Genomic DNA, 57,671 nt, shown 5'->3' on the forward strand with positions numbered 1-57,671 from the left:
CGTGCTTAATATAGATCTCTGCCCCTATTAAATCAGATAGTCCTTTATAATAAATGAGCTGAGTTGGCTTCAGATGTTGATAGACAACCTTCTCCGCGCGCAAGACCTCTGTAAGTGAAATAGGGTAATCTCTAGTAAAATGATACATGGCACGATCCCTTCTCCCTGTTTATGATCCTTATTCATTTTCCCTTTTTTTGAATTATATCATAATCTTTGCAAACAAAAAGCCCATCATTTTTTTGACGGGCTACATAGCTATAAAGCGATCAGTGTAAATTATGCTTCGTATACTTCTACTTTTTCCATTTTGTCTTGGCCTTTGAACTGATCTACATGTTCCATACCGCTGATAACCTTACCAAAAACAGTATGCTGTCCATCTAAATGAGGCTGTGGCTGATAACAGATATAAAATTGGCTACCGCCTGTATTACGTCCAGCATGAGCCATTGCAAGCGTTCCTCTTTCGTGCTTATTAGGGTTGATTTCACAATTGATTGTATACCCTGGTCCGCCTGTTCCTGTTCCATGTGGACATCCGCCTTGTGCCACAAAACCTGGAATCACTCTGTGAAAGCTTAGTCCATTATAGAACCCTTCACTGACTAGCTTCTCAAAGTTGGCTACTGTATTAGGTGCATCGTTTTCAAATAGATCAATAAGGACTTCTGATCCATTTGCTAATGTAATTTTTGCTTGTTTGCTCATGTTATGTACACTCCTTTTAATATCTATCTCTTATAGTGTACTACAAATAAGCGCATTTTAAAAATTTCTTACCCTCTTGCTGGTTTACTCGGACTATTTCGTAACACCAACCATGAAAAGAGTAAGGAAAGAACGGTACCTATCATTACTAAAATGAGAAGAGGATACATTGCATTTTCTACGTTATCTAATATTCCAAAGAAATATTTACCAACATTCCCTAGCGGAGTCATTATGAGAAGTAAAAAAATGGCGAAGAGGAAATAGAATGGAGTATAACCATAACGATAATACAGGATTGAAATAAGTTGAAAAAAAGCTAGAATAAACAAGCAGAGTCCAAATTCCAAACCGAGCAAAAATGTAGGTGAAAAGCCCTCAAGGTTAAAAAAACTAATACGTATGTTTTCTGGATAGTCGAGTCCTAGGATCGCAATGCTGAATACTTTAAAATAGACAAATTCTAAAATGGTGGTAACTGCAGCTAAGATCACAGAACAAACGATCGTTCCTTGCATATATTTTTTGCGAGTACTTCCCATCCCTAAAGCATAAGGAAGAGTTTCACTGACATTAATCAGCGCATGAATCATGAGGTATATGTAAATAGCTATACCTCCACCAATGAAAATATCCCCATTAGAAATATAATAAGATAATCCAACAAAAAAAAGAGAGGTTGATAACAAGATGATCCAGAAGATCATATAACTAAATCGAACATCAAGCCAATACAGCTTAAAAATAGGTTTAAATTGATCAAGCATTTATACTTCCCCTTTCTTAAAACCGTGCATCTTACTCGGTTTAGTCGTCAGATAAATCATCAATTGCTGTATTGGGATCACATCGATTTTTACTTCTAATTCTTCCGCGCGTTTTCTCTCTTCAGCCGAAATATTTCCTAAGATGCCGATCACTTCTTGATTGCCGAAGGATTCAGTGTGGATAATCTCTTTCCCTTGAACGAAGGAATCAAGCTTATGATGTTCACCTGATAGATGAAATGCTTTTGTTCTTAAGCCTTCAACTTCTTCAAGTAATAATAGCTTACCTTGATCAATGATGATTATTTTCTCAAAAATTTTACTTACCTCATCAATCAAGTGCGTTGAAAGAACAATAGTACGAGGATTCTCCATAAAATCCTGAATTAATAGATTGTAGAATAATTGTCTTGACACCGCATCTAAACCAATATACGGTTCATCAAAAATGGTCAGAGGTGCCCGACTCGCTAACCCTACAATAATTCCTAAGCTGACTCCATTCCTTTTGATAATGACTTTACCTTTTTTGAGGGAGACAAGTTAAATTGTCTGATTAGCTCCATGGCATAAACAGGATCCCAATGTTTATAAAAGATTGCAGCTAATTCAAGAACCTCTTTTACTTTCAGACTTTTTTTGAAGTTTTGACTATCTTTAATAAAACACAGATCTTCTAATACTTTCTCGTTCTCATACGGCGGTTGACCATTGATCAACAACCTGCCGCTCGTTTCTCTTATTTCTGCATGGATCAAGTGAAGCAATGTGGTTTTACCTGCCCCATTTCTACCCAGTAAGCCATATATTTTATTTGGCTCTAGCGCAAAGCTTATGCCATCAAGTGCAGTCGTGTCTTTGTATTTCTTCGTCAGGTCTTGACATGTAATGATGTCAGTCATTCTTTCACTCCTCCCCTTTGAACTTCTCGATCATTTCAATGACATCTCGCTTGGAAATATTTAGTTTTTCGGCTTCCTTTAACATACTAGCAATATATTCCTCGAAAAAAAGATTTTTTCTTTTCGTTAATAAACCTTGCTTAGCTCCCTCTGCTACAAACATTCCGATCCCTCTCCTCTTGAATAATATTCCTTGATCCACCAATAGATTGATTCCTTTTGCCGCTGTAGCTGGATTAATTTGATAATATACAGCAAATTGATTGGTCGATGGAACCTGTTCCCCCTCTTTTAATACCCCTCTAACAATTTCATCCTCAATACGTTCTGCAATTTGCATGAAGATCGGCTTTTGATCATCTAACGAATGTTTCATGCACATTCTCCTATCTTATTTGGTTCATTACTTATGTAACTAACTATATTACCAATGGAGTTAATTGTCAATAGATTCTTCTCGAACAACAAGCTTTAGGCTTAGCATTAGAATTCTACATGAGGTTTAACATCTTGTTTATTAACATAAAAAAAGCCATGGTTCTTTAACCATGACTTTCACATTTAACTATAACAAATTATTAGTTCGATATGATACTACTCTTATTTTTGAGGGACCTCGGAACGGATTGGCATGTCATTGTGAATCAGGTCTTCAAAGGTTTCTCTGCGAACAACCTCGAAGGCTTCTCCGTCTTTCACGAATAAAACAGAGGGTCTTCGAATTCGGTTATAATTATTCGCCATTGCGTAGCCGTAGGCACCAGTACAAGAAACCGCTAATAAATCTCCTTGTTGCACTTGGGGGAGGTTTAGATCCCAAATTAAGATATCCCCAGACTCACATAGTTTCCCTGCTACTGTATACGTTTCCTCGGAAACTTCACTCATGCGATTGGCTATGGCAGCTTCGTACTTGGCTTGGTATAGAGCCACCCTCAAATTATCGCTCATCCCGCCATCAACAGAGATATATTTTCTAACTCCAGGAACCTCTTTTTGAGCTCCAATTGAATAAATCGTTGTTCCTGCATCACCCACAATGCTTCGACCTGGTTCAATCCAAATTTCTGGAATATTCTTTCCTCTTTTTGTCCATTCTTCGGTTACTTTGTCACATATCGCATAAACATATTCTTTCGTTTCTAGAGGGGTATCCTCTTCACGATATCGAATGCCAAATCCCCCACCAAGATTTAATACCTTAAGCTTCCAATCTAATTCATTTTCTAGTTCATCTAAAGCGTCAGCTAGTTTTTCAATCGTCAGTAGGAAACCATCTGTTTCAAAGATCTGAGATCCAATATGCGAATGCAAGCCCAAGACATGATAAAAAGGCTGTTGAATAGCATGTTCCAAAGCTCTTCTTACCTGACCGTTCATTAAATCAAAGCCAAATTTAGAATCCTCTTGACCTGTTGTAATATATTCATGAGTATGGGCTTCTACTCCAGGGGTGATTCGCAAGAGAATATTAACGACCTGTTGGCGGCTTTTCGCTAGCTCATGCAACAGCTCTAATTCATAAAAATTATCTACCACATAACAGCCGATTTTGGCTTCTAATGCCATTTCCAATTCATCTGCTGTTTTGTTGTTTCCATGAAAATGAATTTTTTCAGCGGGAAAGTTCGCTTTGAGTGCTGTAAATAACTCTCCACTAGAAACAACATCAAGTGACATTCCTTCCTGTTCTACTAGCTGACACATCGCAATACAGCTAAAAGCCTTACTAGCATAGGCAACCTGTGCCTGAATTCCCTTCTGTTTAAAAGCAGAAACAAAAGCATGACATTTTTGACGAATATAGGCTTCATCGTAAATGAATAAGGGGGTTCCATATTCCTTAGCTAAATGTACTGTATCACATCCACCTATTTCTAAATGCCCGATCTGATTAATTCGACTAGTGCCATGTAGATACATTTTGATTACTCTCCCTCAACTTAATAATTTCTAAAATATATCATACTTTTGTCACGGTCGCAATCCTTAATCCACCTAGAAATCTAGGCATTCCCCTGCTAATTTAAGGTTGTTTTTTCTTGTTCCTTGGATGAACAATACTAGGTCTGGTTTTGTTCATAAGAGAAGTGTAACGAAAGACAATACTCATGAGAGCCTTAAAGTTAAAGGGAACCAACGGCCATAAATACGGAGTTTTTAAAGATTTCATCACTGCTAAAGAAACAAAAATGAGGGTACAACCAATCACAAACCCTGGTATCTTAAATAAGAAAACAAGAAGCAATAAGAAGATGCGTAGCATTTTATTGGCAATGCTTAGCTCGTAAGAAGGAGTTGCAAACATACCAACGGCTGCCACTGAAAGATAGAGAATCACCTCAGGTAAGAAAAGTCCAACGTCAATCGCAATCTGCCCGATCAGAATGGCTGCAACCAGCCCTAGCGCTGTTGCCAATGGAGTAGGCGTGTGAATAGCTGCCATCCTCATTAAATCAATCCCAAGTTCAGCGAAAAGAAATTGCAGAAAGACGGGAATCGCATAGTCTTTTTCATTTGGACCAATAAAAGCAAGATTATCGGGTAATAGCTCGGGTCGCATCACAAAAAGGGTCCATAAGGGTAATAAAAAGATAGAGCAAAAATGCCAAGAAAACGAACCCAACGAATATACATTCCGAGGCAGGTGTCTGTCTAAATTCTTCCGCATGCTGAACATGATGAAAATAGGTCGTTGGCATAATAATCACCACTGGAGAGGTATCGACCATAATCATGACATGCCCTTCTAATAAATGAGCTGCTGCAACGTCTGGACGTTCGGAAAACCTCACCTTAGGAAAGGGATTGTAGCCTTGCCTCACGACAAATTCTTCGACGACTTTCTCCGCCATAGGAATTCCATCTACTTCAATCGCTTCCAGCTTCTTTCTAATCTCTTCAATTAATTCTGGGTTCGCAATATCCTTGATGTAGGAAATACAAATATCTGTTTTGGAGCGCTCTCCTACTTGCAGAACTTCCATTCTCAAACGATCATCTCGAATCCTTCTTCTTGTCAGAGCTGTATTTAGGATCAGATTTTCCGTATAACCGTCCCTTGAGCCACGAACAACTCTCTCCGTATCAGGCTCCTCAGGATTTCGTCCTGGGTAGCTTCGCACATCAACGACGATTCCCTTATCCCATGTATCTCCAAGAATAACAAGTAATCCAGATAAAAGCTTATCAACAGCTTCGTCTAGATTAGTGACAGCCTCCACTTGAACATGACTAAGAGAATGTTCAAATAACTCCTTAAATGCTCCTGCGTTCGTTAGAGGTTTATCTACTAGAGAGATTTGTTTTAGAATTTGGATAATAAAATCTGTATTGGTTAGTCCATTGACAAAATAAATATTTATTTTTTTATTCGCTATTTTATATTCTCGACAGCCAACATCAAAATTAATATCTAAATCTAACTTCTCATGCAAAAATTTATGATTCTTTTCTAAGGACTTTTCGATCCTCAATTCTGTATTTTGTTTCCTACCCATGATATCCACTCCGACTTAATATCAACTCTACTGCTTTTTTCGTGATCGGACAACCATACTTAATATGATCCTTCCCATTCATTTTCCCTATATCTCCCACCCCAATTACAATGGGAATATCAAGCTCTTCTAAGACATCTACCGTATCCCCATAGACGCGTAATTCTTTAGAAAATTCAACATTTCCATCTTTATCTACTCCCTGAGCTACAATATGCCCCTGGCTATCTATAGCTAAATCAATGTGTGTCCCTTCCACCGCCTCGGTATTAGAAGCTACAGCAATGGCTCCTAGAACGTTGATTTCTGGATGAGTAGCTACATACCGCAGGGCCTTCTCGCCATCACCGTATCCCCCTTGTCCATTATCATCAAACATAACGAGTACAGGATCGTACGCCGCTTTCTTGATCTGTTCCACAATATGTTCACCACTTAAGGGAGTGGGATTTCCGGCTGAACGAGAAATACATCTCCCCCCTACTTCATGGGCAACTTCTTGAACAGCTTTGCTGGCTACTTTATCTCCATCGGTAATGATTATAATGTCTCTTTTTGACTCCTTCAGCATATACTCTCATCTCCTTTACAAACACCTCAAGTTATATTTAATGAAAGGGATAATAGAACATCCAATGAAACAATGATCCAATCACTTTACCAAACACCATCGCCATGAGCAGCCAGAGAATTTTATCCACTAGATTTATTCTCTTGGCTAAGATAGGGAGTACATTCAATACCTCCGTTAATGCAGCGGCAAGCATTCCAACAAAAATACCTGCAAATACTCCATATACAACATTTAATTCGGGAATAAAATGAAAATGAACCTCATGTAAACCCATCCAAGCCCAGAAAACGGCTCCTGCAATGATGCCATACTGATACAGATGGATATAACGACCTGTTTTTGTAAGCTGGGTTAACCTTGGGACAATCCCTAATACAGTAAGAAAAGCAACCAAGCCTGCTCCCACTGCGAGACCTCCGGAAAGACCAATGAACACCAAAACGATGCATTCAATCAGGTTCATGAAGTTTTTTTTCCACCTCCCTATTCTCATGCATCACCACATATTGATCTAAATTCTGTTGATATAGAAACATCTCTACCTCTAATGGACTAGGCTCTTCATTCAAGCGTTTTTTAAATAAATGATTAAAAAAATGATCATACCAATCCCTATTCCCAGTGAATAAGGAATCTGTATTAGCAATGGGTGCTTTTCGTCTTCTCCCGTGATGATCCTATAGATTTTTTGATGAACCTTAAGCATGCTGACATCTTCATGAAAATTCATGATGGCTAATCCTGATCCAATAAACAGCAGAAGCCAGACAAAAACGACAAGAATGAAAGTAGGAGCCTTTCTTGGATAGATGATCTCTGTAATGGTTTGTGCAGGGCCATATGATTCTACTTCTAGTTCAGGATCAAACGCCTTTATTAGGTGAATGACCTTCATCAAATCAATCACAACTAAATGCTTATCACTAGGTGTTATCTGATGAATCCTGAGCTCACCCAGTGCCTTCTCTAGACTTGGATGAACAATAAATTGACTGATGTCTTTTAATGTAACCATTTGATTTGGCTTTACCTGCAAGCGATGACGCAATCGGATGTACATCTGTTTATCGGCTTTCATTTACATCACCTTTTATACCTTCAGTACTGCTAGTATGTTCGTAATGATGGTTTAAAATGTATCAAAAAAAGAGCCCTTAAAAGGATCACCTTTTAGAAGCTCTTATTCTGGCTTTATGTAAGTGCTATTCATTCATTTCAATTTTTATTTGCTTGAGGATCTTCTTTTCCAATCGAGAAACCTGTACCTGTGAAATCCCAAGACGCTCAGCGACCTCAGATTGAGTTTGATCCTTAAAATACCTGAGATAAACAATCAATCGTTCTCGATCCGTTAAACTAATAATCGCTTCTTTTAGAGCAAATCGATCAAACCACTTACCCTCATTTTCATCGGAGATTTGATCCATTAGAGTAATGGGATCACCGTCATTTTCATACACGGTTTCATGGATCGAAGAGGGTGCTCTCATCGCATCTTGAGCAAATACAACCTCTTCTGGAGTCACTCCTAATTCATCTGCAATCTCACTAATTTTGGGCTGACGCCCTAAGGTTTTTGATAATTCATCCTTTGTCCTGCGTATCCGGTTGGCCATTTCTTTTAAGGAGCGACTTACCTTCACTGTTCCATCATCACGAAGAAAGCGCTGAATCTCTCCAATGATCATTGGAACAGCATAGGTTGAAAACTTCACATCATAACTCAGATCAAACTTATCTATCGATTTTATTAATCCAATGCAGCCTATTTGAAATAAGTCATCAGGTTCATAGCCCCGATTAAGAAATCTTTGAACGACAGACCAAACCAAGCGTATATTACTCTCGACTAATCGATCTCTGGCCTTGATATCTCCCTCTTGACTTTGGCGAATTAAGAGACGAACTTCATTATCGTCAAGATAGACCTGAGTTGTTTGATTTTGTTTCACATCAACGTCCATAGGCATTCTCCTTAATTACATAAGGCTTCATTGGTACTTAATTTTTTGACCAAGGTAATTGTCGTTCCTTTTCCTTCAGTTGTGATAATTTCTACTGAATCCATGAAATTTTCCATAATCGTGAATCCCATACCTGAGCGTTCCATATCTGGTTTTGTGGTATATAATGGCTGTCTGGCTAACTCAATATCTGAGATTCCTATTCCTTCATCTTGGATTACAATCTTTATCTCATTCTCATTCATTTCAACTTTTAGATAGATCATCCCGTTATTCCTGTTTTCATATCCATGAATGATCGAATTTGTAACAGCTTCAGAAACAACCGTTTTAATATCTGTTAGCTCTTCCATCGTCGGATCTAGCTGAGATACGAAAGATGCTACTGTAATACGAGCAAATGCTTCATTTTCACTACGAGCCAAAAACTTTAGCTCCATGACGTTATAATCATTCATGATGCCACCCCCAGTGATTCTAACGCTTGCTCTTCGGAATCTACAATCTGAAGAATTTTGAACATCCCCGATAGCTCGAATAAACGATAGATACTCGGAGAAATAGCACAAATGATCATCTTTCCACCCAACTGAGTGATTTGTTTATAACGACCCAAGATCACACCCAGTCCAGAGCTATCCATAAAGGAAAGCTCCTCCATATTCAATAAGATATGACGAACTCCATCTAACTCAATCGTTCTCTCCACCTGATGTCTTAGCTTATCAGCTGTATGATGATCTAATTCCCCTACTAAACGAATGATTAACACATTATCTTTAGTTGTTAAATCAATCTGTAAACTCAAGGCGATTCCTCCTTCTTCTCAGATAAAACCCTTTTCTACACCAGAAGGAGGAATTCCTTCAACATGACAAAACTAGAAAAAACTCGAGTCGACATGTCGAATTTGCACTTAATGCAAGCCAAACAGAGATTTTGTCGTACGTTTAAATAATTGCCACATCGAAGCTCTAGGTATATCTTCTGTAGCCACAATATCTACTTCCACTTCTACCTTTCCATCTTTTTCAATCACTACTTTTCCAATCTTGTCCCCCCGTTGAAGAGGAGCTTTAAGTCCGGAAATCCCCTCCACTCTGGTTGTATAGGAATCCACAGATTCTCCTTTATTTGCGAGCACACTGATTTGATGGGGAACAACCATTTTTACGTTAGTTAGCACTCCCTTATCAATATGAACTTCATCTAGCAGATCTCCTTTTTTGTAGATCGGGTGCGTCTGAAATTGACTAAAAGCATAATCAAACATCTGCGTAATATGTTGATTTCTTACTTTGGGAGTGGGTGTCCCCATGACGACCGCAATCACTCGCATATCCCCACGTTTAGCCGTAGCTGATAAACAGTACTTTGCTTCTTTCGTATAGCCTGTTTTTAAGCCATCAGTACCTGTATAGAACTTGATTAAACGGTTGGTATTGACCAGCCAAAAAGGATTATCAGAATCCTTGCGCAGGTAATCTTCATAAATACTAGTAAAACGTGTGACATCCTCATACTTCAAGAGCTCTCGTGACATCATAGCAATATCTCTCGCGGAGGTATAATGATTATCTACTGGCAATCCATTGGTGTTGGAAAAGAAAGTGTTACTCATTCCCAACTGTTTCGCTTTTGCGTTCATCATTTCAATAAATTTCTCTTCAGTCCCCGCAATATGCTCTGCCATCGCCACACTAGCATCATTTCCTGAAGCAATTGCGATCCCTTTCATCATTTCTTCAACTGTCATCTCTTCTCCAACCTCAAGAAAAATTTGAGACCCACCCATCGAAGCTGCTTTTTCACTTGTTCGTACTTTATCAGTCCATGTGGTTTTTCCTGAGTCAATAGCCTCCATTATGAGAAGCATGGTCATGATTTTTGTAATACTTGCTGGAGGTAATTTTTCATCACTATTTTTTTCAAAAATAACCTTACCGGTGTCCATATCCATTAGTATCGCTGACTTTGCTTCTGGTGTAAGATCTACTTTACTTTCCTCAGCTAATGCCACTCCAACAGAGGAACCAAATAAAATAGATTGTATTAGAAGAGTCAAACATATTAATCCTGAAAATTTTCTTATCATAAACTCCCTCCATTCTTTTTAATTCCTATTTTCACCAATAAACTAGCAAGATATTCCTGCAACAAAAAAAACCTTAAAAAAAGGTTGGAGAAAAGTTAATTTCTCCAACCTTATTCAAGGTTGTCTATCTATGATCCTATGATTTCAATTATAATTTTACCTTATCTGAACTTAGTACATTAGTAATAAGGCGTGATTTCCTTATAGACAAGAGGAGGAACGGATGGTTCAGTTGCTCCAATTGCAATCGCGTCTAATAAACGCTGGTACACAGCTGGATGTTCAGGAACATTCATGTGTAAAATAGCTAAGGCTTCCCCTTCTTGAACAGGATCTCCGATCTTCTTCAACAATTCAATTCCCACCGATAAATCGATCTGGCTTCCTTGGTTTCTCGACCTGCTCCTAAAATCATCGCTAGTACACCCAGTTCTCCAGCTTGAATGGAATGAACATAACCCGCCTTTGGCGAAACGACTTGTACTTGATATGGAGCTTGAGGAAGAAGCTCTGGTTGCAGCACCTGATTGGGGTCACCGCCTTGCTCCTCGACAAAAATAGCCAATTTTTGCAAAGCTTCACCATTTTCAATTTTCTCTTTTAACATGGCTAACGCCGCTTCAATACTCTCAGCCTTCCCAGCTAGATAAACCATGTGACTGCCCAATGTCAGACAAAGCTCCTCTAAATCCTTTGGTCCTTTGCCTTTTAAGGTATCGATCGCTTCTCTTACCTCTAGTGCATTTCCGATGGCTACACCTAAGGGTTGGTTCATATCACTGATAATAGCAACCGTATTTCGCCCTACATTCTTCCCGATTTCAACCATTTCTTTCGCTAAAAGGATGGCATCTTCTTCAGACTTCATAAAAGCACCTAGTCCTGTCTTTACATCTAAGACGATGGCATCAGCACCAGCAGCAATTTTTTTACTCATAATTGAACTGGCGATTAACGGAATGTTGTCAACAGTTGCCGTGACATCTCTTAAAGCATAGAGCTTCTTATCTGCTGGGGTCAGGTTCCCAGATTGACCAATGACAGCTAGCTTATTTTTGTTCACTAAGCGAATAAATTCTTCATTATCTATTTCCACATGGAATCCTTTAAAGGATTCCAGCTTGTCAATGGTTCCACCCGTATGTCCTAACCCACGTCCACTCATTTTAGCAACGGGAACCCCGCAAGCAGCTACAAGGGGAGCAAGAACTAAGGTTGTTGTATCTCCTACCCCACCTGTACTGTGTTTATCCACCTTGATTCCCTCAATCGAAGAAAGGTCGATCTGATCTCCCGATTCTACCATAGCCATGGTTAGATTAGCCGTTTCCTCAGAGGTAAGTCCTTGAAAATAAATAGCCATAGCCAACGCACTTAATTGATAGTCTGGAATGCTGCCCTTGGTATATCCTTCAATAATAAAATCAATTTCTTCTTTTGTTAAAGATAACCCATCTCGCTTTTTCTGAATCAGATCTACCATTCTCATACGAGTTTCACCTTAGCTACAATCTCTTTCACTAAAGAAATAAATTTAGGACGCGTACGATTCGCCACTTCTACTACTTGTTCGTGAGTTAATGGCTCTAATTCTGCTCCAATTGCCATATCTGTAATACAAGAGATCCCAATCACTTTAAGTCCAGTATGACTTGCTATAATTACTTCTGGAACAGTTGACATTCCTACTGCATCTGCTCCTAGATTGGCAAGCATGGTAAGCTCCGCTGGCGTCATATACGTAGGTCCGCTAACACCCACATATACCCCCTTCTGCACGTTGATATCTAATTGTTTCGCTGTTTCTTCAACAAAAGATACCAATGATGGAGTATAGGCTTGGGACATATCTGGGAAACGAGGACCTAGCTCACCGTAATTCGGTCCAATAAGAGGATTTGTACCTGTAAAATTAATATGATCCGTAATGATCATAAGGTCTCCAGGGGCAAATGCTGGATTCATCCCACCGCAAGCGTTTGTCACTAAGAGAAGCTCTATTCCTAGTTGTTTCATCACATAAACAGGGAAGACAACCTCCTGCATTGGATACCCCTCATAAAAGTGAAAACGTCCTTGCATGGCAACAACTGTTTGACCATTTAATTCACCAATCACAAGCTGTCCCGCATGACCTTCAACTGTGGATACAGGAAAGTGTGTAATCTCTCCATAGGGAATAATGGTAGGATTCTGAATTTCATTGGCTAAATCTCCTAGACCTGAACCTAAAATTAATCCAATCTTAGGTTGAACCGTTGTTTTCTCCTGGATAGATGCTACAGCTTCTTTGATCATAGTAAGTCGATTCATAATGTTATTCCTCCGTTGTTTAGTCATATTTTAGATGTTTATTTCTTTCGAACATTTTCTTATATTTTTCGTACAAGCCCCTTCACAAGGTTTAAGAAGTTTGCTTTTGCTAATTCAGCTGTTTCCATTACTTCACTGTGGGATAGAGGCTGTGGCAAAATCCCTGATGCCATATTCGTAATACAAGAGATTCCGAGTACTTTCATACCACTATGTGCTGCCACAATCACTTCAGGTACTGTAGACATCCCGACAGCATCTCCCCCCATCTTGCGTAACATCTTGATCTCTGCTGGGGTTTCATAGCTTGGACCTACAACACCTGCATAAACTCCTTTTTGCACATTGATTTGCAACTCTCCGGCAACTCCGAAAGCAAGCTCTCTTAAATCATTGGAATAGGCTTGGGACATATCTGGGAAACGAACGCCAAGTTCATCAAGGTTAGGACCAATTAAAGGATTCTGACCTGTAAAGTTGATTTGGTCCTCAATAATCATTAAATCTCCTGGGGAGAAAGAAGTATTAATCCCACCAGAAGCATTGGTAACAAGAATCGTATGTACCCCAAGACTTTTCATCATTCTGACTGGCAATGTAACTAACTCAAGTGGATAGCCCTCGTAGAAGTGGAATCTTCCTTGCATGGCAATAACGGATTTCCCTTCTAGAGTCCCAATCACTAACTGTCCTTTATGTCCCTCTACTGTAGATTGCGGAAATCCAGGGATCTCATGGTAAGGGATATGAAGCGGATTTTCAATTTCATCTGCTAGAACCCCTAGACCAGAGCCTAAGATCAGCCCTATTTCTGGCTTGATTTTCATTTGATCAGCGACGAATTTTGCAGCCTCTTGATACGTTGTTGTCATTTGTATCACCTCTATTTTCTAACTTGATTTAATTCTGTCATAAAGCTTTTCCCTAGCTTGGGTAATTGCACGCCAAAGTTATCGGCAATCGTAGCTCCAAGGTCGGCAAAAGTTTCTCTAATTCCAACACTTGCTCCTTGAGCCATAGAAGGAGAATAAGCGAGCACAGGGACATATTCACGAGTATGATCCGTTCCGGGATGAGTTGGATCATTTCCATGGTCCGCCGTAATAATTAAAAGATCATCTTCTCTTAGCTTCTCAAATACCTCAGGTAAACGAGCATCGAATTCTTCCAAAGCCTTCCCATATCCAATTGGATCACGACGATGACCAAATAAGGCATCAAAATCAACTAAATTCACAAAGCTTAGCCCCTCAAAATCCTGAGCTAGAGTATCGATAAGCTTGTCCATACCATCCATATTCGATTTTGTCTTGATCGCTTTCGTTACTCCTTCACCATCATATATGTCTGAAATTTTTCCAATGGCAATGGATTCAAATCTCGCATCAGCAAGCGCATTCATAACCGTAGGTTCAAAAGGCTTCAACGCATAATCATGACGATTTGGTGTTCTTTCAAACTTTCCAGGAGTCCCTACAAATGGTCTAGCAATGACTCGTCCTAACACATAAGGCTCTTCCAAGGTTAGCTCCCTAGCTATCTCACAAATTCGATACAATTCATCAATCGGAACAATTTCTTCATGAGCAGCAATTTGAAAGACACTGTCTGCGGAGGTATAAACGATTAAATCACCCGTTTTCATATGCTCTTCTCCAAGCTCAGCCATAATCTCTGTGCCTGAAGCTGCCTTATTTCCTATCACTTTTCTTCCCACACGCTCTTCAAATTGTTTAATCAAAGCGTCTGGAAAGCCTGTGTCAGTAAAGGTTCGAAACGGAACCTCTACCTTGAGTCCCATTATTTCCCAGTGTCCTGTCATGGTGTCTTTTCCTACCGAAGCTTCGTTCATCTTCCCATAAACAGCCATTGGATGTTCCACTGCTGAAACTCCTTTAACCTCCTCAATATTACCTAAACCTAGGCGAGCTAAATGAGGCAAGTGTATCCCATTCATTTTTTCTGCGATGTGCCCCAAGGTATGTGAACCTTGATCTTCAAATAGATGGGCATCTGGAAGCTCTCCAATCCCCACACTATCCATTACAATTAGAAATACCCTTTTATAACGAGTCTGTTGTTGATCCATGATAAGTTTACCTCCAATGACTTGATTAAAATGAATAACTCATATTTTTTTCCGAAGCTAACAGTAACCTTATCTGTACTCCCTACCATTCGATTACGCCCTAGGATGAGATTTCGCATACACATCCCTTAATCTTGTCTTGGTCACATGCGTATAAATTTGTGTCGTAGAAATGTCTGCATGTCCAAGCATTTCTTGAACGGATCGGAGATCTGCTCCATTTTCTAATAAATGTGTAGCAAATGAATGACGCAGGGTATGGGGAGTAATCTCTTTTTTGATTCCTATTTCCTTCGAATATTTTTTAATTATTTTCCAAAATCCTTGACGGGTCAAGGCATTTCCATGATGATTCACAAATAAGACCATACTTTTTTTCTTTTTTGTTAATTCTCCTCTGCCTCGTGTGATATATGTATCAATCGATTGAATAGCTAAACTGCCTAAAGGGATGATGCGCTCCTTCGAACCCTTTCCCATACACTTAATAAACCCTAATTGTAAATGAACATCATCTAAAGTTAAGGAAATTAGCTCTGATACCCGGATTCCGGTAGCGTAAAGTAATTCTAACATAGCACGATCTCGTTGACCAAATGGAGTCGATTCTTGAGGTGCTTGTAAGAGTAGCTCGACTTCATTCATCGAGAGCACCTTAGGTAATCTTCTTTCTATCTTAGGTGTTTCAAGATGTACAGAAGGATCTTGCTCAATCTTGTCATCTCTTAATAGAAACTGAAAAAAGGAGCGGATCGACGCCATATTTCTGGAAAGTGTCGAGGTTGCCTTCCCTGCTTCCTTTAATCCCACTAAGTAAGTCATAATATGTTGACGGTGTACCTGATTGACATCGGTCATGCCTGAGTCTAGCAGGTATTGAAGAAATGGTTTTAAGTCACGTTCATATGATAAAAGGGTGTTTTTGGATAATCCTCGCTCTACGGTCAAATAATGTATAAAAGATAGAAGGTTTTCTTTCATTTTCATTCTCCTTCAGCTAATCTCGCTATACCTAACTATTCAACAAGAAAAGAGCTATTCCTTCATCTCTTCGATCTCCTATTCACCATACCAGTAGAAAAATAACAATCGATCCCTATAATCCTTTGCGCTATTCAAGGTTGGTAGTGAATCCATTTGAAATACTTTCACTGCTTTGCCCTTGGGTTGATTGTAACGATGGTGAGGTTCTATTTTTTCTACGACCCAAATAATCATACCATAGAAAAGAAGTGTTAATGTTATAAATATGACAAGAAGTTTACAAACATCAATGAACTTATGCAATTGTGTGTTCATTTGGCACCCCCCCTTCATTTAAGGTATGCCAAAAAACCACTAGTTCATACTTGGTTTAGAAAGAAAATATAAGATATTCTTCCAATAAAAAAAGCCTGGGGATACCAAGCTTATCCTTCTATATCTTTGTCCTTGCATCGATGACAGATTCCATGAAAAATGAGTCGGTGATCTAAGATCTTGAAATCAAACTCTTTGACTACCTTTTTCTCCACTTCAGACAACATGTCCTCCATGATTTCATCGACTGTTCCACAATGAATACAAATAAGGTGATGATGATGACGCTCCGCACCTTCTGCTCTAAATTCATATCGAGCTACGCCATCTCCAAAATTCAACTTATGTATGATCTTTAATTCACTTAACAATTCTAAGGTACGATAAACAGTAGCAAGTCCAATCTCAGGAGCCTTTTCTTTGACAAATAAGTACACATCCTCCGCACTTAAATGATCCTCTTCATGCTCTAATAAGACTCTCACTGTTGCCTCACGTTGAGGTGTTAATTTATAGCTATGCGTGTGCAGTTGTTGTTTGATTCTATCGATTCTATCTTCCACCTAGAAATCCCTCCCCGATTGCCTACTACTGTCACTATTATAGAAGAGGGAGGATTCATTCGTCAAATATCTCAGCCAGCTATTCTCATTAAAGCAGGTGAAAAATAGGTTTCAAAGAGAGAAATCACTAGTAATATCAAGGTCATTACGACCATAGTTCCCATGTATTTAGGGATATTGGGTCTTTCATGTGAACGATTAGTTCCAAATAAATGTCCAATAAGTTTCATCGAAAATGAAATACTGATAACACTGATTGATAAGATCACAGGAATCACAATTAAATTTTGAGGAACTACGGCTACAAGAGTAAATAAAACACCTTTCCAGCCCATCTGATGTACCAAAAAACCAACAGTAAATCCAACAAATACTCCTTTTAAAAAAAGTAAGATTAAAATAATGGGTAAGCCAATAATGGAAAGACCTAAAACCCAAATCAAGCCTATATATTTTACATAATGGAGAAAATTATGAGCAAATGCTTCTTTCGTATCCGCTATCTGATCCTTCTTCATTTCCTCCATAAATTGTTCAAAGTAGTAGAACAAATCCGTCTGCTGGCTATGTCCTAAACTATGAATGGTTAAGGTACCAAAGATGATTCCCATCAGGAACAAAACAATAATAAAGATATAGAGTGAAAGATGTTGTTCGATATGTCGATTGACGACTTGTCCTATCTTCTGCTTCATGTGATGGACCTCCTTCATAGGTTTATACTATCCTATGCTAGAGAGTAGAACCGTATGACACCTTTCCATACTTCCCTTTCCCACCTGAAATAAGGACAAGATTTCCTTGTCGGGCCTCCATGATTTGCTCTGCAACTTCCTTTGATATGACTTGTTCTAGATCATGTCTACTGGCAGAATGAAGGACATTCATTTCTGAACCAAAAGTCTGTATCAATCGATCTAAGCTTTTCTTACCTAGCTTCGGAATATATTCCAAAGGAATTTGATGGATATAGGGAGGCTTTCTATTCCGCTTGTTCAGCTCTGCCTCCATTACCCCTGCTATGCTTCGCTGTTGCCCTTCACTGATTTGCTGAATTCTTTCAACGACCTCATGATGATACTTGCCTAACTTAGGATGTAAGCCGTAGTTCGCTATGATTCGATGAGCTTCCACCTCACGCAATACTTTTACAAACGCTGCAAAAGAAGGTTCCGCCATAGCAAGAATCTGATATTCTCTTCCGATCTTAGAAAGAGAGTGGGCATCAGAGTTTGTCAGGTAAGGATATGAAAGAAGCTCAGGAATCTGGTTAGCCATTTGCGTATCAGAGCTTAATCCCAGTTCTACGGCATCAATGTAAGCAGGGTCCAGCACCTCTGTTAAATGAAGGTGAACTCCTTTCCCATATAAACTCTTGAAGGGAGTGAAGATATGGGCTGGGATAAATATTCCTTGTAATTCTTTTAGTTTTTTCTGTAATTGCTTGGCTGGAGCATAAATCCTTTGGGAGCTCAAATGAATGTTTTTCTGATGCTGCGCCATCCACTGACTCCACCTTCTCATACGTTCAATGGTAGGGAAGTATCCCAATACGTGAAAGGGTCCCTGACCTGCTGCATCGTTCACTTCCATCTCCGTTCCTAATAGAAGAGTCGTATTCTGAAAGCGAATCCCGCCTCCCTGCTGTTCCTCCGCCTCTCCTCTTCTAATAAGCTCCTCAAGCTCATCTAAGACCTCTGGCACGTGACAATCTATAATACCTATTAAATCAAGCCCTTTACGAAGAGAAGCCTCCTCTAAAATAGAGTGCAAGGTCAAATTTTTGGAACCTGAAATTTTGACTGGCTTCCCGCTTTTCGTTCTGCCTATATGGACATGGAAGTCAGCAAAATAGTTTTTAATCATCTCTGTACACCCAGCTGTTCTTTCAACAATTGATTCTGCCAGTAGGTAACGGCAAATATGGTTTTCGCATCATGAATCTTTTCCTCCGCTATAAGCTCTAGTGCCTCAGCCAAAGTAACTAGTCTGTTTTCAACAAATTCATCCTCATCTGGCTGAGCCGTTCCACCTTTTAAGCCTTTTGCCACATAAATGTACAATAATTCATTGGCAAAACCAGGTGATGTATAAAAGGAAACAACCTTCTCAAAGCTCTCAGCCTGATAGCCTGTTTCCTCCTCCAATTCACGTATAGCACACACTTCAGGTTTCTCTGAAGGCTCCAGCTTACCTGCTGGAATTTCATAGATCTCTTTTTCTAACGGCTTGCGATATTGACGAATAAGCACTAATCTCCCATCGTGAGTAAAGGGAATAATCGCAACCGCTCCCGGATGCTTTACAACCTCCCTTGTTGCCGTTTTTCCATTAGGCAACTCAATTTCTTCTACTTGAAGCTGAATCACTTTCCCCGTAAAAATAGGCTCAATACGTAACGTTTTTTCTGTAAAATTTGTCATGATTAGGTCTCCTAGTATCATCGTATTTAATAGCCCTATTATACAAGTTCCTTATAAAAATAGTAAGCCGCACCGATAGCGTAGAAAAAATATGGTTCTTCGAGATAGTTTCGTCCCATCGTTCTAATAGGTTTTTCATACCAAGCCAAAGCTTGTTCTAATTCACGCTGAAAGGAATGTAGAGAGATCGGGATTACATGGTGCAAATGAATCAATCTGCTAAATTGAGTTTTCAATAATTGATCTTCTTCTATCAATGGAGAGCCCGTTTCCATTGATTGGATAGGAAACGGAATAGATACTGGAGTGAAGGTATGAAAGGCTAGAGGATGAAAGGTGTGATGACTTAATCCGCAGTGCCTTTCTCTATGGTCAGCGAATTGAATTCTTGGAATGACAATCGCCTTACCTTGACAACTGTGAATGGCATGAATCCAATGAACCAACTGCATCCCGCTAAACCCTCTCTTGGTTCCTGTTCCAATCACCCCCGGACCCTGTGTAATAAGAATATGGTCCGCTTTCGCTACCTTAACAGCGGCTTCTAAGGCTGTATATACATTAATGGCTTCTATATCTCCTCCTAGCGCTTGCCCATATGTAATCGTTATTAGATTTATTCTTTTTTTAAGCTCTCGAACGTGCTGACTAAAGGAAAGATACATCGCCGCTTGGTCATCCATAATGTAGACCAGTCTTTTGTTAGGCTCACCCTTAAGCAATAGGCTAGCCAAAACCGGAAGCATACTATGTAATTCACCAACAAAAACGTTTCTCCCTTCCAATGAAAAAGGAGATTGAAAGTGCCAATGTTCCTCACTTTCTTCCGCTTCCACGGAGAGTACAGGTGTTTGTATGGGCGTATAACGAAGCTTCATGATATGACCAGGATAAGAGTGTGTATCTATTGATTTCTTATCAGTTGAACATGGTTCAGCATGTATCGAAGTAACGAAAGCATAGCCACCCGTACCAAGTCGTAAATCTAGAGCACTCGTATTCAACTGAACAGACGAACCAAGTTCACAAAAGGTTCCTTTGTTTTATAATGAATCGCTTTCACTACTCGTCCTGAGTAAAGTTTAACCCAAAGAAATTGCACACACTCTGTTTCTTCTATGATCTCTACAACTTCACCCCAATCATTCATGGAACCCTCCCTCCCCTGACCCTTGCTTATACTACTAAATATTATGTAGATTTTAGGGAATAAGAACTTCGATCTTATGACATCATACTTGCAGTAAGGATCTTGAAAGACTTATTGAAAGATAACCATTTTAATGGTAATATTAGAAACGATATTTAAAAAATAGAAAAAGGGGTGTTTTACGAAATGATGAAAAAGAAAATGACGTTCCTAACCATCCTCACACTTATTTTCGCCCTTCTCATCGCTGGATGCGGTACAGGAGGAAATACAGGTGGTGACACGACAACTCCTGGCGATGGTGGCGGTGCAACAACTGGATCTATTATCATCGCTACTGGAAGCACATCAGGTACATACTACCCGCTTGGTGGAGGAATGGCTCAAATCTTTATCGACCAAGCTGGAATCAATGCTTCCGCGCAAACAACGGGAGCCTCTGCTGAAAATATGCGCTTATTGAAGAACGGTGAAGTAGATTTAGCGTTCACTCAGAGTGATATTGCTGACTACGCTTCCAAAGGAACTGTGATGTTTGAAACCGATGGGGCTATTGAAAATATCCAAGCCATCGCTTCCTTATACAGTGAAACTGTTCAAATCATCGTTGCTGCTGACAGCCCGATTCAATCTGTAGAAGATTTAAAAGGAATGAGAGTATCTGTTGGTGCTCCTGGTAGTGGTACAGAAGCAAATGCTATGCAAATCCTCGAAATGTATGGCATGTCCTTTGACGACTTAGGAAGAGTGGATCGCCTAGCTTTCGGTGAATCGGCAAGCTTCCTTCAAGATGGTACTCTTGATGCTGCTTTCGTTACGGCTGGTACGCCAACCGCTGCAGTTAATGAATTGGCAGCAACAAAAGGTGTCAGAGTCATTAGTATGGGTGACGAGCAAATCTCTTCGATCATTGAGAAATATCCTTACTATGCCGAAGAAGTGATCCCTGCTGGAACTTATCCTGGATTCGACGAAGAGGTAAAAACAGTAGCTGTTAAAGCTCAGTTAGTCGTTCGTGCTGAATTAGATGAAGAATCCGTTTATAACATGACAAAAGCTTTATTCGAGAATTTAGCGCAATTAGGAGCTGTTCATGAAAAAGGGACTCACATTTCTCTTGAAACAGCTTTAGAAGGTGTTAGTTTAGAGCTTCACCCTGGTGCAGCCAGATATTATAATGAAAACGGAATTACAAATTAATAAAATTTGGGGGGGTATTCGATACCTCCTCAAATTTTTAGTTTTAAAGCTGAAATCCAGAGGATTGATTGTTTTACTGCTCTTGACGTTTCTCATTGTCTATTTACTTATACCTACTCAATCAGCTTTAATGATTATTGATGGAAAAAAGAATGAAATAGTATTTCTTTACGCTTTAAATAAGGATGAAAGATTTTCGCTTCAACACATTCATTCCATACATAAAACTCCAATAATTGAAAACTTTTATGTAGATGATCAGCAGCAGATCGTATTAGAAGAAGTAATCTACGAATCCTATGGGGTAGGTACCCCCTCATCTGTTGAACCAGGTCAAACCTTCAGGCAAGAGGATGGTAAATACATTATCGGGAATATTCAGAGGACCTTCCCTTTTTTTGATCTCTCGATTGGACAAGTTATCGCCAATCACCAATTACATATTAACGATCAAACAATACCGCTCTCTTCCCTTGCAACTTCTGGGAATTGGGTGCGTTTTCAAAGCAAAAAAGTTTCACTAATGACATTATGGAAGGAAGGTGCTGCTTATGGCAGATAAGACGATCCCTCAAGAGGAAAAAATCTCTGATGATCAAGCAAGAGAGATGATCTCTAAATATGATAAAGAATCATCCTACCGTAATTTAAAAGGTAAAATGGGTTGGATTGTCACCATCATGGCGATTGGTTTTTCGATCTATCAATTATATGCATCCATCCTACCACCACCACCAGCTCAAATCCATCGTTCCATTCACTTAGCTTTTGCTCTGGGCCTTATCTTCTTACTTTTTCCTGGAACGAAAAAAGCGGATCGATCTAAGGTGTCCATTCTTGATGGGATCTTAGCTATTGGGGCCATTTCTTCCAGCTTATACTGGTTATTTAATTTCGATTCACTGATTACTCGCGTGGGTGCTTTTAATCAAACGGATATCATTGTTGGTGGAATCGTCATTTTATTTGTATTAGAAGCAACAAGAAGGGTCGTTGGAGTCCCTATTGTCGTTATTGCTATTATTTTCATGATCTATGCATTATACGGAAATCATTTGCCTGGTTTCTTAGAGCATAGAGGCGTATCGTTAACACGTTTGGTTGGTCATACTTTCTTCACCTTAGAAGGAATCTTAGGTACTCCACTAAGTGTATCGGCAACCTTTATCTTTCTATTCTTGCTTTTTGGAGCGTTTCTAGAGAAAAGTGGTGTTGGCTCCTATTTTAATGATCTCGCTTTGCGAGTGGCTGGTAAACGAGTAGGTGGACCGGCGAAAGTAGCCATCTTCTCAAGTGCCTTACAGGGAACCATTAGCGGAAGCTCAGTTGCCAATGTTGCCACATCAGGCTCCTTTACCATCCCCATGATGAAAAGATTAGGGTATCGTCCTGCTTTTGCAGGCGGAGTTGAGGCTGCTGCATCTACAGGTGGACAGCTAATGCCTCCTATTATGGGCGCAGCGGCATTCCTTATGGCAGAGTTTACAGGAATCTCGTATTGGGAAATTGCCAAGGCAGCCGCTATTCCTGCGATCCTCTATTTTACGGGGATATGGATTATGGTTCACCTCGAAGCCAAGCGCATTGGATTAAGAGGATTGAAAGAGGAAGAACTACCCGATAAGAAAGAAGTACTGAAGAAGTTATATCTTCTCACTCCTATTATTGCTATTATTGTCTTTCTGATGATGGGTGTATCTCCTTTACGTGCTGCCCTCTATGGAATCCTGACCACGATTGTAGTCAGCTCCTTTCGAAAAGAAACAAGGCTGTCGATTAAAGATATCTTTCAAGCCTTGGAAAATGGAGCACGAGCAGCGCTTGGTGTAGCTGCTGCGACTGCAACTGCTGGGATTATTGTTGGAGTTGTTACTTTAACAGGTGTCGGGCTGAAGTTTGCCAATGGTCTTCTCGGTTTATCTGGTGGACATGTTTTATTAACTTTATTTTTCACCATGATTGCCTCTATCATTTTAGGAATGGGAACACCAACGACAGCCAATTACATTATTACTTCAACTATTGCTGCACCAGCCATTATAGCACTAGGAGCACCTGTCTTATCAGCTCACTTATTTACCTTCTATTTCGGAATTGTAGCTGATATTACACCGCCTGTCTGCCTAGCCGCCTTTGCCGCCGCCGGAATTGCCAAAAGTAAACCGATGGCGACTGGGATTAATGCATCAAAGCTGGCGATTGCCGCCTTTATTATCCCCTACATCTTTGTCATGTCTCCACAGATCTTAATGATTCAAGGGACATGGATTGATTCCCTCCTAAGTATAGCGACTGCTATTATAGGGATGATTGGAATAAGTGTCGGGATGATCGGTTTCGGATTGGTCACCATGCCAAAATGGCAACGAGCTTGGGCTGTTATTGCAGGGTTAATTCTTATTTACCCAGGTATTATGACCGATACCTTTGGCTTAACCTCCCTAGCCATCATCTTAGGCTTGCAGATAATGGCATCTAGAAACAAAAAAGATGGACAACTCGCTCAGAGCTAATCCATTCTAATAAAAAAAGGGCGTACGATGGTGAATGACTCACCAGTACGTCCTTTTTTACATCCTTTTTTCCTACCATGCTTTGTCAGTTTTCTTTTCAACAGGATTCTCGGTATAGGAACACCAATCACTCCAGCTTCCTACATATAATTTAGGCTTAAGCCCAAGCTCTTCAAAAGCCATTACATTTACACAGGCTGTCACCCCAGAGCCACAGTAGACAACAAGCTCTTTATTTGAAGCCTTGACATACTTTTGGAGTAACTGCTCCTGTTCCCCTTTTGTCTTCCAAAATCCCTCTGAGTCCAGTCGATCTTTCCAAAATTCTTGAATAGCACCAGGAATATGTCCTGCTACTGGATCTATATCTTCTTGCTCTCCGAGATATCTCTCTTTTGCCCTAGAGTCAACAATGACACACTCTGTGTCCATTACTCTATTTTTGACCTCAGCCATAGATAGAACTCGATCCTCTTGAAGCTGAGCTGTGAAGGAATTCGGTTGTGGTTCAATGATCTCCTGTGATAAGGGATAGCCTGCTTTTTTCCAAGCAGAAAATCCTCCATCTAAGACTTTCACTTCTTCATGCCCCAAATACTTTAACAACCACCATAGACGCGAAGCCATTGCCCCACCCTGATCATCGTAAGCAATAACAAGCTTCTCTGGACCAATCCCTACTCTTTCTAGCTTTTGAACAAACAGAGAGATATCAGGTAAAGGATGCCTGCCACCATGCTCTTGTTTGGCACCGGATAAATCCTGCTCAAGATCAAAATAGTGTGAATTTGGGATATGCTCCAGCAGAAACTGTTCTCTTCCCCACGTTGGCTTCCCTAATTCAAAGCGACAATCTATGATCACGATATTCGTCCGTTGCAAATTTTCATTCAGCCATTCAACTGAAACGAGATTGGAATATGAGCTCATATTCCTAAGCCTATCGCTTTCTTCACTTTAGCAAGGGTTTCGTTCGCTGTAATACTTGCCTTAACTGCACCATGCTTAAGAATAGAATCTAGCTCAGTCGATTGTAGATAATAATGATACTTTTCTTGAATGGGACTCATTCGTTCAATGACTGCTTCAGCTAATTCGCCTTTAAGAGCGCCATAGCCTTTTCCGCTAAAATGCTTTTCGACCTCTGCCATAGATTGATCGGTCATCGCTGCATAGATCGTTAATAGATTACTAATGGCTGGTTTATTTTCTGCATCAAAGCGTATTTCATTATCCGAATCTGTCACGGCACGCTTGATTTTCTTCTCAATCACCTTAGGCTCATCTAAGATAGAAATGAAGCTACCTTCATTAGGATTGCTCTTGCTCATTTTGGTAGTAGGATCGTCTAACGACATGATTCTGCTTCCGAATTCAGCAATCATTGGCTCAGGGATTACAAAAATCTCTCCATACTTAGCATTCATACGTTCTGCTAAATCTCTGGTTAATTCTAAGTGCTGCTTCTGATCATCCCCTACTGGAACATGTGTCGTCTGATACAACAGAATATCCGCTGCCATAAGAGGTGGGTACGTGAGTAAACCTGCAGGAATACTTGTATTTGCCTTTGATTTGTCTTTGAATTGAGTCATTCTTTCTAGCTCACCCATATAAGAATGGGTAATCATGATCCAGCCTAGTTCAGTATGCGCTGATACATCTGATTGAACAAATAATGTGGCTTTGTCGGGGTTAATCCCCACCGCTAAATAAAGAGCGGCTAAACTGCGAATATTATGCTTTAGGTTTTCGATTGTTTTTGGAACGGTAATGGCATGATGATCGACAATGCAAAAATGACAATTCGCTTCATGCTGTAGACGAACAAAATGCTGCAACGCTCCAATGTAATTACCAAGGGTGAGTGATCCACTAGGCTGAATACCTGATAGAATTGTTTTCATCTTTTCTCTTCCTCTCTTTCATTTTTCCTCTTATTTTTCTTCATTCAAGGCGATTAGCATATTCGTGCCCAAAGCAGAATCATTGCCGGCGATATCCTTATTGAATGCAAAAAGGGCTCCTCATCCATATGTAAAGGACGAGGAACCCGTGGTGCCACCTTTATTAGTCTATGATTATTAATTAGCCATAAACTCACTCTTCATCACATTGCTCAGAAGCCCATTCGGCTAGATTCCCATACTGATTTGCACCACCCATCAGCTCTCTGAAATGTTTCTTCTAGCTTACTTTTCTTCCTCATCGCGTGCTTATATCATAATGTAATTTCTATCTTACCTCTCCCATTTGGAAAAATCAAGTGCTTTTTCTAAGCTTCTTCCGCAATAGATTGAGTAAGAGCGATAAAAAGCTCTGTCGTTTTATTTAACTCCTCAATCGGCATTCGCTCATTTTTGGTGTGGATAAACTCATAACCAACGGCTAAATTCACTGTGGGAATCCCATGTCCTGCAATTACATTGGCATCTGAACCTCCTCCACTTGCCAGAAGCTAGGTTCTCGACCAATTCGACGCACTGCCTTTTCTGCGATTTGAACCACATGATCCTCTTGTGAGAATTTGAATCCTGGATACATGACCTCAATCTCAACCTCAGCCTTTGTATTAAACTCCTTGGCTACATGTTCATAGGCTTCTTTCATTTTCTGAACCTGTTTTTCCATTTTCTCAGGCACTAAGCTTCTCGCTTCAGCTAGGATATCCACGCGATCACAAACGATATTGGTGGCTCCCCCTCCTTCAAAGCGTCCAATATTCGCTGTTGTTTCCTCATCAATACGGCCTAAGGGCATTCTTGAGATCGCCTTGCTTGCTACTTGAATCGCGCTTATTCCATCCTCTGGATTGACACCCGCATGAGCTGATTTACCATACACTGTTGCACGGACTTTGGCTTGGGTCGGAGCCGCTACGATAATATCTCCAACAGGTCCATTGCTATCGAAAGCAAAACCTAATTGAGCATGTAATAGACTTGGATCTAGAGCCTTTGCCCCCACTAAGCCTGATTCTTCACCCACCGTTATTACGAGCTGGATATCGCCATGCTTTAAGCCTTTTTCCTTGATCACCTTGATACCCTCTAGCATAGCGGCAAGCCCTGCTTTATCATCACTTCCTAGAATGGTGGTTCCGTCTGTAACAACATACCCATCCTGAACAGAAGGCTTAATTCCTCTCCCTGGAGCCACCGTGTCCATATGCGAGGTAAAATAAATCGGAGTTATATCGGCATTTCCCTTTAGGGTTGCGATCAGATTTCCGGCACCATGTCCAGTGATCTCCTTCGCCTGATCCTCGATGACCTGAAGACCTAGCTCCTCTAGTTTTTGCTTCAGTACCTTAGCAATTTCAGCTTCAAATTTTGTTTCACTGTCGATTTGGACAAGCTCTAGAAACTCATCCAATAATCTATCTCGTTGTATCATTATGTATTTTCCTCCTCTACACTCGCTCACTTTTTTTATCTCTTCATATAATTGGGCTTGAATGGGCTTGCACAAGTTTCTCCACTACAAAGGGATATTGCCATGTTTTTTGGGCGGTCGATGTTCTTTTTTGGTTCGAAGCATCTCCAATGTACTTTTTAGTTTTTTCCTCGTTTCTCTAGGGTCAATCACATCATCTACCATTCCTCTAGCGGCTGCCACATAGGGATTGGCAAATTGATCACGATACTCAGCGATTTTCTTCGCCCTTGCCTCCACTGGATTCTCACTCATCTCAATTTCCTTGGCAAATATCACATTGGCTGCTCCCTCAGGTCCCATTACGGCTATTTCTGCATTAGGCCAAGCAAATACCATATCTGCTCCGATCGCTTTACTATTTAAGGCGACATAGGCACCACCATAAGCCTTCCTTGTTATAACAGTAATCTTGGGAACAGTCGCTTCTGAGTAAGCATATAGGATCTTGCTCCATGCCTAATAATGCCTCCATGCTCTTGATTAATCCCAGGGAAAAAGCCTGTCACATCCTCAAATGTAATCAAGGGAATATTAAAGCAATCGCAGAAACGGATAAAACGAGAGAGCTTATCAGAGGAATTGATATCTAATCCTCCTGCCATGAATTTGGGTTGATTAGCGATAATTCCTACCGACTCACCTGCGATCCGACCAAAACCTACCACAATATTCTTAGCAAAAGAGGCTTGGACTTCCATGAAATCCCCTTCGTCTAAAATGAGGTGGATCAGCTTACGCACATCGTACACTTTTGTTCCTTCAACTGGTACCACCTCTGTCAGCTCTTCAATCCAATCTCCTTCATCCCACCCGTCACTTTCTTTTCTAGGAGGGCTTTCTTGACAGTTTTGTGGAAGGAATTGAATCAGCCGACGAACATTTTCTAGAGCCTCTACCTCATCAGGAGAGGTAAAATGGGCATTTCCGCTAATCGCAGCATGGACTTTAGCCCCACCTAGTTGTTCCGCACTTATTTTTTCACCGGTCACCGATTCAATGACTTTAGGGCCTGTAATAAACATCTGGCTTGTTTCTTCAACCATAAAGACAAAGTCAGTGATAGCTGGAGAATAAACAGCTCCACCAGCACAAGGACCCATGATAACCGAGATTTGTGGAATCACTCCTGAATAAATAGAATTACGATAGAAGATATGACCATACCCATCCAGAGAAACCACACCTTCTTGAATTCTAGCCCCACCGGAGTCATTTAATCCAATAATCGGCGCTCCATTCTTTGCTGCTAAATCCATGATCTTAGCCACTTTTTGGGCATGCATCTCACCTAGGGCTCCACCAAAAACGGTGAAATCTTGGGCAAAAACATATACAAGCCGTCCCTCTATTTTACCATAGCCTGTAACAACACCTTCACCGGGAGCCTCCGCATTTTCCATACCAAAATGACTTCCTCGATGTTCAACAAAAGCATTTAATTCCTCAAAAGTGCCTGGATCTAGCAAGATATTAATTCTCTCTCTTGCTGTCAGCTTGCCTTTTTTGTGTTGCGCTTCGATCCGCTTATCTCCTCCTCCTAGTTCTATTCTTTTCTTTCTTTCATACATGTCATCTATCTTCTGATGCATCAATGACTGTTGTAATGGATCATCTACCTTATAATTCAATCTTAATCCTCCTTATGTTCAGAATCATACTGACATAATTCAAATAACGCACCACCTGATGATTTGGGATGAATGAAGGCAATTTGTGCTCCATGCGCCCCTTCCTTAGGCTGCTCATGGATTAATTGAAGACCATTTTCTTTTAGTTCAGCTAGTCGTTCCTCAATATGCTCTACTTCTAAGGCAATATGGTGAATGCCAGCGCCTCTTTTTTCAATGAATTTGGCAATAGGTCCATCCTGAGAGAGAGATTCTAATAGCTCTATCCTTGTTTCACCCACTCGTAAAAATGCCACACGCACTTGTTCCGATTCCACACTTTCAATACCTTCCAACACAAGTCCAAGCTGTCCTTGATAAAAAAGCAAGGATTCTTCAATTGATAAAACCGCAATTCCGATATGAGCAATTTTCTTCGGAGTTTGCATGGGGCTAGGCTTTTTATTTTTATTTAGAGCAAAGCGGATAAAGTCGGCTGTATCCTTCGTCGATGTTCCTGGAGTGAAAATTTTTCTTATTCCCTTGCTTTCAAGAAAGGGAATATCTTCAGCAGGGATGACTCCTCCTCCGACAACGAGAATATCTCCGGCATCTTGTTCTTCTAGTAATCGAACGACTTCTGGAAATAACTCATTATGGGCTCCAGATAAGCAAGATAAACCAATACAGTCTACATCTTCCTGTATGGCACTTGCTACTATTTGTTCTGGAGATTGCCTTAATCCTGTATAAATTACTTCCATTCCAGCGTCTCTTAGAGCCTGAGCAATCACCAAGCACCTCGATCATGACCATCTAAGCCTGGTTTTGCAACGAGTACACGAATTTTTTCCATACGCTTCCCTCCCTATAAGCCTTGATACTCTCCAAACTCTTTGCGTAATACATTACAAATTTCACCTATTGTTGCATAATGACGAACCGCATTGAGGATTAAGGGCATGAGATTTTCTGTTCCCTGGGCTCCTTTTTGCAAATGGCGTAGCGTTTCTTCTACCTTGCTCGCATCTCTTGATTCTCTTAATTTGATCAATTTTGCTTTTTGTTTTTCGCCTAGGCTTGGATCTACACGTAGAAGCTCTGGCTGTTGCTCATTTTCGATCGTAAATCGATTCATTCCGACCACGATTTCCTCTGCTGATTCTATTTTCTTCTGCATTTCATACGCTGCATGATGAATTTCTCTCTGCATGTATCCTTGCTCAACAGCCGTTACTGCGCCACCTAATTCTTCAATTTTGGCTAAATACTTCTCTACTTCTTGCTCCATTTGATCTGTTAAGGCTTCGACATAATAAGATCCTCCCAGCGGATCTACTGTATGCGTGACCCCGCTCTCATATGCTATGATCTGCTGTGTCCGCAGAGCAATTCTTGCTGAATCCTCTGTCGGTAAGGCTAAGGCTTCGTCCCTAGAGTTGGTATGCAGACTCTGAGTCCCTCCTAACACAGCACTCAAGGCTTGGATAGTGACACGAACAATATTGTTGTCTGGTTGTTGAGCTGTGAGTGTGGAGCCTCCTGTCTGAGTATGAAAGCGAAGCTGTAACGATTTTTCTTTTTGAGCTCCAAAGCGTTCCTTCATGATCCTTGCCCAGATTCGTCTGGCGGCTCTAAATTTGGCTACCTCTTCAAAGAATTGATTATGGGCATTAAAGAAAAAGGCAAGTCGAGGTGCAAATTGATCAATATCTAAGCCTGCATCTAACGCTGCTTGGACATAGGCGATTCCATTGGCAATCGTAAAGGCTAGCTCCTGTACGGCTGTTGACCCTGCTTCCCTAATGTGATATCCACTAATACTGATCGTATTCCATTTAGGAACCTGCTCCACACAATACGCAAATATATCGGTTATGAGGCGCATCGAAGGCTGAGGTGGAAAGATATAGGTGCCTCGAGCAATATATTCCTTTAAGATGTCATTTTGAATCGTGCCTGATAAGGACGTTGAAGGGATTCCTTGCTTTTCTGCTACGGCAATATACATCGCTAATAGAACACTTGCCGGTGCATTAATGGTCATTGATGTGCTCACTTTGTCTAAAGGAATCCCTGTTAAAAGCGCTTCCATATCTTCCAAAGAATCAATTGCTACTCCTACCTTTCCAACTTCACCACGAGCCATGGCATCATCAGAATCATAGCCAATCTGGTGGGTAGATCAAAAGCCACACTTAAACCTGTCTGTCCTTGATCCAATAAATAACGAAATCTTTTATTGGTTTCCTCCGCAGAGCCAAACCCTGCGTATTGTCTCATTGTCCAATTTCTAGCACGATACATCGTAGGTTGAATTCCCCGTGTGAAAGGATATTCACCAGGTAATCCAAGGCGCTCATAATAGTTCGAATCCAGTTGTTCAGGCAAGTAAAGCCGCTCTATCTCAAGATCAGAAGAAGTCATAAACTTGTCTTTCTGTTCAGGAAATTTTTTAATAAGTTCCTCAGTTTTTTCCTTCCATTCCCTGTACAACTGATCGAAGTCCTTGTTTACATCCATGATTTACACCTCTATTTTAATTGATGTAATGATCTTTATCCGTTATCATAGTAATATATTAAATGGAGATTGTGATTAAAGGAGGTAACAGATATGCTACCTAAACGCTTAGTAAAAATAGTAGTTTATGTAATGATTGGTTCACTTTTAGTGTCTACTTTACTTATGGGAGTAGGAGCTTTTTTTTAAGAAAATGCAGAGACAAAACCCTCTATAGTGAGGGTTTTATTCTTTTCTTTCATCCTACCATCTACTCCCTTATTATACCTTACTATAAAGTAGACTTCCATCAAATGGAGGTTTTACTCTAGAATATAAATGAACGGGACCATTTCTGAGCCCGTTCCGTTACCTATTTTATCTACATCTTTCTTACAAACGAGTGGTTTCATCTATGGTTTCTAATTTCTTCTTAATGCTTTGAAGAAATCTGCCACAGACTAATCCATCTAAGATGCGATGATCAAGGGATAGGCACAAATTCACCATATCTCTTACAGCAATCATCCCATCAATGATGACAGGTCTTTTGACAATAGATTCTACACTTAATATAGCCGCTTGAGGATAATTAATGATTGGAGTAGATTGGATCGAACCGAACGAACCTGTATTATTGACTGTAAATGTACCTCCCTGCATTTCCTCTGGAGTTAACTTACCAGCTCTTGTTTTTCTAGCTAAATCATCTATAGACTTGGCAATTCCTAGAATGTTCTTTTCATCCGCATTTTTGATAACGGGAACAAAGAGAGCATCTTCTGTGGCAACCGCTATGGAAATGTTAATATCTTTCTTTTGGATAATTTTGTCTCCAGCCCATTGTGAATTGATAATCGGGAATTCCTTTAATGCTTCCACCGTAGCCTTGATGAAAAAGGGAAGGAAGGTCAAGTTAAGCCCTTCTTTTTGCTTGAATTCATCCTTCAGCTTTGATCTGTATTGCACTAAATTGGTTACGTCCACCTCAATCATCGTCCAAGCATGAGGCGCTTCATGCTTACTTTGTACCATTTTCGTTGCGATTGCCTTGCGGATCCCAGTGACTGGTATCTCAATATCCCCTGCCTGAACAGGTAATGAAACGGTTTTAGCTGGAGGGGTGGAGTGGGAGACTTCTCTACTTACTGCTTCACCAACATTGATCCTCTGTGCGCTTACAGGAGCTTGAGCGGCTTCTTGTGTTGGAACAGGAATTTCTCCGCTCTCAATAATCTGAAGTAAGTCCTTCCGAGTAATACGTCCACCCATTCCACTTCCCTTTACTAGTTCAAGGTCAATATTATGTTCTTGAGATAATTTGAGGACGGCTGGTGAATAACGTTTTCTCATGCTTTGATCAGCAAGTGGAGCGTCGCTGGCAACAGAGGCTTGTGGCATTGTCGATTTTGCTGTAGAAGTCTGATCCGTCGCTGAAGCCACCGCAGCGGTCCCTTCCTCTTGAATGTAGCAAATAAGTCCGCCCACTTCGATTGTTTCTTCTTCTTGAGCTACAATTTCGGTCACAGTTCCAGCAAAAGAAGCTGGCACTTCTGCATTTACTTTATCGGTCATCACTTCACAGAGGGAATCGTATTTCTTGACTCGATCTCCCACTTTGACTAACCATTTACTTATTGTTCCTTCAGTTACACTCTCTCCTAGCTGAGGCATTGTTACTTTCGTGGCCATAGTATCCCTCCCTTAGTACTCTGCTAATTCTCGAATGGCTCTCATAATTTTATCTGGATTAGGCATAAAGAATTTTTCCATTGTTGGAGCATAAGGCATCGCTGGAACATCAGGCCCTGCCAAGCGCTGAATAGGAGCATCCAGTTCAAAAAAGGCATGTTCAGCGATGATCGCGGCAACCTCTCCCAGAAGTCCACCTTCTTTGTTATCCTCATTAATAAGTAATACTTTTCCTGTTTTGGATACGGCTTCGATAATAGATTCTTGATCCAGCGGATAAAGAGTTCTTAAGTCAAGAATATGGGTACTGATCCCTTCTTGAGCTAATTTTTCTGCTGCCTGTAAAGCGTAGTGCAGAGTTAAACCATAAGAGATGACAGTCACATCCGTCCCTTCTCTCTTCACATCTGCTTTACCAATAGGCAAGGTATAATCCGTTTCTGGAACCTCCCCTTTAATTAAACGATAGCAACGCTTATGTTCAAAGAAGAGGATAGGATCATTCGAGCGAATGGCTGCCTTCAATAATCCTTTCACATCGTAAGGGGTTGAAGGAGCTATAATTTTTAATCCCGGTGTATTATTGAACATCGCCTCTACACTTTGAGAGTGGTATAACGCACCATGAACTCCACCACCATAAGGTGCTCTTATGACAAGGGGACATTCCCAATCATTATTGGAACGATAACGTATTTTCGCTGCTTCACTGACAATTTGGTTCACAGCAGGCATGATAAAGTCGGCAAATTGCATTTCTGCAATAGGGCGCATTCCATACATTGCTGCACCTATCGCTACGCCTGCAATGGCTGATTCAGCCAAAGGAGCATCAATGACTCGATCCTCCCCAAACATTTCATATAATCCATCCGTAGCTCGGAAAACCCCACCGCGTTTCCCAACATCTTCACCTACAACAAATACCTTAGAGTCTCTCTCCATCTCTTCTTTGATTGCGAGAGTGACTGCATTTATATAAGAAATGACTGCCATATTATTTCTCCTCCTTCCTATTCCGCATACACATGCAACAAAGCATCCTCAGGATCAGCGTAAGGTGCATTCTCAGCGTATTCTGTGGCACGATCCACTTCTTCTGCTACTTTGTTTTCTAATTCTGCAAATTGCTCCTCAGACATAACGCCTGTTTCAAGCAAATAGGTTCTAAAGCGTTGAATAGGGTCTTCTTTCCGTGCCTCTTGCACTTCTTCTTGATCACGGTAGGTACGATCATCGTCATCACTGGAATGAGGAGTTAAACGATACGTGACCGCTTCAATTAAGGTAGGCCCCTCTCCTCTTCGACCTCTTTCTGCCGCTTCCTTGACTACCTTATAAACCTCTAGAGGGTCATTCCCATCTACACTATATCCAGCCATTCCATATCCAACCGCTCGATCTGCCACACTTTTGCATGCTAGCTGTTTCGAAACTGGAACGGAAATAGCATATTTGTTATTTTCACAGAAGAAGATCACAGGAAGCTTATGCACACCAGCAAAATTAGCTCCTTCATGAAAATCTCCTTGATTGCTTGAACCCTCACCGAAAGAGGTAAAGGCGACAAGATCCTTCCCTTCCATCTTTCCTCCTAGCGCAATGCCTACAGCATGAGGCACTTGAGTTGTTACAGGGGATGAACCTGTGACAATGCGATACTTCTTGGAACCAAAGTGACCAGGCATTTGTCTGCCGCCACTATTAGGATCTTCTTTTTTGGCGAATCCTGATAGCATCAACTCCTGAGCAGTCATACCAAAAGCCAGAACAACACCCATATCGCGGTAATAAGGTAAGGCAAAATCTTTTTCACGATCAAGCGCAAAAGCAGCTCCAACCTGTGCCGCCTCTTGCCCTTGACATGAAATGACAAAAGGGATTTTTCCAGCGCGATTAAGAAGCCACATTCTTTCATCAATTTTTCGGGCTAGTAACATGGTATGATACATCTCGATTACATCTTTATTTGATAATCCTAAGATCTCATGACGATTCTCAGCCATATAAACGCCTCCTTCTTCTAACCTCTCTGGTCATTTTTTGTTCCTTATTTATGAATGAATTTGTTTACCTTCAACAGCTAAAGCAGCTTCGCCCATAATCTCTGACAGGGAAGGATGAGGGTGAATCGTGTGAGCAATCTCCCACGGACTTGCATTAAGCACTAGGGCAAGACCTGCTTCAGAAATCAGGTCTGTCACATGAGGACCAATCATATGTACCCCTAAGAGATCCTCCGTTTTCTCATCCATAACCATTTTCACAAACCCATCATGTTCACCATAAATGAGGGCTTTCCCTATCGCTTTGAAGGAGAATTTACCCACCTTTACAGCAAATCCTCGTTCTCTTGCTTCTGCCTCTGTTAGTCCTACATTGGCAACTTCAGGTCGACTATAGGTACATTTGGCAATCTTGTCGTAATCTAGAGGAGCCGGTGCAAGACCAGCTAGATGTTCAACAGCAAGAATCCCCTCGTGTGAGGCTACATGAGCTAACTGTAATCCTCCAATAACATCTCCGATAGCATAAATATGCGTTTCGTTAGTCTGACAGAACTCATTGACTTGAATGGCTCCTTGTTCTATCCGAATATCTGTATTTTCGATTCCAATGTTTTTAATATTTGGTGCTCTGCCAACAGATACAAGAATTTTTTCCGCTGCAAATTCTTCTTCCTTCTCCTTGCGGCTTGCTTGATGGTAAGACTGATGTTTCCCTAACTAAGGTATCTGGAAGGACTTTGGCTCCAGTGATCACCTTTACTTTTTTCTTTTTTAAGATACGAGTCATCTCTTTACTAATCTCTTCATCTTCTAGAGGAAGAATCCGATCGGCATACTCGATAATCGTTACATTAACTCCAAAATCACTAAGTAAGGACGCCCATTCTATGCCAATTACTCCACCGCCTACAATCACCACAGAAGAAGGTAGCTCTTGCATTTCTAATGCCTCATCACTCGTGATCACTTGCTGTCCATCGATCTCCAGCCCTGGAAGAGTTCGTGGACTAGAGCCAGTGGCAATGATTACATTTTTGGGTATCAGCATTTCATTTTCTTCTCCGTTTGCCTTTTCTACTGAGATGGTCCCTGCTGTAGGGGAGAAAATAGATGGACCTAGAATTCTGCCAAACCCCTCGTATACATCTATTTTTCCTTGTTTCATCAAATATTGAACACCTTTATGCAATTGGTCGACGATCGCCCGCTTTCTAGCCTGAACCTTTTGAAAATCAACTGTTATTTCCTTGGAAATTATTCCAAACTCTTCACTTTTTTGCAACGTTGCAAAAACTTCGGCACTTCTTAGAATCGCCTTCGAGGGAATACAGCCCTTATGCAAACAAGTCCCTCCCAGCTTAGAGGCTTCAACTATCGCTGTCTTTAACCCTAATTGTGAAGCTCTAATTGCGGCTACATAGCCACCTGTTCCGCCTCCTAGGATGACTAAATCATATTCATTTGCCATATCTATTTCTCCCTTCATTCCGGTACTCGTATCAATTATAATTAACGTTGCAGGATACTTCTCCCGTTTTGTAAAAAAGTACTACGTGAATTTTTGAGGGACTGGATTCTTTCTTCTGCCATACGATCTGCTGCTTTATATGTCGGAATTCCATCTCTTTTTGAAATCTCAAACACTTTCTCAATATTTTGAAAAATAGATTCTACCTTTTTCATGGCACGTTCTCGATTATATCCATAGAGTTCGTCGGCAACATTAATTAATCCACCTGCATTTATCACATAATCAGGAGCATAATAGAATCCCATTTCATGTAATACATCTCCATGCCTTTCTTCCTTCAAGACATTATTGGCGGCTCCAGCAATCACTCTTGCCTTTAATTTAGGAATGGTTTCATCATTGATGACGGCACCTAGGGCGTTGGGTGAAAAAATATCGCATTCCACTGTATAAATATCACGAACATCCACTGCTTTTGCACCAAACTCCTCCACAGCCCGTTGGACAGAATCAGAATTAATATCCGTAACAATTAAGCTAGCTCCTTCTTCATGAAGATATCTACATAGATTATAGGAAACGTTACCGACACCTTGGATGGCTACTCTTTTCCCTTCTAATGAGTCATAGCCCCATGCTTGTTTTGCCGTTGCTTTCATTCCAACGTACACACCATAAGCCGTTACCGGAGAGGGGTTGCCGCTACTGCCGAAAGCAGGTGAAATCCCTGTCACATACCGGGTTTCCTCATGAATAATATCCATATCAGCACTGTCGTTCCTACATCCTCAGCTGTAATATAACGTCCATTCAAGCCTTGAATAAATCTGCCAAAGGCGCGGAACATGGCTTCGTTTTTATCCTTACGTGGATCTCCCATGATGACCGTTTTCCCACCACCCAGATTCAAACCGGCTGCCGCTGCTTTATAGGTCATTCCCTTCGCTAGGCGAAGAGCGTCTTCAATCGCTTCAGCTTCACTTTGATACGTCCACATTCTCGTTCCTCCAAGTGCAGGTCCAAGCGTAGTATCATGAATAGCAATGATTGCTTTCAAACCAGATTCTCTATCTTGACACATAACTAATTGCTCATAGTCGTATTTCTCCATATACTCAAATATTTTCATGTTGACTCCCCCCAAGCACTTTATTCCTTTTTTTAACGATTAGATATTAGAATAGTATAGACCAATAGCTCACTTCACATGTATTTAAGCAATTCTTATGCCAATTCTAAAAAAGGTCACAACAAAATGTAAGCGCTTTAATTTTATTGGGGTTTCTTTGACGGAAATGACTAGAGAAATAGATATATACAAAAAAACACGCAATTTCTTGCAGAGTTGTGTGCAATTTTTTGCGTGCAATTTTTTGCTTATATTCTTAGGTAAGCTCATACTTTGATAGTTTGTAGTAAAGATTACGAACAGAGATTTGCAGCTTTTTAGCTACAATCGTTTTATTTCCACGGTATTTCCTTAGCATTTGTTCTAGATATGTCTTCTCTGCCTGCTGGACAACCGCTTCGAGAGGAACTTCTTCCTGAAGAGGATCATTTTGAGTCCGTTCTCCACTGCTCCCTTGTCTTCCTCTCTCTTCTAGGGGAGGCAAATGAATTAACTCGAGAATATTGTCTGTAAATTTCATATTAATGATCGCTCGACTGATGACATTTTCAAGCTCACGAACATTGCCAGGCCAATGATATTGTTTGAGATAGAGAATCGCTTCAGCGGAAGCTGAGTCAATTTGTCTCCCATATTCTAAATTATATTTTCGAAGGAGATGTGAAACGAGTGCGTCCATATCACTTTGCCGTTCTCTTAATGAAGGAACATGGATTGGTAATACATTTAAGCGATAGTAGAGATCTTCACGAAAGGCTCCTGCTTGAATCGCTTTTTCAAGGTGAACATTGGTTGCTGCAATAATTCTAACATTGATCGCAATTGACTTTGTGCCTCCAACACGGACAATTTCTTTTTCTTGTAGGACTCTAAGCAGCTTCGCTTGAGTGTTTAGGGAGATTTCGCCAATCTCATCCAGAAAAATGGTTCCTCCATTGGCTTCCTCAAATAACCCTTGTTTTCCACCCCTTCGCGCCCCAGTAAAAGCTCCTTCTTCATAACCAAATAGTTCACTTTCTAATAAATGGTCAGATAGTGCCGCACAATTGACTCGAATAAATTGGTTATACTTTCGTTCACTTTCATTATGAATAGCATGCGCGAACAATTCCTTCCCTGTTCCCGATTCCCCTCTAAGAAGAACCGTAGCAGGAGTGGCAGCCGCTTTCTTCGCCTGCTCTATGGCTAGCCTCATCGGTCTGCTATCTCCAATGATCTCCTCGAAGGTGTATTTCGCTTCAAGTCTTCGAATAATTCTCCTTGCTCGATCTAGTTCAGCAGTTAGCTTCTTAATTTCTGAAATATCATGAACGATCCCGACACTTCCCTTGACTTCACCGTCTACCATGACAGGGGCTACATTAACCAAGACCTCACGCCTTTGTTTTCCCACCTTCATATGAACGCCTCGAATGGCTCTCTTCAGCTTCAAAACCTTCATATGCATGCTTTCTCCCTCATAGATGTCCGTTTCTGCTGGTTTCCCTAGCACCTCCACAGGACTTAGCCCAGTAAGCCTGGTATATGCTGGGTTAATCATCCAGCCAATTCCATGCTCATTAACAACAGAAATCGCATCATCCGAAGAATTAATGATCGCTTCTAGGATACTTTGGGTTCTTTTCAGTTCAGTAACTTCCTCCGTAAGATTGGTCACATCGGTGACATCTCTAAACACAGCAACGGCTCCAACGACTTCTCCATCCTGGTTAATGACAGGTACTCGATTCGTAATGATTTTTCGTTTAGAGTAAAGATATTGTTCATGATTGATTTCTGGTTGCCCCGTTTGCAGAACGATATCCAAACGACTATTAGGAATGATTTTTATAGATCGCTCCCCCACGGCTTCTTCGGCAGTAATACCAATCATTCGTTCAGCAGCTCTATTAAATAAGGTTATAAGCCCTTCCTTATTGACAGCAATCATCCCATCATAGGTTGAATTAAGAATAATGGTTAGCTCTTGTTGATGATGCTTTAATTGTTCAATCAAATTTTCTTTCTCATCGATTAAACCCATCATCATTTGAGCAATACTACCAGGAATGACCACCGTATGCTTTGGCTTACCATTTCTTATCTCCTCAAATATCTCTTCTCGTCCTGTTGTATCGATAATGATCTCGACCTCTTCTGAAAGCAACGTCTGATAATTGACAGCGGTAGGAATCTCATATTTCCTTGCTTCCATCATTCCTGTAGCGTTTACATTATGGTCTGCTATGCCGATGATTTTCAGCGCTTCAATCTGACGCAATGTTTTTAATAGAGCTGTTCCTCCTCTACCCGCACCTACAATTAAGACTTTGCGCAATCATATTCCCCCTTATGAAAAAAATTGCATAAACTTACCTTCATTGTAGCCTCCACTCTATCTTCTGGCAAATTGAATTTCGACTCTTGTTAGACATCTGATAAAGCATCAGTTATGATGGAAGGGAATAAACCCGAGAGGAAGAAAGACAGATGAAGATTCAACGACTGATTGCGTTGCTTATTGTAGTAATACCTGGATTTTTAAGCGTGTGGGGCTGGAAGATTATGAGAGATGCAATTGTTAATCCAGCATTAGATCCCAACCTTGGCTTTTCGTGGGGACTCTTTAGTCTCGGACTCCTCTTATTTATTTTCGGAATTGCTTTTGTTGGCGGATTTATTTTCTACCGAGATCGTAAACGAAAACTCGTTCAACCTCGCTTTAGAAATGATCTAGATGATAAAAATACGTAACATACTACATCCTGTTAAGAGATTCCCCAACGGTCTATTTTCGATAACCACGGGGATTTATTTATATAATCAGTAAAGCTATGACGCTCTGATACTAAACTTAAAATAATAAACAGCGTAAGGATCACCAATTGAACCTGAAGCATCGTAAAAGCGATCAGAATGAACCCATAGATTCCCCCTAATACATTTGAACCCGTATCTCCTAACATGGCTAAACGTTTGCGGTCAAAATGAAAAAGGACAAGGGTCGAGAAAAAAATAGGGACGAAATAAATGAAAAGCTGTGCCTGCAAGCTAAATGGCAGAATCAAGACAAGCAGAAACCAAAAGCTTTTGATACATCGACCTGGTCTAACATCTAATAAATTAAACAAATGGATGGAAAAAATCAGCACAAGACTAGCTACCACTCCAAGCAATAATTCTTCCTTCACTGAAAATGAAACATAAATTGAAATGAAGGTACCCAAAATCGCCTTTAGTAGACCCGAGGTGAATTGTCCATGGACAAAAAAGGCTCGGAAATGCCCTTTGATTCCTTTTATTTTTTTTGTACCATACTGATCATCCAGCCACCCCATGAGCGATAAGGTTAGAATGAGAAGGAGAAACAAAAACAGCTCTTTACTCCCCTCAGTTCTAGATTCAAATGAAACGGGAGTCCAAGTAACGAATGAAAAGCCATAATACAGGAAGAGAAAAAAAAGAAAATGAAGACATAAATTAAGTCCAAAGCTCTGCGCGATAGGTTCTCCTAAATAATTTCTTGAAGTCCATCCTTTCTTATAAAAAAAGCCAAGTTGAACCCTGCTAAGAATAGCAATGATAAAAAAATAGAGAAGCCAAAAAAAAGGAGAATACAAGACCTGCTCCAATTTCCCTACCTCCTTGAAATCAAGGAATGACATACTGCCAAACCTTGCTTGAATCTGTGTGTAAACCCTCGAATATCACGCCCCATTTCTCGATGAGAGAATGCGATAGGAACTTCTGAAACCCGATACCCTGAGCGGATAAAATCTAGTGTCAGACCTACTTCAATTCCGAAGCCACGGTCCCCTCTATAGCACTGGTCGAAGGCTTTTTTCCTAATAGCTCGTTGACCACAAAGAGGGGCTTGTACGCTCTGTCCCGTTTGCCTATAGATCGCCCATGAAGCGACTCTTTTAACCAAACCAAATCCACTTTGCAGGGCAGGAGGAAATATAGCAATTGTCATATCCGCCTCATTTTCCCAAATAGGAACAAGAAGCGATTTTGCTAAGATCGCACTATCCTCTAGATCAGCATCTAAGAGCAGTAGTAGAGATGACTGCGCACGCTCCACTCCTGTGAGTATCGCTTTCGCCTTCCCCATATTTTCGGAATGTCGTAGAACATCATCTGTGTGCTGTCTTGCCTCATCTCCTGTGCGATCGCTGCTCCCATCATCAACAACAATCAGTTCTTGAACCCACTGTTGATTTCTAAGAACGGCTAGCGTCCGTCCGATTCTTTCTTCTTCATTATAGGCTGGGATGATCACACTTACAGGCTCCACCGAAAGACCTCCCTTCTGTTTAAGAAACTCTTTCCTTGTCTTTTTACATGTTTATAACAGACCCAACATAGACTGTACCTTTGCCAGATAGGGAGTTTTTAATGCTTCTGGATATAAATAACTCACCCCTTTGGCATCAATGAGTTTTTCACCAATTTTTAAACGAACTAAAAGTGTTGAGCCCATTCCCTTGCGTCCTTTTTCTAAGAAATCGATCATATTGGTATGACTTCCAAGTGTAACGATGAGAAGTGCTCCTGCCTCATAAGCTAACAAATGGGCGGCATCTTCACTCGTCCCGAAGCAAGGAAAAAGATGAGGGGTGATTCCAAATTTTTGAACAAGCTCTAGTCCAGGTGCCTCTCCATCTGAATAAGCTTGGACAACAATTTCCGCCCCACTTCGCAAAGCTTTTTCTGACACACTATCATATCCCCTATGATCATATCAGGTTGATAGCCGCATTCTAAAATGGCATCTGCGCCCCCATCCACCCCAATTAATACGGGGCTTTTCTCTTGAATATATCCAGTCAGTGCTTTCAAATCCTCCATATATCCTGAGCCTCTTGTTACCACCAAAACATGACGGTTGCGCAAATGAATCCGCAATGGAGGAATTTGAATGGGCTTTAGAATCTCATTCATCTCCCTATAAGCATAGTCCAGTGTATTTTCAGTAAATGATTTTAAGCTTTCTCTAATATTCAAGCTTGATTCCCTCATTTTTAGTTCCATTCTTTCTTCTGTATAGGGAATAAGTAATGTAATAGGATCAGGCATAGAATCAATCCATAGACGATTTTTGACAATACGAATCAGGTTTCCCTGCTGGAATTTCGATTTCAATTTCTCGATATCCTGAACATCATAAACCGGGATATGAGCCTGAATTAATTTTTGGGTTCCAATGCTCGGATATTCTCCCGTCATCGAGGATGAATAGTTTAATACTCCTTTTACTTTCTTCTGTATGAGAGAAAGCGCAGCCATTTCATCAATATCTTCATGATCAAGCAGGGCATAAGAACCAAAGGGAAGCCACTTCACGAGTTCTTTTGTTTTTGGACCAAAAAAAAGCGGTCCATACTGCTCTTGAGCATAAATCTGTGGTTTCATACTATCCTCTCCTAGATGTAGGATATAGATCGAATTCTTTCTTTAGTATGTATCAAAAAGAAAAAAACACACATGTTTTTGTTCATGTGTGTTTAAAAATCATCTATTCCTTTTCTTTGCTTCTCCAATTGTGCACGAATGATCGCCTTAAGAGGGTCTTCGGGTAGCTGAACTTCGATATCCTGAAGGATTCTCGATTGACATCCTAATCTGATTCCTTCTTGTAATTGTTTCTCGCTTATCAATCGTTGCTCAAAATGGCTCGGAGCAGAAATCTTATGTAAAGAGTCTGGCTGAATCGTCACCTTACAGGTTGTACAGGAACCCTTTCCTCCACACTTATGGGCGAGTCCTACTCTTGCTTTGATTGCTGCCTGAAGGATGGATTCTCCTTGACGAACCATCACTTTTTTTTCTTCATTCGTAAACATGACCGTTGGCATTCATATCTCTCCCTTATTTCATTTCAAAGAATAGTTCCGTACATGGTTAGTATATACTAATGAACATCCTAAGAGAAAGAATCTTAACTGACGAAGGAGGTGAGCGATTGATTTGGTACAGCAAAACAAAGGTTTGGCTTGTCATGATGGGACTGCTATGTTTAGGAAGTCAGCTCTCTACAAGTATTATTTCAGAAACCGTCAGCTCCGTCTTAGTACATAGCGACTTAGAAGCTGTAGCACCAAAAATCGCTATTATTATTGATGATTTTGGAGGAAAGGTTAAGGGAGTTGAATCCTTCTTTCAATCAAAGCTCCCCATAACCGTTGCGGTCATGCCATTTATGGAAGAAACGAAGGCACAGGCAGAAGAAGCTCACCGCTTAGGCTTAGAAGTGATCGTTCATCTTCCGTTAGAACCTAAGCGCGGCAAAAAATCTTGGTTAGGTCCAAATGCCATTACTTCAGATTTAAGTATTGAAGAAGTAAAGGAACGAACAAAAAAAGCCTTAGAGGATGTTCCCCATGCTGTAGGATTAAACAATCATATGGGATCAAAAATCGTGGAAGATCGAGAAAAGATGAGAGCTATTATGGACGTTGTGAAGGAAAAAAATTTATTTATCATTGACAGTGGAACAAGCTCTAAATCTCAAATCCCTTCCTTAGCGGAAGAGATGGGCATTTCCTATGGAGTCAGAGATGTGTTTATAGATGACTCTCGTTCTCCCACCTCCCATGTCATCAGACAGGTAAAAAAGCTGTTAAAAATCGCCAAAAAGAAAGGGTCAGCTATAGGAATTGGACATGTAGGGACTCATGGAAACCAGACGGTCCAAGGAATTCTTCGTTCAGTTGAGCTAGTCAAAGAGATGCAGGTCGAAATCGTCCCTGTTTCCCACATCATCCGTCCTACCGAGCTCCCAGAGGTAACAAGCATGAGGGTGGAGGGCAATAAAGTACCTTTGTATGTAAAACCATAAGGGAGGCTTTTTTCTCCCTTATGGTTGGTTACCTCATCATATTAAATTAATATTGGGATCATCCACATAAGATTGGAGCTCTTCTGTAGATTCATTTTTTTCTTTTTCAGCTCCATAGGCGATGAGAATAACACCTAATTCTCTTTCAAGTTGTTTCAATTTCGCTTCACTCTCTTCAGATAAAGGTGCGAAAGGGTAATTCATATATACGCCTCCTTTGCTATTTCTAAGATTCCCTTAGAAAACAACAATTATAATGGTACATCTCTACATGGAAAATGAAACTTCACTTCAAGAAAGGGGAAATACAGTGAGTAAGAAACAGTTTTTTGAACAAGTTCTGAACACGTTTGAAACAAATGCAGGTCCATTGCCCTCCTCATTGGAGGCTCAATTTCAGCAAGTGAAAAGGATACTACAAGAGAGATCTGATGAAGAGATTGAACAAGAAACCATTACGGCTGTCACTCAGCCTGCTTCAGAGCAGCAAATAAATCCCGAAAAAATCTCTTATCTCTTGTATAAGGCTTTCCCTGAAATGGAAAGAATCGCTCGTACAGCAGAGGAAAATCAGTATGAGTTGCTCCAAGCAACAAATGAACTACGCGGAGAGTTAGGGTTAGCAACAGATCCTCCGTCTCCTGAATGAGTGGAACCGGAAGATAAATGTCATCATCTGAAAACAAAAAGAAAAATGAAAAGGATAGAAGTAAGCAAGCCCATGCTTCTTCTATCCTTTTCGTGTTTAATCCACTCTCAGTTCCTCTTCAAGATCACCAATGAGACTATTAAGGATGCTAATGTCATAGCGTATAGAATGGCTTGAATTTAATGAAGTTTCCTCTATTTTAGTGACGCGTTGATCCAGCACATCCATGATTTCCTTCACCTTGCGTAAAATATCAATAATATCTGTTTGCATTTCTTTTCCCCCTTTCCCTCCTGTACTTTCTATTTTTCCCCCTTCGTTTCTAATTACTTGTGGTGAAAAATGGAGAGTACAAAGCTTTTTCCTTTTTTTACAGAAAAAAAAAAAGTCATGAAGATAGCTCCTATTTCAAATGCACCTTGCCCTCTTCATTATACTCACTAAAATAGATATAACTATAAATATTGGCATATTTTTCTTGACGACCATAACTAGGGTACTTATAATTTAATAGACATTGATTAAAAATGTTTAATTAAATGGAATTGGAGATGAATTTATTGAAAAGTATTTCAAAGTTTATGTGTGTTGCTTTATCTCTTATTATGGTATTTACAGCAACGATCCATCCTTCCAGTATCTCAGCTCAATCTCAAATTGAATTACCCGAGTATGATTCACATCTAGAACCTACCAAAGAATCTTCACTTGAAATTATTACAGATACAGGCGACACCTTAATTTATCAAATTCAAAATGACGAAGAAACATATCTGTATAAAGAGGTTTATAATAAAGAAAAGTCCTTAACTGAAAACTATGTATATTCAGTTAGTGGTCAAGAAAAAACTTTAGTAGATTACTATGAAACTGATGAAGCTGGAGCTATAATTGATTCAGATGAGTATAAAGAAGAGTCAATAAGTTTGTTGAGTACTGACTTTCAAACGGAAGAAATACTAAAGAATGAAGATCAGTACATTTATCGAATGACTGTCGATGGAATCCTGTACGAATATCATGAGTTATACAATAATAACAGTACATTGACTGAACACTATACTTACTTAATTGAGAATGAAGAAAAAACTCTAATAGATAGTTACCATACAGATCAAAATGGTACTATTATTGATGAAATTAGTTACAACCCAGATGAAATAAAAATAATGTGTGGTCCCCCATGTGGATATATTGCCGTTGTAGCAGTAAGACTAGTAGTAAAAGGTGTAACAAGTTATGCTATTAGGAGAACTGCTAGCTCAGCAACTATAGCTACAGTATCACTCGTATCCAAGTCACGAGCGGCTAGTGCACTAAGAAATTACACTACTCATACATTTCAATCTATAGGTAGAACATTTAGTGTCACCCCAAGAGATATGAATCATTTTTACGTACGTCATCATCCAACTTATTTCGCTGAATTAAATATCAGTTCTACTCAGACATTTTTTGTAAAAACAATGGATTGGCGTATTTTAAATCATATTGCAACACAAGCTACGCAGAGGAATGCTCTCGCATTGAGATTAGCCGTCATTCAAAAACAGTCTTTTAAGCAAGTACATTACACTTATAATGGTATAACTTATCGAGTTGGTGTAAATTTAAGCTCAAACAGGATAACTCAGCTATACTCAACTAAAACATACTGGCCTAACTAAACTCTCAAAGGAGGGAACCCTTTGCTAAAAGTAGAAACGATGTATATATTAGATAGAGAAACAACAGACGTGTCTTCAGACATCTCATTACATGATATGGAGAAACAAGACATTCTCAAAGACCATATAGCAAAAAATCATGAGGTATACTATGGCTACTTATATTTAGAATATAATAATGAAGTCATTCTAGATAAAGAATATTCGAACTCTTTAGATGTATATTGGGGTTATTTTCTTAACTACTGTATCTATGAAGTAATAGAGAATGGTTATATCTCCGATTTTATTTCTGGTGAAAGTGAACCTTACACCTTAGTGCTTACAGAAAATACTGTTGACTTTACAATTAGAGATAAGACATATCACCTACCAAGATATGAGTTCTTGAAAACATTATTGGAAGAAGGAAAAAGGTTTTATGAATTATATTATTTAGCAAGTTCAGTTAAGGATGATAGGATACCAATTGTCCTTATTAATGAATTATTAACAAAAATTGAACATTTTAAGTAAATTTATGACCACCTCACCGAGCAGCAGCTATTTGCTGCTTGGTATTTATTTATTAAGCCACAACTCATCGGCATTTGACGTACTTTAAATCATATGGCAACACACGCTACGGCTACGCAGAGGAATGCTTCCGCATTGCGAACTCACACAGGAGGGAACCTTTTGCTAAAAGTAGAAACAATGTATATATTAGATTTTGAAATAGCAGACGTGTCTTTAGACATCTCATTACATGATATAGAGAAACAAGACATTCTCAAAGACCATATAGCGAAAAATCCTGAGGTATACTATGGCTACTTATATTTAGAATTTAATAATGAAGTCATTCTAGATAGAGGGTATTATAACTCTTTAGATGTATATTGGGATTATTTTCTTAACTACTGTATCTATGAAGTAATAGAGAATGGTTATATCTCCCATTTTATTTCTGGTGAAAGTGAACCTTACACCTTAGTGCTTACAGAAAATACTGTTGACTTTACAATTAGAGATAAGACATATCACCTACCAAGATATGAGTTCTTGAAAACACTACTGGAAGAAGCGGAAAAGTTTTATAGATTACATGATTTGGTAACTTCAGTTAAGGATGATACGGTACCATATGTCCTTATTAATGAATTATTAACAAAAATTGAACATTTTAAGTAATTTATGACCACCTCACCAAGCAACAGCTATTTGCTGCTTGGTATTTATTTATTAAGCCACTAAAGGTAAATTTCCCTAAACAATAAAAAAATACACTCCCATTTGTTTCAAACAAATAGAAGTGCAAATTTTAACTAGATTTTATATTAGCTATAAATAGTAAGAAATCCTTACTCCTTACCCTTTCAACCAACCTTATACTCTAATCTAAGCTTATCGGCAACCATTGCAATAAATTCTGAGTTTGTTGGTTTAGCCTTATGACTATTTACAGTGTAACCAAACATTTTGTTTAGAGATTCAACATTTCCTCTACTCCAAGCAACCTCGATCGCATGACGAATCGCACGCTCGACACGACTGGCGGTAGTATTGTATTTCTTAGCAATATCAGGATATAAAATCTTCGTAATGGAACCTAACAGTTCAAGGTTATTATAAACCATGGTGATGGCTTCACGAAGATATAGATACCCTTTAATATGTGCAGGTACCCCGATTTCATGAATGATTCCAGTGATTCGTGCATCGATATTTTTTGCACTGTTTTTCACTATCGGTGCGTAGGAACGTGTCGTTATTCCTAGAGCCATTGGAGAAACAGATGGTGTATCACCTGAAGCCGACAATTGACGAATTCGATTAGCTAAGATGTCCATCTCAAAAGGCTTTAATATATAGTAAGAAGCTCCTAGTTCTACTGCACGTTTTGTAATTTCCTCTTGTCCAAATGCTGTCAGCATAATAATCTTCGCTTGAGTCTGCACTTGGTCCATGCGGATTTTTTCTAATACGGCTAATCCATCTAATCTCGGCATAATAATATCCAATATGATAATATCTGGCTGCTCAGTTTCCAATACCTCTAATACTTCGATACCATTGTAGCCGACTCCAATGATCTCCATGTCTTCTTGCTCAGAAAAAAATTCAGTCATTAAATTAACAAACTCTCTATTATCATCTGCCATGACAATTTTTATTTTTTCCAACCTAAACGTCCTCCTCTTTCTGAGTGCAAAAATACTCGATCTTATAAACTAGGTTTCGACGTTGTGTAAATAAGTTCCTTCTTTTTCATGGTTATTATTTCAAAAAAAATTATTTCTCTGACAATTCGATGGGCTTCCGCCTTTTTCGACCCATGAAAATCATTTTTTGACATATGAACAATGAAAAACCAAAAGCTAACTCGCCTTTGGTTTTTCAGTAGGTTTTAATTCAATTCCTGCATCTTGTAACATCCATTCAATAAAACATCCGTAGCCAGATGTGGGATCATTGACAAACACATGGGTGACTGCTCCCACTAGTTTTCCATTCTGGATGATGGGGCTCCCACTCATCCCTTGAATAATTCCCCCAGTTTTCTCTAAGAGAACAGGATCGGTCACTTTGATGACAAGCCCTTTTGTAGCAGGAAATTTTTGTTGCACAATTTCTGTTATTTCGATATCGAACTTCTCCACTTTTTGTCCTTCTACCACCGTTAATATGTGCGCTGGGCCTTTCTCAATTTCTTCACTTAAACCGATAGGGATGGCTTCATCCAAAATTCCATTATTGAGCTTTTGATGCATGTGTCCAAATATTCCAAAAGGGGTATTTTTCTTAATATCTCCCAGAACGCCATCTTCGTGTCGAGCAAATTTCTCCCCTGGCTGTCCTTGTGCCCCTTTCTCAATGGAACTTACACTTGAATTAACGATCGTTCCATCTCCTACTAGAATCGGCTTCTGGGTATCTACATCAGATATAACATGACCTAAAGCCCCATAAGCTCCAGACTCTTCGTGATAAAAGGTAAGGGTCCCCACACCGGCTGCGGAATTTCTGATGTATAAACCAAGCCTATATTTTTCTTCCTTCTTGTCATATCTAGGCTGAATGGTTATATTTACTTTTTCTTTTCCCCTGAGAATCTCAAGCTTGATATCTTCACCGTTTTCTCCAGCTTCATTAGCAATATCTCCAATATCATCTAGCTTTTCAATTTTGTTTCCGTTCATTTTAAGGATGACATCACCCACTCGAAGGTTTGCTTCTTCACCAGGTGATACTTTCCCTTGATCCGTTTCAATAAAATGATGTCCTACTACTAAAGCTCCTGCTGAATTTAATTTAACACCTATGGTTTGTCCACCAGGATATACCTTGATATCTGGTAATACATTTACTTTAATCTTTTTCAGTGGAATACTGCCTAACTTAAATTGCAGTTCGGCGATCCCAGATTGTAATGCTTCTACATTCATGGCTGGTGATGCTTCAGATTCATCTTGGTCAAAACGCCCTACTTGAACGACTTCAGGATTGCTTGATGTTGCAGTACTCGAAACAGGCAGACTAAACTTTAGAACCGAAGATTTTCCTTCAAATACCCTAATTTCTGTAGGGATTGAAGCAAAGTCTCGAAATGGTGTTGACATAATCACAAGGATGGTAAACACAATCAATATGGCACCTATACCTTTTTGCTTGTTCAGGAACAATGACATCACACTCCTACTTCCCTACCTACACCTCCAAATTGCTGTATCTATAATGTTGCCTTCGTAACACGGAATTATAACTAAAAAATAAGTAAAAAAGCCACCCTTTTATGGATAGCTTCCCCTCTTCTCTTCCTTATTTTTCTTTCATTCTTCTCGCTGCCTCTAATAGTTCCATGGCAAAATTAACTGTACCCTCGGTTATTTCTGCCCCACTCATCATTCTGGCTAGCTCTTGAACCCTTTCCTGATCCGAAATAGGGACAACATTGGTTATGGTTTGATTATTTTTAAATTCTTTTGAGATGTACAAATGAACATCAGACATTGCTGCTACTTGAGCATGATGGGAGATACATAATACCTGCTGATGCTGTGAAAGCGTATGAAGCTTTTCTGCCATTGCCTGAGCAACTCGTCCGCTAACACCCGTATCCACCTCATCAAAGATCAACGTGGTGACCGACTCGACTTGAGAGAAGACAGATTTAAGAGCCAACATCAGCCTAGCTAACTCCCCGCCTGAAGCGATCTTTGAGATTGGCTTCAGAGGCTCCCCTGGATTAGGCGAGATTAAAATTTGGACATCATCCCAGCCCTCTTGTTTTATGTAACGTGTTTCTGCATTCACTTCTACGGCGACTCCCGTAGTGAGTGGCTGAATGTGTATGGCAATTTCTGTTTGATCCATGAATAATCCCTGTAACTCTTCCTTAATATGAGTCACTAATCTCTGGGCTACCGCTTGGCGAATCTCAGTTAGGTTTCGGGCTTCAATAATGAGATCCATGGCGATTTCATGCTGCTCTTTTTTCAATTCATCAACGCGCTCTTCACGGTTTTCAATGGTATCTAATTCTTCTTCGATCTTGGAGGCATATTCCAAAATAGCTGAAACATCCCTTCCGTACTTTCGTTTTAACTGCTCAAGCTCCACTAGCCTACTCTCGATGATATTCAACTCTTGAGGCTCAAATTCGATATAGTGCTGGTATTTGCGTAATTCCTGGGTTACTTCCTCTAGCTGAAAATAAATACTCTCCACTTGTTTAGTTACAGGTTCTAGCTCCTCATCAATATGAGATAGCTCTTCTAAGGCATTCATTGCCTGTGTAAGAGAATCTAAGGCTCTACTATCTCCACTTAAGGCTTGATAAGAACTTGAAATACCTGAAAACAGCTTTTCAGCATAACGGATTTTTCTCTTTTCTTGGTTAAGCCGTTCGTCTTCCCCTATTTCTAACTCCGCCTGTTGAATCTCATCTAATTGAAAACGCAACAAATCGAGCCGGTGGGCTAATTCCTTTTCATTTTCCGTCAGCTTCTGTAGTGTATCTGTTATTTTTTTGTACTTTCTATAGAGATCCTTATATTCCTTCTTATGTACCTCGATCTCATCCCTCCCATACCCATCTAACAAGGAGAGATACTTTTCCTCATGCATTAAAAGCTGATGTTCATGTTGCCCATGGATATCCAGAAGAGCTTGTCCAACCTCACGTAAAATCGCAAGCGTTACCAACTTCCCATTAATCCGGCATATACTTTTTCCTTGGATGCTGATATCTCTGCGAAGAATTAAGCTATTTTCTTCTATTTCTATACCTAACTCATATAATAAGGCTTGGACTGGGTGATCTATAGGGAGTTGAAAAAACCCTTCTATTTCCGCTTTTTTCTCACCATGTCGAATGTAATCTATAGAGGATCTTCCACCAATTAATAACGAAATCGCATCCAAAACAATGGATTTACCTGCTCCCGTTTCCCCCGTCATAACAGTTAATCCTTCTTGAAATGAGAGGTCAAGCTGAGGAATAATAGCAAAATTACGAATGGATAATTCAATTAGCATGGTTTCCCTCACCCAGTTTCTTTATTTTTTACAGCATATCTAAAAAACGTTGAACAATGAGAGGTGTATCCTCTTTCTCTTTACAAATGATCAAGATCGTGTCGTCTCCACTTATATTCCCCATGATCTCTGGCCATTCTAAATGATCAACCAGTACACCAACCGTATTGGCATTCCCCGGAAGTGTTCTAATGACGATTAGGTTCTCTGTGTGATCCACACTGACAAAGCTATCTACAAGGACTCTCTTCAGCTTTTGTAACGGATTGTATCTCTGATCCGCTGGTAGAGAGTATTTATATCTGCCATCCGAAAGTGGAACCTTGATCAGGCTCAATTCTTTAATATCTCTTGAAACCGTTGCTTGAGTTACATTAAACCCGGCATTTCTAAGAACATCGACTAAATCATCTTGTGTTTCGATTTCATTCTTGGTTACGATTTCTCTGATTCTAATATGCCTTTGCGCTTTATTCATGCTTTCCCCTTCCTTTACTCACCCTGATGAAATTTGTTTTTTATGACGTCAAAGAAGCTCCGATCCTTCCACTTAATTAGCTTTGTTGAGTAAGGTGCTCGTCTTATTTTTATTTTATCTAAAATTTCTAGTTGATAACCGATTTGCCCATCAATAGATAAGCCTATTTCTTGATGAGTGGCATTTACTTCGATTGTAATTTCTTCCTGATCACTCAAAATGATCGGTCTGGCTGTTAAGCTATGGGAACAAACGGGAGTTAATAGGATGGCATTCATATTCGGCGCAACAATAGGCCCGCCTGCTGACATCGAATAAGCAGTAGAGCCTGTCGGACTAGAAATGATAAGACCGTCTCCAAAAAAAGTATTTAGTACTTTATTGTATAAATAAACATGACATGTAATCATCCTACTATAGGAGCCCTTAGCAATTCCAATATCGTTAAGGGCAATCCATTTTTCAATTGTTTTCCCTTCTCTAATAAGCTCTGCCTCAAGCATCATTCGATTCTCTGTTTCGTATCTTTCCTCATGAATCGCTTCAATAAGTTGCGGAAGATCATCAGGCTCGGCTTCCGATAAAAAACCCAGATGCCCTAAGTTGATTCCCAAGATGGGAATATGATATCGAGCAAAATCTCTGGCAATCCCTAAAATCGTTCCATCTCCACCAAAAGCAAACAAAATGTCTACATTCTCATGAAACTGCTCATAAGGAACTGACAAATCTTCACGCCCAATATGGTTAGCAACTCGCGGTTCTACTAAAACCTTAAAGCCTTTCTTCTCCATCTGAGGAATAAGTTCTCTTGCCACAATTAAGGCTTTTGGTTTTCCACGATTGATAAAAAGTCCAATTCGTCTTTGGGTCATTATTCCCTACTCCTCCTCTTCCCCATTTTAAGAGTTAAATTGTTGATGAGCAGCCTCTACTCTCTCATTGATTATTCCCTCAATTGGTTCATCTAGATGGAAGCTGGTTTGGTCCCCTTGTCCGCTTTGATTGCTAAGATGCAATAAGAACTCTATGTTCCCTTCTCCTCCAGTAATCGGCGAAAAGTCCAAACCTTTAAACTGAAATCCAACCTTTGTCGCCGTTTCGATCGTTTTCTGTAAAACAGCTTTATGGATACTTGGTTCTCTAACGACCCCTTTTTTTCCTACCTGCTCTCGACCTGCCTCAAATTGTGGTTTGACTAATGTCATGATTTCAGCATTTGTATCTAAAAGTGAAAATAAAGGAGGAAGAATTAAACTCAAAGAAATAAATGAAACGTCAATCGTTGCCATCTGCGGAAGTCCATAGCCAAGATCTTCAGGCTTTACATAGCGAAAGTTGGTACGCTCCATCACAATCACACGCTCATCTTCACGTAATTTCCAATCTAATTGTCCATAGCCTACATCTAGAGCGTATACTTTTTTTGCTCCATTTTGCAAGGCGCAATCGGTAAAACCGCCTGTTGAGGCACCAATATCTAGAACGATCTTATCTCTAAAGTCTAGGTTAAAGGCTTCAATTGCTTTCTCTAATTTTAAGCCACCTCTACTGACATATTTCAGTGGAGAGCCCTTGACCTCTAGAGGGGTATCTATACTGATCTTTGTTCCTGGTTTATCCATTCTTTCTAATTTTGAAAAAACCAAACCTGCCATAACGGCACGCTTGGCTTTTTCTCTACTATCAAAAAAACCACGTTGTACAAGCAAAGCATCAATTCTCTCTTTTGAAGACATAACTACGCCCTTTTCACTTTTCTGTCAGAGGAAAGGATCATCGCTCTGACATGATGCACTATTTTTTCTACAGTAAGACCTGCTTCTTCTCTTTGCTCATTTACATTACCGTGTTCAATAAATTCATCTTGTACACCCATTCGCTTTAATTGAACAGGGATCTCTTGGTCGTTAAAAAACTCCAGAACAGCACTACCAAATCCACCCGCAAGAGCGTGTTCCTCTACAGTTAAAAACTTGAAGCCTTGACCAGCCATTTTTTTCAGCATAGATTGATCTAGTGGTTTAATAAAACGAGCATTAACAATATGTGGCTTCAGTCCTTCTCTTGATAACTGTTCAGCTGCTTTTTGAGCCAGTTGCACCATCGGTCCAACGGCTAGAATAGCTAGCTGATTTCCTTCTTCAACGACTTCCCAGGTTCCTTCTTCAATTAGCTGGAATTGCTCATCAATAGGTACGCCTAGTCCTGTTCCTCTAGGATAGCGTACAGCTACAGGACCTTCCATCATTAAAGAGGTGTAGAGAAGATTTCTAAATTCATTCTCATCCTTACCCATAGCAATCTTCATATTAGGTAAATGTCTTAGAAACGAAATATCATAAACACCATGATGAGTTTCACCATCCGCCCCTACAAAGCCAGCACGGTCAATGGCAAATGTCACATCGAGGTTCTGTCTAGCGATATCATGCACGATTTGATCATACCCTCGTTGAAGAAACGTCGAGTAAATGGTACAAATCGGTTTCGCTCCTTGTGTCGCAAGTCCTCCACTCATCGTTGTGGCATGCTGCTCGGCAATCCCTACGTCAAAGAAACGCTCTGGATAAATCTGAGCAAACTCATTCATTCCTGATCCAGAGGACATCGCAGGCGTTACCGCCACCATTTCAGGAACCACCTCAGCCAAGTCTAATAAGGCCTTACCAAATACTTTTTTATAATCTGGCGGTCCCCCTACACTTTTAATCATTTCACCTGATTCGATTTTGTACGGGCTAGCTCCGTGCCAAGCATCGGAATCGGCTTCAGCCGGTCCGTATCCCTTTCCCTTCTTGGTGATGACATGAAGCAATACGGGACCTTGAATCTTTTTCGCTTGTTTCATACAGGTTTGTAATTCTTCTATGTTATGCCCATCTATAGGACCTAGGTAAGTATAGCCTAACTCTTCAAAGAAAATTCCTGATACAAGAAGGTACTTCAGGATATCCTTGACTCTTTCTGCCGTTTTGGCTAAGGTACCCCCTACAGCTGGAATTTTCTTCAACAGGCTTTCAAGCTCTTCTTTCGCCCACTTGTATTGTTTCGCGGTTCTTAATTTACCCAAATGATTATGAAGCGCTCCCACATTTGGAGAGATGGACATTTCATTATCGTTAAGAACAACGATCAGATTCTTTTTCTCATGCCCGATATGATTTAAGCTTCTAGAGCCATTCCTCCCGTCATAGCTCCATCTCCAATAATCGCTATAACATGATTCTTTTCCTGACGTAGATCGCGCGCAATCGCCATCCCCATCGCGGCTGAAAGGGAGGTACTACTATGTCCCGCTTCCCAGACATCATGTTCACTTTCACGCATCTTAGGAAACCCACAAAGTCCTTTGTATTGACGCAATGTATCAAACTTGTCCATGCGACCTGTTAGCATTTTATGAACATAAGCTTGATGTCCCACATCCCAAATCAATTTATCCTTTGGTGATTCAAACAGTTGGTGTAAAACAAGGGTTAATTCAACTACACCCAAATTAGGTGCCAAATGACCTCCAGTAACAGCTAGCTTTTCAATCAGAAAGCTTCTGATTTCGCCAGCAATCTTCTCTAATTGAGTTGTACTCAAACCTTTTAGTTGACTAGGACACGTAATTTCTTTGAGGTGCATAGTTACCCTCACTTTCATTTTTTTTGCTTATCTTCTTTGTTTTTAGACTTTCCATTAAAAATTTTTATATGAAATTTATGGTCTAATTGGTAGAAAACCTTGCCTACAATTAATAAAATATCAGTAGAATAATAAATGGCAACAGACTTGCCAATGGCTTTGCCTCCTACCGTTAAGGCAGCTACAAGACTGGCAAATGTAACGAAGATGATCGAGTGCAGCATAGAATCTTCCGCTTGACCCATTTCATACACCAAGCGAAGGACCACTACAGCACTTGCCGTTCCACTAATGATTCCACTAATGTCTCCAATCACATCATTACAGAAGCTAGAGAATCGGTCTGCATTTCGACAGATTTGAATCGCCTCTCTTGCTCCAACCACCTTCTCTGAAGCCATCGCATGAAAGGGGACTTCATTCGCTGCTGTTGCTGCAATACCAATGGCATCGAATACAATCCCTATTAAGATGATCATAAGAACAACGATAATCCCGAGTGCTACACTTACACCATTCAATACAGCAGAAGAAACGATTGAGAAAATTGCCGCTAACACAAGGGTGGTAACGGCAATCAGTGAACTCCATCTTAATGTATGTTTATAAGAGAATTTCATATTTATGATCATTTTCCCCTTTTTGCATTATGTAGCAATATTGGATGGTCACTTTAAGAGTAAAAACTACGGCTTAGGTCCAGTAGGTTTTCCCAAGCAGACACCAAAGCGTTGCCACTCTGGCGGTTTCCCTTTACGTCCACTTTAGCGTTGTCACCAAGCGCTAGACTGGATTACCACTTAGTCCGTACTATAATCCCCATAAAGTGTCGTTAGAACAGTCTAGGAGTTTTCCTCAACAACCCTTAACCTTCCTTAGCCTCTTTTGCAGATTAGATTTCAAATAGAAATGCAATTAAATTATTTGGCCAAATAATTTAACGCCTGTTACCTATTATCCCCTCTACATCCACTCAAGGCAGGCTACGCTGTT

Annotated in this window: 51 protein-coding genes, 11 pseudogenes and 1 other annotated feature; of the genes and pseudogenes, 10 read left to right on the top strand and 52 right to left on the bottom strand. The window is 40.1% G+C overall.

What is annotated here, in order from left to right; genetic code table 11:
- Positions 1 to 279: 279 nt before the first annotated feature.
- From JCM10596_RS04775 to JCM10596_RS29445, 26 genes and pseudogenes are all read right to left on the bottom strand, one after another.
- A complete protein-coding gene (locus JCM10596_RS04775) occupies positions 280 to 711 on the bottom strand; it encodes a peptidylprolyl isomerase (RefSeq protein WP_025026147.1) in 432 nt (143 codons plus the stop codon).
- A gap of 68 nt (positions 712 to 779) precedes the next feature.
- Positions 780 to 1,478, bottom strand: a complete 699-nt coding sequence (locus tag JCM10596_RS04780) for a hypothetical protein (RefSeq protein WP_025026148.1) — start codon at positions 1,476 to 1,478, stop codon at positions 780 to 782.
- Entirely contained in the window at positions 1,479 to 1,895 is a 417-nt protein-coding gene (locus JCM10596_RS31200) for a hypothetical protein (protein ID WP_369345598.1), read from the bottom strand.
- 71 nt (positions 1,896 to 1,966) lie between these two features.
- The gene (locus JCM10596_RS31205) at positions 1,967 to 2,380 is read right to left on the bottom strand and encodes an ATP-binding cassette domain-containing protein (RefSeq protein WP_369345599.1); all 414 of its coding nucleotides are present in this window, start codon (positions 2,378 to 2,380) and stop codon (positions 1,967 to 1,969) included.
- Between the two features lie 4 nt (positions 2,381 to 2,384).
- Positions 2,385 to 2,756, bottom strand: a complete 372-nt coding sequence (locus JCM10596_RS04790) for a GntR family transcriptional regulator (RefSeq protein ID WP_025026149.1) — start codon at positions 2,754 to 2,756, stop codon at positions 2,385 to 2,387.
- Positions 2,757 to 2,980: 224 nt separating this feature from the next.
- Positions 2,981 to 4,303 (bottom strand): diaminopimelate decarboxylase, encoded by a 1,323-nt coding sequence (gene lysA, locus JCM10596_RS04795; RefSeq protein WP_025026150.1) that lies wholly within the window; start codon positions 4,301 to 4,303, stop codon positions 2,981 to 2,983.
- A 103-nt stretch (positions 4,304 to 4,406) separates the two neighbouring features.
- Positions 4,407 to 5,880 (bottom strand): annotated as a pseudogene (locus JCM10596_RS23925) (spore germination protein).
- Positions 5,873 to 6,448, bottom strand: a complete 576-nt coding sequence (gene spoVAEA, locus JCM10596_RS04805; protein WP_025026151.1) for a stage V sporulation protein SpoVABEA — start codon at positions 6,446 to 6,448, stop codon at positions 5,873 to 5,875. Before spoVAEA ends, JCM10596_RS23925 begins: the two are co-directional and overlap by 8 nt.
- A gap of 40 nt (positions 6,449 to 6,488) precedes the next feature.
- Positions 6,489 to 6,917 (bottom strand): stage V sporulation protein AB, encoded by a 429-nt coding sequence (locus JCM10596_RS04810; protein WP_025026152.1) that lies wholly within the window; start codon positions 6,915 to 6,917, stop codon positions 6,489 to 6,491.
- A pseudogene (locus tag JCM10596_RS23930) lies at positions 6,904 to 7,532 on the bottom strand (stage V sporulation protein AA). The gene JCM10596_RS04810 and the pseudogene JCM10596_RS23930 overlap by 14 nt, the downstream one beginning before the upstream one ends.
- 124 nt (positions 7,533 to 7,656) lie before the next feature.
- Positions 7,657 to 8,418 carry an RNA polymerase sporulation sigma factor SigF gene (gene sigF, locus JCM10596_RS04820; protein WP_025026153.1) on the bottom strand — a complete coding sequence of 254 codons (762 nt, stop codon included), beginning with the start codon at positions 8,416 to 8,418 and terminating at the stop codon, positions 7,657 to 7,659.
- Positions 8,419 to 8,429: 11 nt separating this feature from the next.
- Positions 8,430 to 8,876, bottom strand: a complete 447-nt coding sequence (gene spoIIAB, locus JCM10596_RS04825; RefSeq protein WP_025026154.1) for an anti-sigma F factor — start codon at positions 8,874 to 8,876, stop codon at positions 8,430 to 8,432.
- Positions 8,873 to 9,226, bottom strand: a complete 354-nt coding sequence (gene spoIIAA / locus JCM10596_RS04830; RefSeq protein WP_025026155.1) for an anti-sigma F factor antagonist — start codon at positions 9,224 to 9,226, stop codon at positions 8,873 to 8,875. The genes spoIIAB and spoIIAA overlap by 4 nt, the downstream gene beginning before the upstream one ends.
- Before the next feature lie 108 nt (positions 9,227 to 9,334).
- Entirely contained in the window at positions 9,335 to 10,513 is a 1,179-nt protein-coding gene (locus JCM10596_RS04835) for a D-alanyl-D-alanine carboxypeptidase family protein (RefSeq protein WP_025026156.1), read from the bottom strand.
- A 179-nt stretch (positions 10,514 to 10,692) separates the two neighbouring features.
- A pseudogene (locus JCM10596_RS23935) lies at positions 10,693 to 12,002 on the bottom strand (pyrimidine-nucleoside phosphorylase).
- Positions 11,999 to 12,826 carry a purine-nucleoside phosphorylase gene (locus JCM10596_RS04845; RefSeq protein WP_025026157.1) on the bottom strand — a complete coding sequence of 276 codons (828 nt, stop codon included), beginning with the start codon at positions 12,824 to 12,826 and terminating at the stop codon, positions 11,999 to 12,001. Before JCM10596_RS04845 ends, JCM10596_RS23935 begins: the two are co-directional and overlap by 4 nt.
- A gap of 59 nt (positions 12,827 to 12,885) precedes the next feature.
- On the bottom strand, positions 12,886 to 13,698 hold the full coding sequence (locus JCM10596_RS04850) for a purine-nucleoside phosphorylase (protein ID WP_025026158.1): 813 nt from the start codon (positions 13,696 to 13,698) through the stop codon (positions 12,886 to 12,888).
- Between the two features lie 11 nt (positions 13,699 to 13,709).
- Entirely contained in the window at positions 13,710 to 14,915 is a 1,206-nt protein-coding gene (deoB, locus tag JCM10596_RS04855) for a phosphopentomutase (protein WP_025026159.1), read from the bottom strand.
- Between the two features lie 93 nt (positions 14,916 to 15,008).
- The gene (gene xerD / locus JCM10596_RS04860) at positions 15,009 to 15,896 is read right to left on the bottom strand and encodes a site-specific tyrosine recombinase XerD (RefSeq protein WP_025026160.1); all 888 of its coding nucleotides are present in this window, start codon (positions 15,894 to 15,896) and stop codon (positions 15,009 to 15,011) included.
- 78 nt (positions 15,897 to 15,974) lie between these two features.
- Positions 15,975 to 16,214, bottom strand: coding sequence for a YqzK family protein (locus JCM10596_RS04865; RefSeq protein WP_025026161.1), 240 nt, complete (start codon positions 16,212 to 16,214; stop codon positions 15,975 to 15,977).
- Between the two features lie 110 nt (positions 16,215 to 16,324).
- Positions 16,325 to 16,777 (bottom strand): ferric iron uptake transcriptional regulator, encoded by a 453-nt coding sequence (gene fur / locus JCM10596_RS04870; RefSeq protein WP_025026162.1) that lies wholly within the window; start codon positions 16,775 to 16,777, stop codon positions 16,325 to 16,327.
- A 71-nt stretch (positions 16,778 to 16,848) separates the two neighbouring features.
- On the bottom strand, positions 16,849 to 17,472 hold the full coding sequence (gene spoIIM / locus JCM10596_RS04875) for a stage II sporulation protein M (RefSeq protein ID WP_025026163.1): 624 nt from the start codon (positions 17,470 to 17,472) through the stop codon (positions 16,849 to 16,851).
- 37 nt (positions 17,473 to 17,509) lie between these two features.
- A complete protein-coding gene (locus tag JCM10596_RS04880; RefSeq protein ID WP_369345600.1) occupies positions 17,510 to 18,643 on the bottom strand; it encodes an endonuclease Q family protein in 1,134 nt (377 codons plus the stop codon).
- Positions 18,640 to 19,200, bottom strand: a complete 561-nt coding sequence (locus JCM10596_RS04885) for an NUDIX hydrolase (protein ID WP_025026165.1) — start codon at positions 19,198 to 19,200, stop codon at positions 18,640 to 18,642. The genes JCM10596_RS04880 and JCM10596_RS04885 overlap by 4 nt, the downstream gene beginning before the upstream one ends.
- Before the next feature lie 38 nt (positions 19,201 to 19,238).
- Entirely contained in the window at positions 19,239 to 20,204 is a 966-nt protein-coding gene (locus tag JCM10596_RS04890) for a DUF3866 family protein (RefSeq protein WP_025026166.1), read from the bottom strand.
- Positions 20,201 to 20,350 (bottom strand): hypothetical protein, encoded by a 150-nt coding sequence (locus tag JCM10596_RS29445; RefSeq protein ID WP_159102314.1) that lies wholly within the window; start codon positions 20,348 to 20,350, stop codon positions 20,201 to 20,203. Before JCM10596_RS29445 ends, JCM10596_RS04890 begins: the two co-directional genes overlap by 4 nt.
- Before the next feature lie 186 nt (positions 20,351 to 20,536).
- Between JCM10596_RS29445 and JCM10596_RS04900 the strand changes: the two genes are divergently transcribed.
- From JCM10596_RS04900 to JCM10596_RS04910, 3 genes are all read left to right on the top strand, one after another.
- Positions 20,537 to 21,550: a TAXI family TRAP transporter solute-binding subunit gene (locus JCM10596_RS04900; protein WP_369345601.1), complete on the top strand. Its 1,014-nt coding sequence runs from the start codon at positions 20,537 to 20,539 to the stop codon at positions 21,548 to 21,550.
- Positions 21,551 to 21,614: 64 nt separating this feature from the next.
- Positions 21,615 to 22,112 carry a DUF1850 domain-containing protein gene (locus JCM10596_RS04905; RefSeq protein WP_159102315.1) on the top strand — a complete coding sequence of 166 codons (498 nt, stop codon included), beginning with the start codon at positions 21,615 to 21,617 and terminating at the stop codon, positions 22,110 to 22,112.
- Entirely contained in the window at positions 22,102 to 24,063 is a 1,962-nt protein-coding gene (locus tag JCM10596_RS04910) for a TRAP transporter permease (protein WP_025026169.1), read from the top strand. The genes JCM10596_RS04905 and JCM10596_RS04910 overlap by 11 nt, the downstream gene beginning before the upstream one ends.
- A gap of 72 nt (positions 24,064 to 24,135) precedes the next feature.
- Here the strand turns inward: JCM10596_RS04910 and JCM10596_RS04915 are convergent, their stop codons facing one another.
- The 6 genes and pseudogenes from JCM10596_RS04915 to JCM10596_RS23955 all read right to left on the bottom strand — a co-directional run bounded on the left by JCM10596_RS04915 (position 24,136) and on the right by JCM10596_RS23955 (position 31,631).
- On the bottom strand, positions 24,136 to 24,993 hold the full coding sequence (locus JCM10596_RS04915) for a sulfurtransferase (protein ID WP_025026170.1): 858 nt from the start codon (positions 24,991 to 24,993) through the stop codon (positions 24,136 to 24,138).
- Positions 24,990 to 25,970: a tryptophan--tRNA ligase gene (gene trpS / locus JCM10596_RS04920; RefSeq protein ID WP_025026171.1), complete on the bottom strand. Its 981-nt coding sequence runs from the start codon at positions 25,968 to 25,970 to the stop codon at positions 24,990 to 24,992. The genes JCM10596_RS04915 and trpS overlap by 4 nt, the downstream gene beginning before the upstream one ends.
- Positions 25,971 to 26,100: 130 nt before the next feature.
- Positions 26,101 to 26,281, bottom strand: a binding site (T-box leader).
- Positions 26,282 to 26,338: 57 nt separating this feature from the next.
- Positions 26,339 to 27,459 (bottom strand): annotated as a pseudogene (locus tag JCM10596_RS23940) (M20/M25/M40 family metallo-hydrolase).
- A gap of 84 nt (positions 27,460 to 27,543) precedes the next feature.
- Positions 27,544 to 29,090: pseudogene (locus JCM10596_RS23945) on the bottom strand (acyl-CoA carboxylase subunit beta).
- Positions 29,091 to 29,131: 41 nt separating this feature from the next.
- Positions 29,132 to 29,964, bottom strand: a pseudogene (gene mce / locus JCM10596_RS23950) (methylmalonyl-CoA epimerase).
- Positions 29,965 to 29,976: 12 nt separating this feature from the next.
- Positions 29,977 to 31,631, bottom strand: a pseudogene (locus tag JCM10596_RS23955) (acyl-CoA mutase large subunit family protein).
- Between the two features lie 93 nt (positions 31,632 to 31,724).
- Here JCM10596_RS23955 and prli42 point away from each other — a divergent pair.
- Positions 31,725 to 31,820, top strand: a complete 96-nt coding sequence (gene prli42 / locus JCM10596_RS29450) for a stressosome-associated protein Prli42 (protein WP_159102316.1) — start codon at positions 31,725 to 31,727, stop codon at positions 31,818 to 31,820.
- Positions 31,821 to 32,003: 183 nt separating this feature from the next.
- Here the strand turns inward: prli42 and JCM10596_RS04950 are convergent, their stop codons facing one another.
- From JCM10596_RS04950 to JCM10596_RS04975, 6 genes and pseudogenes are all read right to left on the bottom strand, one after another.
- Positions 32,004 to 33,302, bottom strand: a complete 1,299-nt coding sequence (locus tag JCM10596_RS04950; protein ID WP_025026172.1) for a dihydrolipoamide acetyltransferase family protein — start codon at positions 33,300 to 33,302, stop codon at positions 32,004 to 32,006.
- Positions 33,303 to 33,314: 12 nt separating this feature from the next.
- Positions 33,315 to 34,298 carry an alpha-ketoacid dehydrogenase subunit beta gene (locus tag JCM10596_RS04955; protein WP_025026173.1) on the bottom strand — a complete coding sequence of 328 codons (984 nt, stop codon included), beginning with the start codon at positions 34,296 to 34,298 and terminating at the stop codon, positions 33,315 to 33,317.
- A 17-nt stretch (positions 34,299 to 34,315) separates the two neighbouring features.
- On the bottom strand, positions 34,316 to 35,308 hold the full coding sequence (locus JCM10596_RS04960; RefSeq protein WP_025026174.1) for a thiamine pyrophosphate-dependent dehydrogenase E1 component subunit alpha: 993 nt from the start codon (positions 35,306 to 35,308) through the stop codon (positions 34,316 to 34,318).
- Between the two features lie 48 nt (positions 35,309 to 35,356).
- Positions 35,357 to 36,779: pseudogene (gene lpdA, locus JCM10596_RS23960) on the bottom strand (dihydrolipoyl dehydrogenase).
- Between the two features lie 41 nt (positions 36,780 to 36,820).
- A pseudogene (locus JCM10596_RS23965) lies at positions 36,821 to 37,911 on the bottom strand (Leu/Phe/Val dehydrogenase).
- Between the two features lie 256 nt (positions 37,912 to 38,167).
- Positions 38,168 to 40,228, bottom strand: a complete 2,061-nt coding sequence (locus JCM10596_RS04975) for a sigma-54 interaction domain-containing protein (RefSeq protein WP_025026175.1) — start codon at positions 40,226 to 40,228, stop codon at positions 38,168 to 38,170.
- A 152-nt stretch (positions 40,229 to 40,380) separates the two neighbouring features.
- Here JCM10596_RS04975 and JCM10596_RS04980 point away from each other — a divergent pair, with 152 nt between their 5' ends.
- Positions 40,381 to 40,644, top strand: a complete 264-nt coding sequence (locus JCM10596_RS04980) for a DUF2627 family protein (protein WP_034680556.1) — start codon at positions 40,381 to 40,383, stop codon at positions 40,642 to 40,644.
- Positions 40,645 to 40,658: 14 nt separating this feature from the next.
- On the opposite strand, the gene JCM10596_RS23970 is transcribed toward JCM10596_RS04980, so the two are convergent.
- From JCM10596_RS23970 to JCM10596_RS05000, 4 genes and pseudogenes are all read right to left on the bottom strand, one after another.
- On the bottom strand, positions 40,659 to 41,522 hold the full coding sequence (locus tag JCM10596_RS23970; protein WP_051541177.1) for a hypothetical protein: 864 nt from the start codon (positions 41,520 to 41,522) through the stop codon (positions 40,659 to 40,661).
- Between the two features lie 5 nt (positions 41,523 to 41,527).
- The gene (locus JCM10596_RS04990) at positions 41,528 to 42,187 is read right to left on the bottom strand and encodes a glycosyltransferase family 2 protein (RefSeq protein WP_025026177.1); all 660 of its coding nucleotides are present in this window, start codon (positions 42,185 to 42,187) and stop codon (positions 41,528 to 41,530) included.
- A gap of 51 nt (positions 42,188 to 42,238) precedes the next feature.
- Positions 42,239 to 43,305 (bottom strand): annotated as a pseudogene (gene steA / locus JCM10596_RS23975) (putative cytokinetic ring protein SteA).
- Between the two features lie 92 nt (positions 43,306 to 43,397).
- Positions 43,398 to 43,748, bottom strand: coding sequence for a 2Fe-2S iron-sulfur cluster-binding protein (locus JCM10596_RS05000; RefSeq protein ID WP_025026178.1), 351 nt, complete (start codon positions 43,746 to 43,748; stop codon positions 43,398 to 43,400).
- 107 nt (positions 43,749 to 43,855) lie between these two features.
- Between JCM10596_RS05000 and JCM10596_RS23980 the strand changes: the two genes are divergently transcribed.
- Positions 43,856 to 44,731, top strand: coding sequence for a divergent polysaccharide deacetylase family protein (locus JCM10596_RS23980; protein WP_025026179.1), 876 nt, complete (start codon positions 43,856 to 43,858; stop codon positions 44,729 to 44,731).
- A 36-nt stretch (positions 44,732 to 44,767) separates the two neighbouring features.
- Here the strand turns inward: JCM10596_RS23980 and JCM10596_RS29455 are convergent, their stop codons facing one another.
- Positions 44,768 to 44,935 carry a hypothetical protein gene (locus JCM10596_RS29455; RefSeq protein ID WP_159102317.1) on the bottom strand — a complete coding sequence of 56 codons (168 nt, stop codon included), beginning with the start codon at positions 44,933 to 44,935 and terminating at the stop codon, positions 44,768 to 44,770.
- Positions 44,936 to 45,041: 106 nt separating this feature from the next.
- Between JCM10596_RS29455 and JCM10596_RS05015 the strand changes: the two genes are divergently transcribed.
- Positions 45,042 to 45,380, top strand: coding sequence for a hypothetical protein (locus tag JCM10596_RS05015; protein WP_025026180.1), 339 nt, complete (start codon positions 45,042 to 45,044; stop codon positions 45,378 to 45,380).
- Positions 45,381 to 45,476: 96 nt separating this feature from the next.
- On the opposite strand, the gene JCM10596_RS29460 is transcribed toward JCM10596_RS05015, so the two are convergent.
- Positions 45,477 to 45,653: a hypothetical protein gene (locus tag JCM10596_RS29460; RefSeq protein ID WP_159102318.1), complete on the bottom strand. Its 177-nt coding sequence runs from the start codon at positions 45,651 to 45,653 to the stop codon at positions 45,477 to 45,479.
- A 287-nt stretch (positions 45,654 to 45,940) separates the two neighbouring features.
- Here JCM10596_RS29460 and JCM10596_RS05025 point away from each other — a divergent pair, with 287 nt between their 5' ends.
- The 3 genes from JCM10596_RS05025 to JCM10596_RS05035 all read left to right on the top strand — a co-directional run bounded on the left by JCM10596_RS05025 (position 45,941) and on the right by JCM10596_RS05035 (position 48,220).
- The gene (locus JCM10596_RS05025; RefSeq protein WP_025026181.1) at positions 45,941 to 47,047 is read left to right on the top strand and encodes a hypothetical protein; all 1,107 of its coding nucleotides are present in this window, start codon (positions 45,941 to 45,943) and stop codon (positions 47,045 to 47,047) included.
- A gap of 21 nt (positions 47,048 to 47,068) precedes the next feature.
- Positions 47,069 to 47,563, top strand: coding sequence for a hypothetical protein (locus JCM10596_RS05030; protein WP_025026182.1), 495 nt, complete (start codon positions 47,069 to 47,071; stop codon positions 47,561 to 47,563).
- 162 nt (positions 47,564 to 47,725) lie between these two features.
- Positions 47,726 to 48,220: a hypothetical protein gene (locus JCM10596_RS05035; RefSeq protein WP_025026183.1), complete on the top strand. Its 495-nt coding sequence runs from the start codon at positions 47,726 to 47,728 to the stop codon at positions 48,218 to 48,220.
- A gap of 185 nt (positions 48,221 to 48,405) precedes the next feature.
- On the opposite strand, the gene spo0A is transcribed toward JCM10596_RS05035, so the two are convergent.
- From spo0A to JCM10596_RS23990, 8 genes and pseudogenes are all read right to left on the bottom strand, one after another.
- Positions 48,406 to 49,212, bottom strand: a complete 807-nt coding sequence (spo0A, locus tag JCM10596_RS05040; RefSeq protein WP_025026184.1) for a sporulation transcription factor Spo0A — start codon at positions 49,210 to 49,212, stop codon at positions 48,406 to 48,408.
- A 195-nt stretch (positions 49,213 to 49,407) separates the two neighbouring features.
- Positions 49,408 to 50,712, bottom strand: coding sequence for a SpoIVB peptidase (spoIVB, locus tag JCM10596_RS05045; RefSeq protein WP_025026185.1), 1,305 nt, complete (start codon positions 50,710 to 50,712; stop codon positions 49,408 to 49,410).
- 136 nt (positions 50,713 to 50,848) lie between these two features.
- Complete coding sequence (gene recN / locus JCM10596_RS05050; protein ID WP_025026186.1) at positions 50,849 to 52,567, bottom strand: DNA repair protein RecN; 1,719 nt, start codon at positions 52,565 to 52,567, stop codon at positions 50,849 to 50,851.
- A gap of 28 nt (positions 52,568 to 52,595) precedes the next feature.
- On the bottom strand, positions 52,596 to 53,045 hold the full coding sequence (gene ahrC, locus JCM10596_RS05055; protein WP_025026187.1) for a transcriptional regulator AhrC/ArgR: 450 nt from the start codon (positions 53,043 to 53,045) through the stop codon (positions 52,596 to 52,598).
- A 14-nt stretch (positions 53,046 to 53,059) separates the two neighbouring features.
- Positions 53,060 to 53,920 (bottom strand): NAD(+)/NADH kinase, encoded by an 861-nt coding sequence (locus JCM10596_RS05060; RefSeq protein ID WP_025026188.1) that lies wholly within the window; start codon positions 53,918 to 53,920, stop codon positions 53,060 to 53,062.
- A 27-nt stretch (positions 53,921 to 53,947) separates the two neighbouring features.
- On the bottom strand, positions 53,948 to 54,784 hold the full coding sequence (locus tag JCM10596_RS05065) for a TlyA family RNA methyltransferase (protein ID WP_025026189.1): 837 nt from the start codon (positions 54,782 to 54,784) through the stop codon (positions 53,948 to 53,950).
- Between the two features lie 2 nt (positions 54,785 to 54,786).
- A pseudogene (gene dxs, locus JCM10596_RS23985) lies at positions 54,787 to 56,678 on the bottom strand (1-deoxy-D-xylulose-5-phosphate synthase).
- Positions 56,679 to 56,692: 14 nt separating this feature from the next.
- Complete coding sequence (locus tag JCM10596_RS23990) at positions 56,693 to 57,298, bottom strand: hypothetical protein (RefSeq protein ID WP_034680562.1); 606 nt, start codon at positions 57,296 to 57,298, stop codon at positions 56,693 to 56,695.
- Positions 57,299 to 57,671: the final 373 nt, after the last annotated feature.

The sequence above is a fragment of the Caldalkalibacillus mannanilyticus JCM 10596 genome, from assembly GCF_000615945.1.
GTDB lineage: Bacteria > Bacillota > Bacilli > Caldalkalibacillales > JCM-10596 > Bacillus_AT > Bacillus_AT mannanilyticus.

What these genes read in the sequence shown, in the direction of transcription:
- JCM10596_RS04775 (WP_025026147.1), bottom strand. Translation starts at nt 711, where the DNA reads ATGAGCAAACAAGCAAAAATTACATTAGCAAATGGATCAGAAGTCCTT.
- JCM10596_RS04780 (WP_025026148.1), bottom strand. Translation starts at nt 1,478, where the DNA reads ATGCTTGATCAATTTAAACCTATTTTTAAGCTGTATTGGCTTGATGTT.
- JCM10596_RS31205 (WP_369345599.1), bottom strand. Translation starts at nt 2,380, where the DNA reads ATGACTGACATCATTACATGTCAAGACCTGACGAAGAAATACAAAGAC.
- JCM10596_RS04790 (WP_025026149.1), bottom strand. Translation starts at nt 2,756, where the DNA reads ATGAAACATTCGTTAGATGATCAAAAGCCGATCTTCATGCAAATTGCA.
- lysA (WP_025026150.1), bottom strand. Translation starts at nt 4,303, where the DNA reads ATGTATCTACATGGCACTAGTCGAATTAATCAGATCGGGCATTTAGAA.
- JCM10596_RS04810 (WP_025026152.1), bottom strand. Translation starts at nt 6,917, where the DNA reads ATGAACCTGATTGAATGCATCGTTTTGGTGTTCATTGGTCTTTCCGGA.
- sigF (WP_025026153.1), bottom strand. Translation starts at nt 8,418, where the DNA reads ATGGACGTTGATGTGAAACAAAATCAAACAACTCAGGTCTATCTTGAC.
- spoIIAB (WP_025026154.1), bottom strand. Translation starts at nt 8,876, where the DNA reads ATGAATGATTATAACGTCATGGAGCTAAAGTTTTTGGCTCGTAGTGAA.
- JCM10596_RS04835 (WP_025026156.1), bottom strand. Translation starts at nt 10,513, where the DNA reads ATGATAAGAAAATTTTCAGGATTAATATGTTTGACTCTTCTAATACAA.
- JCM10596_RS04845 (WP_025026157.1), bottom strand. Translation starts at nt 12,826, where the DNA reads ATGAATCGACTTACTATGATCAAAGAAGCTGTAGCATCTATCCAGGAG.
- JCM10596_RS04850 (WP_025026158.1), bottom strand. Translation starts at nt 13,698, where the DNA reads ATGACAACAACGTATCAAGAGGCTGCAAAATTCGTCGCTGATCAAATG.
- deoB (WP_025026159.1), bottom strand. Translation starts at nt 14,915, where the DNA reads ATGGATCAACAACAGACTCGTTATAAAAGGGTATTTCTAATTGTAATG.
- xerD (WP_025026160.1), bottom strand. Translation starts at nt 15,896, where the DNA reads ATGAAAGAAAACCTTCTATCTTTTATACATTATTTGACCGTAGAGCGA.
- JCM10596_RS04865 (WP_025026161.1), bottom strand. Translation starts at nt 16,214, where the DNA reads ATGAACACACAATTGCATAAGTTCATTGATGTTTGTAAACTTCTTGTC.
- spoIIM (WP_025026163.1), bottom strand. Translation starts at nt 17,472, where the DNA reads ATGAAGCAGAAGATAGGACAAGTCGTCAATCGACATATCGAACAACAT.
- JCM10596_RS04880 (WP_369345600.1), bottom strand. Translation starts at nt 18,643, where the DNA reads ATGATTAAAAACTATTTTGCTGACTTCCATGTCCATATAGGCAGAACG.
- JCM10596_RS04885 (WP_025026165.1), bottom strand. Translation starts at nt 19,200, where the DNA reads ATGACAAATTTTACAGAAAAAACGTTACGTATTGAGCCTATTTTTACG.
- JCM10596_RS29445 (WP_159102314.1), bottom strand. Translation starts at nt 20,350, where the DNA reads ATGAATGATTGGGGTGAAGTTGTAGAGATCATAGAAGAAACAGAGTGT.
- JCM10596_RS04900 (WP_369345601.1), top strand. Translation starts at nt 20,537, where the DNA reads ATGATGAAAAAGAAAATGACGTTCCTAACCATCCTCACACTTATTTTC.
- JCM10596_RS04910 (WP_025026169.1), top strand. Translation starts at nt 22,102, where the DNA reads ATGGCAGATAAGACGATCCCTCAAGAGGAAAAAATCTCTGATGATCAA.
- JCM10596_RS04915 (WP_025026170.1), bottom strand. Translation starts at nt 24,993, where the DNA reads ATGAGCTCATATTCCAATCTCGTTTCAGTTGAATGGCTGAATGAAAAT.
- trpS (WP_025026171.1), bottom strand. Translation starts at nt 25,970, where the DNA reads ATGAAAACAATTCTATCAGGTATTCAGCCTAGTGGATCACTCACCCTT.
- prli42 (WP_159102316.1), top strand. Translation starts at nt 31,725, where the DNA reads ATGCTACCTAAACGCTTAGTAAAAATAGTAGTTTATGTAATGATTGGT.
- JCM10596_RS04950 (WP_025026172.1), bottom strand. Translation starts at nt 33,302, where the DNA reads ATGGCCACGAAAGTAACAATGCCTCAGCTAGGAGAGAGTGTAACTGAA.
- JCM10596_RS04955 (WP_025026173.1), bottom strand. Translation starts at nt 34,298, where the DNA reads ATGGCAGTCATTTCTTATATAAATGCAGTCACTCTCGCAATCAAAGAA.
- JCM10596_RS04960 (WP_025026174.1), bottom strand. Translation starts at nt 35,308, where the DNA reads ATGGCTGAGAATCGTCATGAGATCTTAGGATTATCAAATAAAGATGTA.
- JCM10596_RS04980 (WP_034680556.1), top strand. Translation starts at nt 40,381, where the DNA reads ATGAAGATTCAACGACTGATTGCGTTGCTTATTGTAGTAATACCTGGA.
- JCM10596_RS05000 (WP_025026178.1), bottom strand. Translation starts at nt 43,748, where the DNA reads ATGCCAACGGTCATGTTTACGAATGAAGAAAAAAAAGTGATGGTTCGT.
- JCM10596_RS29455 (WP_159102317.1), bottom strand. Translation starts at nt 44,935, where the DNA reads ATGAATTACCCTTTCGCACCTTTATCTGAAGAGAGTGAAGCGAAATTG.
- JCM10596_RS29460 (WP_159102318.1), bottom strand. Translation starts at nt 45,653, where the DNA reads ATGCAAACAGATATTATTGATATTTTACGCAAGGTGAAGGAAATCATG.
- recN (WP_025026186.1), bottom strand. Translation starts at nt 52,567, where the DNA reads ATGCTAATTGAATTATCCATTCGTAATTTTGCTATTATTCCTCAGCTT.
- ahrC (WP_025026187.1), bottom strand. Translation starts at nt 53,045, where the DNA reads ATGAATAAAGCGCAAAGGCATATTAGAATCAGAGAAATCGTAACCAAG.
- JCM10596_RS05060 (WP_025026188.1), bottom strand. Translation starts at nt 53,920, where the DNA reads ATGACCCAAAGACGAATTGGACTTTTTATCAATCGTGGAAAACCAAAA.
- JCM10596_RS05065 (WP_025026189.1), bottom strand. Translation starts at nt 54,784, where the DNA reads ATGTCTTCAAAAGAGAGAATTGATGCTTTGCTTGTACAACGTGGTTTT.
- JCM10596_RS23990 (WP_034680562.1), bottom strand. Translation starts at nt 57,298, where the DNA reads ATGAAATTCTCTTATAAACATACATTAAGATGGAGTTCACTGATTGCC.